At 45.5% G+C, this 54,858-nt stretch carries 69 protein-coding genes, 1 rRNA gene and 2 other annotated features; of the genes, 1 reads left to right on the forward strand and 69 read right to left on the reverse strand.

Annotation, left to right across the window (positions count from 1 at the left end; all coding sequences use genetic code 11):
- Positions 1-352: 352 nt before the first annotated feature.
- Positions 353-1,036 (forward strand): polysaccharide deacetylase family protein, encoded by a 684-nt coding sequence (locus L2D08_RS20505; RefSeq protein WP_242236722.1) that lies wholly within the window; start codon positions 353-355, stop codon positions 1,034-1,036.
- Positions 1,037-1,056: 20 nt separating this feature from the next.
- Here the strand turns inward: L2D08_RS20505 and L2D08_RS20510 are convergent, their stop codons facing one another.
- The 69 genes from L2D08_RS20510 to rrf all read right to left on the reverse strand — a co-directional run.
- Positions 1,057-1,659: a KinB-signaling pathway activation protein gene (locus L2D08_RS20510; RefSeq protein ID WP_242236725.1), complete on the reverse strand. Its 603-nt coding sequence runs from the start codon at positions 1,657-1,659 to the stop codon at positions 1,057-1,059.
- 117 nt (positions 1,660-1,776) lie between these two features.
- Positions 1,777-2,838, reverse strand: coding sequence for a P-loop NTPase (locus L2D08_RS20515; RefSeq protein ID WP_242236726.1), 1,062 nt, complete (start codon positions 2,836-2,838; stop codon positions 1,777-1,779).
- A gap of 75 nt (positions 2,839-2,913) precedes the next feature.
- Positions 2,914-3,594: an N-acetylmuramoyl-L-alanine amidase CwlD gene (gene cwlD, locus L2D08_RS20520; RefSeq protein ID WP_242236728.1), complete on the reverse strand. Its 681-nt coding sequence runs from the start codon at positions 3,592-3,594 to the stop codon at positions 2,914-2,916.
- Between the two features lie 203 nt (positions 3,595-3,797).
- Positions 3,798-4,190: a 30S ribosomal protein S9 gene (gene rpsI / locus L2D08_RS20525; RefSeq protein ID WP_045851882.1), complete on the reverse strand. Its 393-nt coding sequence runs from the start codon at positions 4,188-4,190 to the stop codon at positions 3,798-3,800.
- Positions 4,191-4,218: 28 nt separating this feature from the next.
- The gene (gene rplM / locus L2D08_RS20530; RefSeq protein ID WP_242236733.1) at positions 4,219-4,656 is read right to left on the reverse strand and encodes a 50S ribosomal protein L13; all 438 of its coding nucleotides are present in this window, start codon (positions 4,654-4,656) and stop codon (positions 4,219-4,221) included.
- A 205-nt stretch (positions 4,657-4,861) separates the two neighbouring features.
- Positions 4,862-5,611: a tRNA pseudouridine(38-40) synthase TruA gene (gene truA / locus L2D08_RS20535; RefSeq protein WP_242236736.1), complete on the reverse strand. Its 750-nt coding sequence runs from the start codon at positions 5,609-5,611 to the stop codon at positions 4,862-4,864.
- Positions 5,612-5,624: 13 nt separating this feature from the next.
- On the reverse strand, positions 5,625-6,422 hold the full coding sequence (locus L2D08_RS20540) for an energy-coupling factor transporter transmembrane component T family protein (RefSeq protein ID WP_242236738.1): 798 nt from the start codon (positions 6,420-6,422) through the stop codon (positions 5,625-5,627).
- Positions 6,419-7,282 carry an energy-coupling factor ABC transporter ATP-binding protein gene (locus L2D08_RS20545; RefSeq protein WP_242236740.1) on the reverse strand — a complete coding sequence of 288 codons (864 nt, stop codon included), beginning with the start codon at positions 7,280-7,282 and terminating at the stop codon, positions 6,419-6,421. The genes L2D08_RS20540 and L2D08_RS20545 overlap by 4 nt, the downstream gene beginning before the upstream one ends.
- Complete coding sequence (locus L2D08_RS20550; RefSeq protein ID WP_242236742.1) at positions 7,258-8,097, reverse strand: energy-coupling factor ABC transporter ATP-binding protein; 840 nt, start codon at positions 8,095-8,097, stop codon at positions 7,258-7,260. The genes L2D08_RS20545 and L2D08_RS20550 overlap by 25 nt, the downstream gene beginning before the upstream one ends.
- 376 nt (positions 8,098-8,473) lie before the next feature.
- Positions 8,474-8,866: a 50S ribosomal protein L17 gene (rplQ, locus tag L2D08_RS20555; protein ID WP_242236744.1), complete on the reverse strand. Its 393-nt coding sequence runs from the start codon at positions 8,864-8,866 to the stop codon at positions 8,474-8,476.
- A gap of 35 nt (positions 8,867-8,901) precedes the next feature.
- Complete coding sequence (locus L2D08_RS20560; RefSeq protein WP_242236747.1) at positions 8,902-9,846, reverse strand: DNA-directed RNA polymerase subunit alpha; 945 nt, start codon at positions 9,844-9,846, stop codon at positions 8,902-8,904.
- 151 nt (positions 9,847-9,997) lie between these two features.
- Positions 9,998-10,387 carry a 30S ribosomal protein S11 gene (rpsK, locus tag L2D08_RS20565; RefSeq protein ID WP_242236749.1) on the reverse strand — a complete coding sequence of 130 codons (390 nt, stop codon included), beginning with the start codon at positions 10,385-10,387 and terminating at the stop codon, positions 9,998-10,000.
- 25 nt (positions 10,388-10,412) lie between these two features.
- Entirely contained in the window at positions 10,413-10,778 is a 366-nt protein-coding gene (gene rpsM, locus L2D08_RS20570; RefSeq protein WP_050182379.1) for a 30S ribosomal protein S13, read from the reverse strand.
- Between the two features lie 23 nt (positions 10,779-10,801).
- The gene (gene rpmJ, locus L2D08_RS20575; RefSeq protein ID WP_000868344.1) at positions 10,802-10,915 is read right to left on the reverse strand and encodes a 50S ribosomal protein L36; all 114 of its coding nucleotides are present in this window, start codon (positions 10,913-10,915) and stop codon (positions 10,802-10,804) included.
- Between the two features lie 38 nt (positions 10,916-10,953).
- Complete coding sequence (gene infA, locus L2D08_RS20580; protein WP_018395177.1) at positions 10,954-11,172, reverse strand: translation initiation factor IF-1; 219 nt, start codon at positions 11,170-11,172, stop codon at positions 10,954-10,956.
- 43 nt (positions 11,173-11,215) lie between these two features.
- On the reverse strand, positions 11,216-11,962 hold the full coding sequence (gene map, locus L2D08_RS20585) for a type I methionyl aminopeptidase (protein WP_242236751.1): 747 nt from the start codon (positions 11,960-11,962) through the stop codon (positions 11,216-11,218).
- Complete coding sequence (locus tag L2D08_RS20590; RefSeq protein WP_242236753.1) at positions 11,962-12,615, reverse strand: adenylate kinase; 654 nt, start codon at positions 12,613-12,615, stop codon at positions 11,962-11,964. The genes map and L2D08_RS20590 overlap by 1 nt, the downstream gene beginning before the upstream one ends.
- Before the next feature lie 56 nt (positions 12,616-12,671).
- Positions 12,672-13,973 (reverse strand): preprotein translocase subunit SecY, encoded by a 1,302-nt coding sequence (gene secY / locus L2D08_RS20595; RefSeq protein WP_242236756.1) that lies wholly within the window; start codon positions 13,971-13,973, stop codon positions 12,672-12,674.
- Entirely contained in the window at positions 13,973-14,413 is a 441-nt protein-coding gene (gene rplO, locus L2D08_RS20600) for a 50S ribosomal protein L15 (RefSeq protein ID WP_242236758.1), read from the reverse strand. The genes secY and rplO overlap by 1 nt, the downstream gene beginning before the upstream one ends.
- 32 nt (positions 14,414-14,445) lie before the next feature.
- A complete protein-coding gene (rpmD, locus tag L2D08_RS20605; RefSeq protein WP_050182384.1) occupies positions 14,446-14,628 on the reverse strand; it encodes a 50S ribosomal protein L30 in 183 nt (60 codons plus the stop codon).
- A 13-nt stretch (positions 14,629-14,641) separates the two neighbouring features.
- The gene (gene rpsE, locus L2D08_RS20610; protein WP_242236762.1) at positions 14,642-15,142 is read right to left on the reverse strand and encodes a 30S ribosomal protein S5; all 501 of its coding nucleotides are present in this window, start codon (positions 15,140-15,142) and stop codon (positions 14,642-14,644) included.
- Positions 15,143-15,162: 20 nt separating this feature from the next.
- Complete coding sequence (rplR, locus tag L2D08_RS20615; RefSeq protein ID WP_242236765.1) at positions 15,163-15,525, reverse strand: 50S ribosomal protein L18; 363 nt, start codon at positions 15,523-15,525, stop codon at positions 15,163-15,165.
- 34 nt (positions 15,526-15,559) lie between these two features.
- Complete coding sequence (gene rplF / locus L2D08_RS20620) at positions 15,560-16,096, reverse strand: 50S ribosomal protein L6 (protein ID WP_242236768.1); 537 nt, start codon at positions 16,094-16,096, stop codon at positions 15,560-15,562.
- Positions 16,097-16,124: 28 nt separating this feature from the next.
- Positions 16,125-16,520, reverse strand: coding sequence for a 30S ribosomal protein S8 (gene rpsH / locus L2D08_RS20625; RefSeq protein WP_046180679.1), 396 nt, complete (start codon positions 16,518-16,520; stop codon positions 16,125-16,127).
- Between the two features lie 30 nt (positions 16,521-16,550).
- Positions 16,551-16,736, reverse strand: a complete 186-nt coding sequence (gene rpsN / locus L2D08_RS20630) for a 30S ribosomal protein S14 (protein ID WP_046176559.1) — start codon at positions 16,734-16,736, stop codon at positions 16,551-16,553.
- Positions 16,737-16,760: 24 nt separating this feature from the next.
- Positions 16,761-17,300 (reverse strand): 50S ribosomal protein L5, encoded by a 540-nt coding sequence (rplE, locus tag L2D08_RS20635; RefSeq protein ID WP_242236769.1) that lies wholly within the window; start codon positions 17,298-17,300, stop codon positions 16,761-16,763.
- A gap of 26 nt (positions 17,301-17,326) precedes the next feature.
- Complete coding sequence (gene rplX, locus L2D08_RS20640) at positions 17,327-17,638, reverse strand: 50S ribosomal protein L24 (protein WP_050182389.1); 312 nt, start codon at positions 17,636-17,638, stop codon at positions 17,327-17,329.
- Positions 17,639-17,679: 41 nt separating this feature from the next.
- Entirely contained in the window at positions 17,680-18,048 is a 369-nt protein-coding gene (gene rplN, locus L2D08_RS20645; protein ID WP_018395165.1) for a 50S ribosomal protein L14, read from the reverse strand.
- A gap of 46 nt (positions 18,049-18,094) precedes the next feature.
- A complete protein-coding gene (rpsQ, locus tag L2D08_RS20650; RefSeq protein ID WP_050182390.1) occupies positions 18,095-18,358 on the reverse strand; it encodes a 30S ribosomal protein S17 in 264 nt (87 codons plus the stop codon).
- A 19-nt stretch (positions 18,359-18,377) separates the two neighbouring features.
- Complete coding sequence (gene rpmC, locus L2D08_RS20655) at positions 18,378-18,575, reverse strand: 50S ribosomal protein L29 (RefSeq protein ID WP_045851860.1); 198 nt, start codon at positions 18,573-18,575, stop codon at positions 18,378-18,380.
- Entirely contained in the window at positions 18,565-18,999 is a 435-nt protein-coding gene (gene rplP, locus L2D08_RS20660) for a 50S ribosomal protein L16 (RefSeq protein WP_242236772.1), read from the reverse strand. The genes rpmC and rplP overlap by 11 nt, the downstream gene beginning before the upstream one ends.
- 1 nt (position 19,000) lies before the next feature.
- Positions 19,001-19,657 (reverse strand): 30S ribosomal protein S3, encoded by a 657-nt coding sequence (gene rpsC / locus L2D08_RS20665; protein WP_242236774.1) that lies wholly within the window; start codon positions 19,655-19,657, stop codon positions 19,001-19,003.
- 3 nt (positions 19,658-19,660) lie between these two features.
- Positions 19,661-20,002 (reverse strand): 50S ribosomal protein L22, encoded by a 342-nt coding sequence (gene rplV / locus L2D08_RS20670; protein WP_242236775.1) that lies wholly within the window; start codon positions 20,000-20,002, stop codon positions 19,661-19,663.
- Between the two features lie 19 nt (positions 20,003-20,021).
- On the reverse strand, positions 20,022-20,300 hold the full coding sequence (gene rpsS, locus L2D08_RS20675; protein ID WP_046176552.1) for a 30S ribosomal protein S19: 279 nt from the start codon (positions 20,298-20,300) through the stop codon (positions 20,022-20,024).
- A gap of 60 nt (positions 20,301-20,360) precedes the next feature.
- On the reverse strand, positions 20,361-21,191 hold the full coding sequence (rplB, locus tag L2D08_RS20680) for a 50S ribosomal protein L2 (protein WP_242236778.1): 831 nt from the start codon (positions 21,189-21,191) through the stop codon (positions 20,361-20,363).
- Positions 21,192-21,224: 33 nt separating this feature from the next.
- A complete protein-coding gene (rplW, locus tag L2D08_RS20685) occupies positions 21,225-21,509 on the reverse strand; it encodes a 50S ribosomal protein L23 (protein ID WP_046176550.1) in 285 nt (94 codons plus the stop codon).
- On the reverse strand, positions 21,509-22,132 hold the full coding sequence (gene rplD / locus L2D08_RS20690) for a 50S ribosomal protein L4 (RefSeq protein WP_242236781.1): 624 nt from the start codon (positions 22,130-22,132) through the stop codon (positions 21,509-21,511). Before rplD ends, rplW begins: the two co-directional genes overlap by 1 nt.
- Before the next feature lie 30 nt (positions 22,133-22,162).
- Entirely contained in the window at positions 22,163-22,795 is a 633-nt protein-coding gene (rplC, locus tag L2D08_RS20695; RefSeq protein WP_242236783.1) for a 50S ribosomal protein L3, read from the reverse strand.
- Between the two features lie 34 nt (positions 22,796-22,829).
- Positions 22,830-23,138 (reverse strand): 30S ribosomal protein S10, encoded by a 309-nt coding sequence (gene rpsJ / locus L2D08_RS20700; RefSeq protein ID WP_046176547.1) that lies wholly within the window; start codon positions 23,136-23,138, stop codon positions 22,830-22,832.
- Between the two features lie 237 nt (positions 23,139-23,375).
- On the reverse strand, positions 23,376-24,563 hold the full coding sequence (gene tuf / locus L2D08_RS20705; protein WP_242236848.1) for an elongation factor Tu: 1,188 nt from the start codon (positions 24,561-24,563) through the stop codon (positions 23,376-23,378).
- 130 nt (positions 24,564-24,693) lie between these two features.
- The gene (fusA, locus tag L2D08_RS20710; RefSeq protein ID WP_242236786.1) at positions 24,694-26,772 is read right to left on the reverse strand and encodes an elongation factor G; all 2,079 of its coding nucleotides are present in this window, start codon (positions 26,770-26,772) and stop codon (positions 24,694-24,696) included.
- Positions 26,773-26,825: 53 nt separating this feature from the next.
- Positions 26,826-27,296, reverse strand: coding sequence for a 30S ribosomal protein S7 (gene rpsG / locus L2D08_RS20715; RefSeq protein ID WP_242236789.1), 471 nt, complete (start codon positions 27,294-27,296; stop codon positions 26,826-26,828).
- A gap of 41 nt (positions 27,297-27,337) precedes the next feature.
- Positions 27,338-27,760, reverse strand: a complete 423-nt coding sequence (gene rpsL, locus L2D08_RS20720) for a 30S ribosomal protein S12 (protein WP_045851848.1) — start codon at positions 27,758-27,760, stop codon at positions 27,338-27,340.
- A 258-nt stretch (positions 27,761-28,018) separates the two neighbouring features.
- Complete coding sequence (gene rpoC / locus L2D08_RS20725; RefSeq protein ID WP_242236791.1) at positions 28,019-31,609, reverse strand: DNA-directed RNA polymerase subunit beta'; 3,591 nt, start codon at positions 31,607-31,609, stop codon at positions 28,019-28,021.
- A gap of 92 nt (positions 31,610-31,701) precedes the next feature.
- Positions 31,702-35,256 (reverse strand): DNA-directed RNA polymerase subunit beta, encoded by a 3,555-nt coding sequence (gene rpoB / locus L2D08_RS20730; RefSeq protein ID WP_242236794.1) that lies wholly within the window; start codon positions 35,254-35,256, stop codon positions 31,702-31,704.
- A gap of 241 nt (positions 35,257-35,497) precedes the next feature.
- Positions 35,498-36,097: a class I SAM-dependent methyltransferase gene (locus L2D08_RS20735; protein ID WP_242236798.1), complete on the reverse strand. Its 600-nt coding sequence runs from the start codon at positions 36,095-36,097 to the stop codon at positions 35,498-35,500.
- Positions 36,098-36,169: 72 nt separating this feature from the next.
- A complete protein-coding gene (gene rplL / locus L2D08_RS20740) occupies positions 36,170-36,532 on the reverse strand; it encodes a 50S ribosomal protein L7/L12 (protein WP_046176540.1) in 363 nt (120 codons plus the stop codon).
- 73 nt (positions 36,533-36,605) lie between these two features.
- The gene (rplJ, locus tag L2D08_RS20745; RefSeq protein ID WP_242236800.1) at positions 36,606-37,106 is read right to left on the reverse strand and encodes a 50S ribosomal protein L10; all 501 of its coding nucleotides are present in this window, start codon (positions 37,104-37,106) and stop codon (positions 36,606-36,608) included.
- Between the two features lie 59 nt (positions 37,107-37,165).
- Positions 37,166-37,308: a sequence feature (ribosomal protein L10 leader region), on the reverse strand.
- 70 nt (positions 37,309-37,378) lie between these two features.
- Positions 37,379-38,083, reverse strand: a complete 705-nt coding sequence (rplA, locus tag L2D08_RS20750) for a 50S ribosomal protein L1 (protein WP_242236802.1) — start codon at positions 38,081-38,083, stop codon at positions 37,379-37,381.
- Positions 38,084-38,191: 108 nt separating this feature from the next.
- Complete coding sequence (rplK, locus tag L2D08_RS20755) at positions 38,192-38,617, reverse strand: 50S ribosomal protein L11 (RefSeq protein ID WP_045851841.1); 426 nt, start codon at positions 38,615-38,617, stop codon at positions 38,192-38,194.
- Positions 38,618-38,783: 166 nt separating this feature from the next.
- A complete protein-coding gene (nusG, locus tag L2D08_RS20760; RefSeq protein ID WP_242236805.1) occupies positions 38,784-39,320 on the reverse strand; it encodes a transcription termination/antitermination protein NusG in 537 nt (178 codons plus the stop codon).
- A gap of 319 nt (positions 39,321-39,639) precedes the next feature.
- A complete protein-coding gene (gene secE, locus L2D08_RS20765; RefSeq protein WP_242236808.1) occupies positions 39,640-39,825 on the reverse strand; it encodes a preprotein translocase subunit SecE in 186 nt (61 codons plus the stop codon).
- A gap of 30 nt (positions 39,826-39,855) precedes the next feature.
- The gene (gene rpmG, locus L2D08_RS20770; RefSeq protein ID WP_050182407.1) at positions 39,856-40,002 is read right to left on the reverse strand and encodes a 50S ribosomal protein L33; all 147 of its coding nucleotides are present in this window, start codon (positions 40,000-40,002) and stop codon (positions 39,856-39,858) included.
- A 61-nt stretch (positions 40,003-40,063) separates the two neighbouring features.
- Positions 40,064-40,681 carry an RNA polymerase sporulation sigma factor SigH gene (gene sigH / locus L2D08_RS20775; protein WP_242236851.1) on the reverse strand — a complete coding sequence of 206 codons (618 nt, stop codon included), beginning with the start codon at positions 40,679-40,681 and terminating at the stop codon, positions 40,064-40,066.
- A gap of 98 nt (positions 40,682-40,779) precedes the next feature.
- On the reverse strand, positions 40,780-41,289 hold the full coding sequence (locus tag L2D08_RS20780; RefSeq protein ID WP_242236811.1) for an NYN domain-containing protein: 510 nt from the start codon (positions 41,287-41,289) through the stop codon (positions 40,780-40,782).
- Between the two features lie 2 nt (positions 41,290-41,291).
- The gene (gene rlmB, locus L2D08_RS20785; RefSeq protein ID WP_242236813.1) at positions 41,292-42,041 is read right to left on the reverse strand and encodes a 23S rRNA (guanosine(2251)-2'-O)-methyltransferase RlmB; all 750 of its coding nucleotides are present in this window, start codon (positions 42,039-42,041) and stop codon (positions 41,292-41,294) included.
- A complete protein-coding gene (locus tag L2D08_RS20790) occupies positions 42,038-42,451 on the reverse strand; it encodes a Mini-ribonuclease 3 (RefSeq protein WP_304653943.1) in 414 nt (137 codons plus the stop codon). Before L2D08_RS20790 ends, rlmB begins: the two co-directional genes overlap by 4 nt.
- On the reverse strand, positions 42,451-43,848 hold the full coding sequence (cysS, locus tag L2D08_RS20795; protein ID WP_242236819.1) for a cysteine--tRNA ligase: 1,398 nt from the start codon (positions 43,846-43,848) through the stop codon (positions 42,451-42,453). Before cysS ends, L2D08_RS20790 begins: the two co-directional genes overlap by 1 nt.
- Positions 43,838-44,578 (reverse strand): serine O-acetyltransferase, encoded by a 741-nt coding sequence (cysE, locus tag L2D08_RS20800; RefSeq protein ID WP_309241441.1) that lies wholly within the window; start codon positions 44,576-44,578, stop codon positions 43,838-43,840. Before cysE ends, cysS begins: the two co-directional genes overlap by 11 nt.
- Positions 44,549-44,774 (reverse strand) — a binding site (T-box leader). (Overlaps the previous gene by 30 nt.)
- Before the next feature lie 33 nt (positions 44,775-44,807).
- Complete coding sequence (gltX, locus tag L2D08_RS20805; protein WP_242236822.1) at positions 44,808-46,268, reverse strand: glutamate--tRNA ligase; 1,461 nt, start codon at positions 46,266-46,268, stop codon at positions 44,808-44,810.
- Between the two features lie 22 nt (positions 46,269-46,290).
- The gene (ispF, locus tag L2D08_RS20810; RefSeq protein ID WP_242236823.1) at positions 46,291-46,773 is read right to left on the reverse strand and encodes a 2-C-methyl-D-erythritol 2,4-cyclodiphosphate synthase; all 483 of its coding nucleotides are present in this window, start codon (positions 46,771-46,773) and stop codon (positions 46,291-46,293) included.
- 5 nt (positions 46,774-46,778) lie between these two features.
- Positions 46,779-47,474 carry a 2-C-methyl-D-erythritol 4-phosphate cytidylyltransferase gene (gene ispD / locus L2D08_RS20815; RefSeq protein WP_242236828.1) on the reverse strand — a complete coding sequence of 232 codons (696 nt, stop codon included), beginning with the start codon at positions 47,472-47,474 and terminating at the stop codon, positions 46,779-46,781.
- 23 nt (positions 47,475-47,497) lie between these two features.
- Positions 47,498-48,580 (reverse strand): PIN/TRAM domain-containing protein, encoded by a 1,083-nt coding sequence (locus tag L2D08_RS20820; RefSeq protein WP_242236832.1) that lies wholly within the window; start codon positions 48,578-48,580, stop codon positions 47,498-47,500.
- Positions 48,581-48,670: 90 nt separating this feature from the next.
- Positions 48,671-50,044 (reverse strand): DNA repair protein RadA, encoded by a 1,374-nt coding sequence (gene radA / locus L2D08_RS20825; protein WP_242236835.1) that lies wholly within the window; start codon positions 50,042-50,044, stop codon positions 48,671-48,673.
- 60 nt (positions 50,045-50,104) lie between these two features.
- Positions 50,105-52,543 carry an ATP-dependent protease ATP-binding subunit ClpC gene (gene clpC, locus L2D08_RS20830; protein ID WP_242236839.1) on the reverse strand — a complete coding sequence of 813 codons (2,439 nt, stop codon included), beginning with the start codon at positions 52,541-52,543 and terminating at the stop codon, positions 50,105-50,107.
- An 18-nt stretch (positions 52,544-52,561) separates the two neighbouring features.
- Positions 52,562-53,617: a protein-arginine kinase McsB gene (mcsB, locus tag L2D08_RS20835; protein ID WP_242236841.1), complete on the reverse strand. Its 1,056-nt coding sequence runs from the start codon at positions 53,615-53,617 to the stop codon at positions 52,562-52,564.
- On the reverse strand, positions 53,617-54,150 hold the full coding sequence (mcsA, locus tag L2D08_RS20840) for a protein-arginine kinase activator protein McsA (protein ID WP_242236843.1): 534 nt from the start codon (positions 54,148-54,150) through the stop codon (positions 53,617-53,619). Before mcsA ends, mcsB begins: the two co-directional genes overlap by 1 nt.
- 5 nt (positions 54,151-54,155) lie before the next feature.
- The gene (locus L2D08_RS20845) at positions 54,156-54,629 is read right to left on the reverse strand and encodes a CtsR family transcriptional regulator (RefSeq protein ID WP_375337625.1); all 474 of its coding nucleotides are present in this window, start codon (positions 54,627-54,629) and stop codon (positions 54,156-54,158) included.
- Positions 54,630-54,749: 120 nt separating this feature from the next.
- Positions 54,750-54,858, reverse strand: a 5S ribosomal RNA gene (rrf, locus tag L2D08_RS20850); the annotation flags it as partial.

A 54,858-nucleotide genomic window follows, 5' to 3' on the forward strand; every position in this document is an offset into this window, starting at 1 on the left:
TTCGTCCTGAGCCAGGATCAAACTCTCCAAAAAAGTTTGACTTGCTCATTTGTTCCCATTAAAACACGGGGTGTTTTAATGGGAGATAAAAATTTAAAACGTTGACGTTTTTATTGATTTTGTTCAGTTTTCAATGTTCAATACGTTGCTCAATAGCAACTTTTACATAATATCATTTTACCCCGTTATGTGTCAACACTTTTTTAAAAATGTTTTTTCGACATTTGTTTCTTGTAACGGGCAAGATTTAATTTACCATGCATACAATCAAATGGTCAATAGTTTTTCTTCTTTTTTTTATTTTTTTTCATATACTTTGTCAAACCACTTTAAAACGGAGGCTGAAGCCGCGATGCCTTGGTTATTTATTCGACTCAAACAATTAAAATGGGCTGTTCTCTTTCTTTCTTCCGTCACCATGGGTTTCGTCATCATGTCTCCGCCTGCTGAGCAGCCGGCCATTTCATTCGCCGGGCAGCCAGCTGCCATTTATAAAGGCAACGAGCACATTGCTTTAACCGTAAACGTAGATTCCTCTTCAAAAAATACGTCCAAGCTTGTGAACATATTCATCGACCAGAAAGTGACGGCTTCTTTTTTTGTCACATCGGCCTGGCTGAAAAAACATCCAAAAACCGCAAAATTATTAGTCGATCGGGCTTTTGATATTGGAGTACTGCTGACAGATGTTTCAGACGATCAGGCAGTGGAAAAAGAAATTGCCGCTGTCCAAAAGATATTAAGCACCTACGGAAGGAACTCCCTTCTCTTTATACGAGCAGCTGAGGATACGGGAGAATTGCCGGACATGTCCGCTGCCCAAGGTTATTTAGCTGTTCAATGGAGCGTGAATTTAGCAGACCAGCCGCCTTCAAAATTGGTGCGTCATATTGATGAAGGAGATATTATTCTTCTCAACCCGCAGGAGGATCTCCGTGTAACGAAGAAATGGCTGCCTCTTTTACTAACAAAGAAAAAAGTCATCAGCTTATCGGAAATGGCTGGCGGCCGGACACAAGTCGAATATATCCCTTAAAAAACCCTGAAAGCAGTTTGTTATGCTGCTTTCAGGGTCTTTTGATTATATTTAGGGAGCATCAGCAGCTGAAAAGCATTGCACGGCAGCAGAGTAAAGAGCATTAAATACAACCAGCTTTCTTCGTTTGCCTGCAGAACAGGAAGCCATTCAAGCGTTGTCACAACTACCATAAAAAACAGAGCCGCCACAAATACATTCCTGTTCCTGCCTCTTGCTTTTTGGTAAGCGGTCACAATTCCAATGAGAAGAAGGATCGCAGCGAGCAAGATATAGGAACCGATCGTTTCTCCGCTGCTGAATGCTTGAAAGCGGAAATAAACAAGATCAAATAATACAACGGCAATAAGCGCTGTTTGAATAAACCCCCAATAAGACTTGAACAGTCCAAGACCAAACTGATGAATTGTTAAGTATGCAAAAAATCCCATTTGGCTGATTACACTGAAGGTAAAGCCGACTCCAATAAGCCATGTTAAAACCGACAGTACTTCTCCCCACTCTCCGTTTGCAAACAGCGGAGCAAATTCATTCCAGCGGATGATAAAACCTAAGATGCTTGTTGCGGCCCCGCCAATGAGCAGCGTATGTGTAAAAAAACGGATCCAATTTCGTATACCCACACAAAATTCCTCCCGTATGTTCGTCTTCTTCGATTGTACCAAGACATGCCATCCTGCACCATGAACATTTTTTGAGTGTCATAAAAAAAAAGCTTCTGGGCCGAAGCCCAAAAGCGTTTAGTTAGACCCAATTTTTTGATCGAGCTTTTTAGCAATATCCAGATAAATCGAGCCAAGCGGATGATCCTCCGCATAAACAGATGGAGCAAAATCTTTCTCATCCCAGTCCGGCTGCTGCAGCGGAAGGCGGCCGAGTACTTCTGTGCGCAGCTCATCAGCGAGCTTGTCTCCGCCACCGCGTCCAAAAATGTATTCTTTTTCACCTGTTGTTTTACTTTCAAAGTAAGCCATGTTCTCGATAACACCGACGACTTCATGATCTGTTTGCAGTGCCATTGCACCAGCACGCGCTGCAACAAAAGCTGCCGTTGGGTGCGGTGTAGTAACAATTACTTCTTTACAGCGCGGCAAAATCGTATGTACATCAAGCGCTACATCCCCTGTACCCGGAGGCAGATCCAATAGGAGATAATCGAGATCTCCCCATTCTACTTCCGAGAAAAAGTTATTCAGCATTTTGCCAAGCATGGGGCCGCGCCAAATAACCGGAGCGTTATCGTCTACAAAAAAGCCCATCGAAATAACTTTAACATCAAAACGGTCAACCGGATAAATCTTTTGGCCGCGGACTACTGGACGTGTCGTGATTCCCATCATATCCGGCACACTAAATCCGTAAATATCGGCGTCTATAAGACCAACTTTTTTGCCAAGGCGTGCAAGCGACACAGCAAGGTTTACCGATACAGTTGATTTACCGACCCCGCCTTTTCCGCTCGCGATCGCCAGGAAGGTTGTTTCGCTGTTTGGAGACAGAAGGCCTTCATCCTGTCCCGCTGCATCTGCTCCGCGAAATTGGGCGATTTTTTCCTCAGACAATTGTTTAAATCGGATGCCGACTGTTTCCACACCCGCTTCCTTTAACGCATTCACAATTCGCATTTGCAGCTGAAGCTGTTCCGGTGTACCCGTTTGTGCAATTGCGATTTTAACACTGACATGATTTTTTTCTTCTTTAATGGATACCTCTTCAAGCCCCCCCGTTTCAGATAGCTTTTTATGTAAAAAAGGGTCTTCAAGAGCATTCACGATATCACGTACCTGTGTTTCTGTCATCATCAGTGGCACCATCCTTTGACTGTAGTATTCTCATTATTCAGTATAGCACACTCTCTGTAGATTGTTAGGAAACGGTTACTTCCTGTCTACGTAACGTAAAATGCCCCGGGAAATAGCTGCTGCTGTTTTCTCCTGATAGCTTTCACTTTCGAGAAGCCGGCGTTCGGCAGGGTTAGATAGAAAGCCGATCTCGACAAGCGCACCGGGAACATCCGCTTCCTTTAAAACAAAAACATGTCCGATCTCTGCCGGCTTCCGGTCCGTATTGCCCAGGTTGCCAACCAGTTCGTTTTGGATGGCTGTCGCAATCTGTTTGTTTTGAGGCATATGAGGCGAGTAAAAAGTCTGCGCGCCCCGCCATTGTTCTGCTGGAATGGCATTTAAGTGTACGCTGATAAACAGGTCTGCCCCCGACTCATTAATCAGCTGCTTTCTTTTGCGCAGATCTTCGGTTTTTCGCGTACGGACGCTTTCTGTTTCTCCCCCGGCTAAATCTTTATCTTTTTCCCTCGTCATGAGAACAACCGCGCCCTGTCCATTTAAATACTCTCTCAGCTTCTCCGAAACAGACAGGGCAATGTCCTTCTCAAGTGCCGGCTCACTTCCCGCGCCGCCGTCCATTCCTCCATGCCCCGGATCAATCATAATCGTCATTCCGGTAAGCGGAGGACGCCAATCATTAAACACCGGCTTGACTCCTTGATATAAAAAAGCAGCAGCCGCTGCGAGCATCAGAACGAAAATAAGCTTTTTCATCGCTTCCCCTCCTGTCACGACCACTATATGTAGAAAAACCGGCCCACATGAAAAAATCCTTTCCCGTTATCAGGAAAGGATGACTGATTGATCTGTTTAAGCCGTTCCGGGAGCCTTATAAACATAGCTTTATCCGGCTAGAGAGCTGTATAAATAAAAAAGACCCCCAGCCAAAAAGCTGAGAGTCTTCCAAACGTTGATAATTAACGTTTTGAGAACTGAGGTGCGCGACGAGCGCCTTTAAGACCGTATTTTTTACGTTCTTTCGCACGTGCATCACGTGTAAGGTAGCCAGCACGTTTTAGTGTTGGACGGAATTCTGGATCAGCTTGCAGAAGAGCACGCGCGATACCGTGACGGATCGCTCCCGCTTGTCCTGTGTAGCCTCCTCCGTTTACATTTACGTGTACATCATAGCTGTTTACTGTTTCAGTCGCAACAAGCGGCTGGTTGATCACAGTGCGCAGCGCTTCGAATGGAATATAATCTTCAGCAGTACGGCCGTTGATGATGATTTTACCTTCGCCTGGTACTAGACGTACGCGGGCTACTGAACTTTTACGGCGTCCTGTGCCTAAGTATTGAACTTGTGACAATGTCATTTCCTCCTTTTAGTTAAATAAATTATCCGCGAAGTTCGTAAACTTCTGGTTGTTGTGCTTCGTGTTTGTGTTCTGCTCCAGCGTAAACGTGGAGTTTCTTGAACATTTGACGACCTAAAGAACCTTTTGGAAGCATGCCTTTGATTGCAAGCTCAAGCATTCTTTCAGGGTTTTTCTCACGCATTTGACCAGCAGTTGTTGATTTCAAACCACCTGGATACATGCTGTGACGGTAGTAGATTTTCCCTTGAAGTTTGTTACCTGTTAATTCGATTTTAGATGCATTAATGATGATCACGTGATCGCCTGTGTCAACATGTGGTGTGAAAGTTGGTTTATGTTTGCCGCGCAAAATAGATGCTACTTCGCTTGAAAGACGGCCCAATGTTTTGCCTTCAGCATCGATTACGAACCATTTACGCTCGATTTCGCCTGCTTTAGCCATATAAGTCGTACGCATTGTTTACCCTCCTGATTTGTTTGTATTTTACGGTTCCATGTATTTATATCACGAATAAGTTTCCGGGGCTTATCGTGGGGTCAAATAACATACCATATGCTATAATATACCGCTTGTTATTCATTGTCAAGATAAAATGCAACACTTGGTGAAGTTGTCACGAAAAGAATTTAAAATACGGCTTTCTTCGCCCATTTAAAAGCCGTCAGATATTTTCGCCATAATGAACGGACCACAGGTATAATCCTTCCGCAGGAGCCGTCTGAGCGGCACGATTGCGGTCTCTTGCTGCTAGAATACGAGCCACCTCATCGGGCTCCAGACGCCCATTTCCGACTTTTATAAGGGTTCCTGTCATGATCCGGACCATGTTATATAAAAAACCGGTACCGGCAAAGCGGATTTCCAGATCGTCACCCTGCTCCAAAAATGAAATATCTGTGACCGTCCGCACTTTATTTTCTTTATCCGTTTTCGTCGAGCAAAAAGAAGTAAAATCATGCTCCCCCAGCAGATGGGCAGCCGCTCGCTCCATTCGTTCAACATCCAGCGGATACGGATAATGATAGGCATGCACCGTCCGGAACGGATCACGGTATAATGTCCGGTAAATACGGTAACGGTATTCCTTCCCTGTAACCGAGTAACGGGCATGAAAGGTCTCCGGGACTTCCTCGGTCCGCTTAACGGATATATCATCCGGCAGCACCCCGTTTAAAGCACGGGCCCAGCGCTCTGCCGGCATCTTAATCGGGGTATCAAAATGAATAACCTGCCCCATTGCATGTACACCTGCATCCGTACGGCCCGATGCATGCGTTTTAATCGGGGTCTTTTTATGAATTTTCCAAAGTGCGCGCTCCACTTCCTGCTGTACAGTCCGGTCCTTCGGCTGTGACTGGTAGCCGGAAAAGCGAGAGCCATCATACATTAACTCACATTTAATTCGTTTCACGCTCATTCCTCCATCAGCTTCTCAGTCCGACTAAGGCAGATGCCAGCGCTGCTAGAACAAACAGCGCAGCTGTATCCCGCAGATGCCACGCGAGTACACGGTATTTGGTGCGTCCCTCGCCTCCGCGGTAGCCCCGCGCTTCCATCGCTACTGCCAGCTCCTCCGCCCGTTTAAAGGCACTGACAAACAGGGGAATCAAAAGCGGGATTACGGCCTTAACCCGGCTTGAAACGGAACCGCTTGTAAAATCGGCGCCCCGAGCCATCTGGGCTTTCATAATTTTGTCCGTTTCATCCAGCAACGTCGGGATAAAGCGCAGAGAAATCGAGATCATCAGTGCCAGCTCGTGAACTGGCACTTTCACTCGTTTTAACGGACCAAAAAGTGATTCAATTCCGTCTGTTACGGAAATAGGCGGTGTAGTCAGTGTTAAGAGTGACGTAACAAAGATCAACAGGAGAAAGCGCAGAGAAATAAAAGCGCCTTTAATGATCCCGCCTTTATAAATGCTCAAGAACCCCAGCTGAGCCAAAACCTCTCCCTCTTTTGTAAAAAACACATGTATCAAAAAGGTAAAGAGGATAAGAAAAATAACCGGTTTTAATCCAGCCATTAAAAAAGCAATCCGTACCTTTGACAGCAGGATAACGACAAGCGTAAACAAGCTCAGCAAAGCGTACGTAAGCACATTATTGGCCAGAAACACGATCAGGACAAAGCCAAAAATAAATAAAAGCTTGGCCCGGGGGTCCATCCGGTGTACAACTGAATCGCCCGGCAGGTAACGTCCTAAAATCATTTTCTCCATCATGGGCGCTCACCCCGAAAAAGGGCTATTTCCTGTGCGAGTTCTTCAGGTGTTAAGCAAAGATGAGGAAGCGGCTGTCCAAGCTTTTCCTCAAACATATACTGCAGCCGAACCGTCTCCGGCACATCAAGCCCAAGAGCCGTTAAGCTGTCCCGATTCCTGAAAAGCTCACGCGGCGTGCCCGTTTTCACAACACGGCCTTTATGCATGACAATCAGCCGGTCTGCATAGCGAGCCGCATCTTCCATGCTGTGTGTCACGAGCACGCAGGTCAGGCTGTTTTCTTTTTTTAACGAATAAAACAGCTCCATAATCTCACGACGCCCGCGCGGATCCAGCCCTGCTGTCGGCTCATCTAATACGAGCACATCCGGCTTCATCGCCAGCACGCCGGCAATGGCTACCCGGCGCATTTGCCCGCCTGACAGATCAAAAGGAGAGCGCTCCAGCACGGATGAAGGAAGCCCCACAAGATGAATTGCTTCACGAGCCCGTTTTTTGGCCTCCTCCTCAGATACACCGAAATTCATCGGCCCAAAGCAAATATCCTTTTCTACCGTTTCTTCAAACAGCTGATGCTCTGGAAACTGAAATACAATACCGATGCGGCGGCGGACTTCCTTTAAATTCTTTTCTTTCCGGCCGGCGGCAATCGTCCGGCTGCCGACCTCAATTTTGCCTCGCAGCGGCTGCAGCAGCACATTTAAATGCTGCAGAACCGTCGATTTCCCAGAGCCGGTATGGCCGATTACTGCTACGTATTCACCGGAAGGAATATGAAAGGTGACATCTGTAATCGCGAGCCGCTCAAACGGCGTTCCGGCTGCATAACGGTATTCTACTCCGTGAAATTTAATGTCCATACGTCTCTCACCAGCTCTTCTTCCGTAAAATGACGCTCCGACAGGATGATTCCTTTATCCGCCAGCAGCTGGCTCATCCGGACTGAAAATGGAACATCAAGACCTAATGTAAGCAACTCCTGATCCAGTTGGAAAATAGCCTGCGGAGACCCTTCTGCATATACACTGCCTTCATTCAACACAATGACCCGGTCCGCTTTTGCGGCTTCTTCCAAATCATGTGTAATAGAGATAACCGTTAATCCTTCTTTCTCTTTAAGATCACGAATCGTATTCATCACTTCATCACGTCCGGCCGGGTCAAGCATCGAGGTGGCTTCATCAAGCAGGATAATGTCCGGCCGCAGCGCAATCACGCTGGCAATGGCTACCCGCTGTTTTTGACCGCCTGAAAGATGGTGTGGCTCTTGATTCAGAAAAGCGGTCATGCCGACTTTTTGGAGCGCTTCCTGTACACGTTCTTTCATTTCCTTTTGTTCGACACCGTTATTTTCTAACCCAAAAGCCACATCATCCTGCACAGTGGTACCGACAAACTGGTTGTCTGGATTTTGAAAAACCATTCCGAGCTTTTTCCGAATCGTCCACACATTTTCTTCTGAAAGAGCCAGTCCGCTGATGGTAATTGTTCCTTTCTGCGGATAGTGAAGACCGTTCAGCATTTTAGCAAGCGTAGATTTCCCTGAACCATTATGACCAACAATCGCCAGCCATTCACCGCGCTGCACATGAAAAGACACATGCTGAAGAGCAAAAGCAGTTTGATCCGGATATTGAAATGACACATCGTCAATCGAGATAATGGATTCCTTCATGCTGGCACCTCCTTATTTCGGCAAAAATAAAAAAAGCCCGCACCCCGAGCCGAAGAATCAATCTCTTCTTGCTGCTGCAGCAGCGTGGCAGGGGATGCATGAGCTAGACGGGACGCACGTGAAGCGTAAGAAGGTACGCCCATCGTAACGCTCTAAGCTTGTTCATTCGAAAGTGCAAGAGGTGACTGCGGAGAGCAGAACAGAAGCAAAGAATGCGGTTTCGTGGTCCGCCACGCTTTTGTCCTCTGCATACTGCAGTCCTCTATTGGCAATTGGGACTGGACTTTCCAAAAACCGGCACTTTCTTAAGGTATAAAAAAAGGGCAAAACAAAGCAACGTTCGTTTTGTTCTGCCCATTTCGCGGTCTTAAGGAGCTTATACTAGCTCGATAATCACCATTGGTGCGCCATCGCCGCGGCGTGGACCAACTTTCATGATGCGAGTGTAGCCACCTTGACGCTCATTGTAGCGTGGTGCTACATCATCAAACAATTTTTGAAGTGCGTAAACTGGCTGTTCTTTCGTTTTGCCGTTTTTCTCTACTTCTTTCGTAGAAGCGACTTCGTGACGAAGGAATGCTGCAGCCTGACGGCGGGCATGCAAGTCACCACGTTTACCGAGTGTAATCATTTTTTCTACAACTGAGCGCAATTCTTTTGCACGTGCTTCAGTCGTTTCAATGCGTTCGCTGATGATAAGATCTGTTGTCAAATCACGAAGCATCGCTTTGCGCTGAGCGCTTGTACGTCCTAGCTTTCTGTAAGCCATGAAGATACCCTCCTTTATTGATGTCGTTTATTTAATCAATCTTCTTTTCGTAAGCCGAGTCCAAGCTCGTCCAGCTTCGCTTTTACTTCTTCAAGAGATTTACGGCCAAGGTTGCGGACTTTCATCATATCGTCTTCGCTCTTGTTCGCAAGCTCTTGAACAGTATTAATACCAGCGCGTTTCAAGCAGTTGTAAGAACGAACAGACAGATCAAGTTCTTCGATCGTCATCTCAAGTACTTTTTCTTTCTGATCTTCTTCTTTTTCTACCATGATTTCCGCATGCTGTGCTTCGTCTGTTAATCCTACGAAAATGTTAAGATGTTCATTTAAGATTTTCGCCCCTAAGGAAATAGCTTCCTTCGGTCCGATGCTGCCATCTGTCCAAACGTCCAGTGACAACTTATCAAAGTTTGAAAGCTGCCCAACCCGTGTGTTTTCCACTTGGAAGTTTACACGTGATACAGGTGTGTAGATGGAGTCGATCGCAATGACGCCGATTGGATGATCTTCTTTTTTGTTGTGATCAGCCCGGTTGTACCCTCTGCCGCGTTGTGCCGTCAAGCGCATACGGAAATTAGCATTTTCACCTAATGTCGCAATATGCAGATCCGGATTTAAAATTTCCACATCGCTGTCGTGAGTAATGTCGGCAGCCGTTACGGTTCCTGGACCTTGAACATCGATTTCAAGCGTTTTTTCCTCATCTGAGTAAATTTTAAGCGCAAGTTTTTTAATGTTCAAAATGATCGACGTAACATCTTCTACGACGCCTTCAATTGTTGAGAATTCGTGCAGTACGCCATCAATCTGAATGGACGTCACTGCGGCACCCGGAAGTGAAGATAATAAAATACGACGCAAGGAGTTCCCTAGAGTAGTACCATATCCGCGTTCAAGTGGTTCCACGACGAACTTTCCAAACGTAGCATCATCGCTGATCTCAACCGTTTCAATTTTTGGCTTTTCAATTTCGATCATTCCATTTTCCCTCCTCAAATACGTCGAAATCCCGGTAACCCGAAATTCCCATGTTTACCATTCCCGATTTTACAAAGTAATTGGTCAATTCCTGAATCAAAACAGTCAATTTTCCATTATAACCGGAATAGTTCTCCTTTATGCAGGAAGATTAAACACGACGACGTTTTGGAGGACGGCAGCCATTGTGAGGTACTGGAGTTACGTCTTTGATTGCTGTAACTTCTAGACCTGCTGCTTGAAGCGCACGAATAGCTGCTTCACGGCCTGAACCTGGACCTTTTACTGTTACTTCAAGAGTTTTCATACCATGCTCCATTGACGCTTTGGCAGCTGTTTCAGCAGCCATTTGAGCAGCAAACGGAGTAGATTTACGTGATCCTTTGAAACCAAGAGCACCTGCACTTGACCAAGATAGAGCGTTACCGTGAACGTCTGTAATAGTGACGATTGTGTTGTTGAACGTTGAGCGGATGTGAGCAATACCAGATTCGATATTCTTTTTCACACGACGCTTACGAGTTTGTTGTTTACGAGCCATGTTCTAATTCTGCCTCCTTTACCGATTATTTTTTCTTGTTAGCTACAGTTTTACGCGGGCCTTTGCGAGTACGCGCGTTGTTTTTTGTGTTCTGTCCACGAACTGGAAGACCACGACGATGACGGATACCACGGAATGAACCGATTTCCATCAAACGTTTAATGTTAAGAGATACTTCACGACGAAGGTCACCCTCTACTTTTAAGCGGTCAACGATGTCACGGATTTTGTTTAGTTCATCTTCCGTTAAGTCGCGTACGCGAGTTTCTTGAGAAACACCTGCTTCTTCAAGAATTTGTTCAGCAGTTGGTCTGCCAATACCGAAAATATAAGTTAATGAGATAACTACACGCTTGTCGCGTGGAATATCAACACCTGCTACACGTGCCATAAAATGTGCACCTCCCTTTAATATTAGCCTTGTTTTTGTTTATGCTTAGGGTTTTCACAAATAACCATAACTTTGCCGCGTCTGCGAATAACTTTACATTTCTCACAGATTGGCTTAACTGATGGTCTTACTTTCATTTCTCCAACCTCCTTCATAGTCCGGAGCGCCATATATGTTATTTGTAACGGTACGTGATCCGTCCGCGTGTTAAGTCATACGGTGAAAGTTCTACTGTTACTTTATCACCAGGCAAGATACGGATAAAATGCATACGAATTTTGCCTGAAACGTGCGCTAAAATAGTATGCCCATTTTCCAATTCTACCTTAAACATGGCATTTGGCAAAGTTTCAGTGACTGTACCTTCAATTTCAATTACGTCGTCTTTCGCCACTTGCTTCCTCTCCCTTCACTTTTCATCCGATTGGCAGCCTGCCTCAAGCTTTCGTTAAAATCTCAAAGCCTGTTTCGGTAATCGCAATTGTATGTTCAAAATGAGCACACATTTTTCCATCCTGTGTAACGACAGTCCAATTATCCTCAAGTGTTTTTACGTAACGATGACCGGCATTGACCATCGGTTCGATCGCAAGCACCATACCAGGTTTTAGTACCGGTCCCCTCCCTGGCGGACCATAATGGGGAATTTGCGGAGCCTCATGAAGGTTCTGCCCGACACCGTGCCCAACATACTCACGAACGATTGAAAAGCCATTCGATTCCACATACGTTTGAATCGCATGGGAGATGTTTGAAAGACGTTCACCCGGTTTCGCTTCATTGAGTCCGATGTAAAGCGATTCCTCTGTTACGTCGAGAAGCTTCTCCGTCTCAGGTGCAATCCGGCCAACAGCATATGTCCAGGCCGAGTCGCCATGATACCCCTTATAATAAGCACCAATATCAATGCTGATAATGTCGCCTTCTTGTAATATACGGCTGCCTGGAATTCCGTGCACAAGCTCTTCATTCACTGAAGCGCAAATGCTGCCCGAAAAACCATTATACCCTTTAAAAGAAGGTGCTGCATCCATGCTTCGAATGAATTTTTCTGCAACAGCATCCAGCTCCATCGTGCTTATCCCGGGAGAGATATGGTTTTGCAGTTCCTGATGTGTAAGCGCGACAATACGCCCCGCTTCTTTCATAATCTCCAGTTCACGAGGGGTTTTACAAATGATCATTAGTTACGAAGACCTTTTAGGAGTTCGTCAATGTTTTCGAAAACTACATTGATATCCTGCTGGCCGTTAATGTTCTTTAAATAGCCTTTTTCGCCGTAGAAAGCAAGCAATGGTGCTGTTTGCTTTACGTTTACGTCAAGGCGGTTCTGAACCGTTTCTGCATTGTCATCAGCACGCTGATACAATTCCCCACCGCAGCGGTCGCATGTATCTTCCTTTGCTGGCGGGTTGAATTCCAAATGATACGTCGCACCGCAAGCTTTGCAAATGCGTCGGCCCGTTAAGCGTGCCATCAAAATATCTTGATCTACTTCAACGTTGATGACGTAATCAATTTTACGGTTTAAGCCGAATAAAATGTCTTCAAGTGCTTCTGCCTGCGCTACTGTACGAGGAAAGCCATCTAATAGAAAGCCTTTTTCGCAGTCCGCTTTTGCCAAGCGCTCGTTAACAATACCGATCGTTACCTCATCCGGAACGAGTTCGCCTTTATCCATAAATGATTTTGCTTTCAAGCCTAGTTCCGTTTCATCCTTCATTGCAGCACGGAACATGTCCCCTGTTGAAATGTGCGGTACACCGTACTTTTCAACAATTTTCTCTGCCTGAGTTCCTTTACCGGCACCAGGCAATCCCATCAACACGAGATTCATCGATATACCCCCTCAGTCTGATCGAGGTGAAGTGAATCACACACTCTTCACCGTGCTTACTTCATAAAGCCCTTGTAATGGCGCTTTACAAGTTGTGCTTCAAGCTGCTTCATTGTTTCAAGTGCCACACCGACGACGATCAAAAGACTAGTACCGCCGATTTGCGCCGCTGGTGGAAGACCCGCGAATTTAATGAAGAAAACAGGCAGCACAGCAACGGCTGAAAGGAAAATTGCACCGACAAAAGTCAGACGGTAAAGCACATTTGTCAAATAATCCTGTGTGTTCTTCCCAGGGCGAATGCCCGGAATATATCCACCCTGTTTTTTCAAATTGTCAGCAACTTGTTCAGGGTTTACTTGAATGAAAGCATAGAAATACGTAAACGCCACAATCAATGCTACATAAATCGTCATACCGATCGGTTTCGTATAGTCAAAGATGTTTTGGATCGTGGTCGTCACATCATTTGAACCAAAAAACGAACCAATTGTTTGCGGTGTGATTAAGAATGAAATCGCAAAGATAACCGGGATAACACCCGCCGCGTTTACTTTAAGTGGAAGATGCGTCGACTGGCCGCCAACCGGCGTCATGCCGCCACCTGCTCCAACACGTTTCGCATATTGAATCGGGATTTTTCGCAGCGCCTGCTGGAAATAAATAACCCCTACAATAATCGCCAATACTGCAAGCAGGATCAAAAGAAGTACAACAATACGCAGGAAGAGCTGATCGCCCGCTCCTTCAATTTGCTGTGCGTAAATTTGGTTGACTGCTCCAGGAATGGCCGCCACAATTCCGGCGAAAATGATAACCGAAATTCCGTTGCCGACTCCTTTTGCTGTGATTTGTTCACCAAGCCACATAAGGAAAGCAGTACCCGCTGTCAGCACCAATGCAATGAGCAAATAGCCGCCAACGCTGCTGTTTTCGACAAGTAATCCTCCATACAGACGGTTAAATCCGTACGACATCCCAAAACCTTGAATGAGGCCGAGCACAATTGTGAAGTAGCGGGTAAACTGAGTCAGTTTGCGCCGTCCAACGTCACCCTGCTTCGACCATTCAGTGAATTTAGGCACAACATCCATTTGTAACAGCTGCACAATGATAGATGCTGTAATGTATGGCATAATCCCCATTGCGAGAATCGAGAAGTTTTGAAGCGCTCCTCCGCCAAACGTATTAAGGAATCCAATCAGTCCCGCCTGCTCCTGCATGCGGAGAACATCCGCATTAACATAAGGAACAGGAATAAATGTACCGATCCGGAACACGATTAACATAAGGAGGGTGAATATAATTTTGTTTCTTATATCACCCACACGCATAAAATTGGAGATTGTGCGAAACATTAGATCACCTCAATCTTACCGCCAGCCGCTTCAATTGCTTCTTTAGCAGCAGCAGAGAATTTGTGAGCTTTAACTGTAAGCTTTTTCTCTACGTTGCCGTTTGCAAGAATTTTAATTCCTGCTTTTTCGCTTTTTACGACGCCGCTTTCGATAAGAAGTTCAGGTGTAACCTCTGTTCCTTCTTCGAAACGATTCAATGTATCGATGTTCACAACTGCATAGTCTTTACGGTTTACGTTAGTAAAGCCGCGTTTTGGAAGACGACGGAATAAAGGAGTTTGTCCACCTTCAAATCCAAGACGGACACCACCGCCTGAACGTGCGTTTTGACCTTTATGACCTTTACCTGCCGTTTTACCGTTACCAGAACCTGTACCGCGACCTACACGGTTACGTTCTTTACGAGAACCTGCAGCTGGTTTCAATTCATGAAGTTTCATGCTCTTGCACCTCCTTGTTCTATAAAATCAAATTATTTTTCTGTAACAGTCACAAGATGAGACACTTTGTTGATCATACCGCGAATTGCTGGGTTGTCGTTTTGCTCAACCGTTTGGTGCATTTTGCGAAGACCAAGTGCCTTAACAGTATCGCGCTGATCTTGTGTACGTCCGATCAGACTGCGAGTGAGGGTAATTTGTAGTTTTTCAGCCATTATGATTCCCTCCTTATCCTAACAGTTCTTCTACAGATTTGCCGCGAAGTTTTGCAACTTCTTCAGCTGTTTTCAGGTCTTTAAGGCCTGCAATTGTAGCGCGAACCATGTTGATTGGCGTGTTTGAACCAAGTGATTTGGAGAGGATGTCACCAACACCAGCAAGTTCAAGTACCGCACGGACAGGTCCACCAGCGATAACTCCAGTACCTTCAGAAGCAGGTTTCAAAAGAACTTCACCCGCACCGAATTGACCGATAACTTGGTGTGGCAGAGTTGTGCCAACCATCGGTACGTATACAAGGTTTTTCTTCGCATCTTCAATTGCTTTACGGATCGCGTCTGGAACTTCTTGAGCTTTACCAGTTCCAAAACCAACGTTTCCATTTTTATCGCCAACGACAACCAGTGCAGTAAAGCGGAAGCGACGTCCACCTTTTACTACTTTCGCAACACGGTTGACCGTTACTACGCGTTCTTCAAGTTCAAGTTTGTTTGGATCAATGCGACGCATTAAATGTGTCCCTCCTTTTATTAGAATTGTAGGCCATTTTCACGAGCAGCGTCAGCCAAAGCTTTCACGCGGCCATGATAAAGGTAGCCCCCACGGTCGAATACAACAGCAGCAACACCTTTTTCAGTTGCGCGTTTAGCGAGCACTTCGCCAACTTTCGCAGCAGCTTCAAGGTTGCCAGTTGATTCAAGACCGAAATCTTTTTCAATAGTTGAAGCACTTGCAAGTGTAACACCATTTGCATCATCAATCAATTGAGCGTAAAGGTGCTTGTTTGAACGGAATACGTTCAAGCGCGGACGCGCAGCTGTACCAGCGATTTTCGCACGTACACGGGCATGGCGTCTTTTACGCGTTTTATTCTTATCAGCTTTTGTGATCATCCCGAGGTCACTCCTTTCTGATGCCTATGCGGCATTATTTACCTGTTTTACCTTCTTTGCGGCGAACTTGCTCGCCTTCATAACGGATACCTTTGCCTTTGTACGGCTCAGGAGGACGAACTTGGCGGATGTTAGCAGCGATAGCTCCAACGCGCTCTTTGTCGATCCCTTTGATGCTGATTTTCGTGTTTGCAGGAACATCGATCTCAATGCCGCTTTCAGCTTCGAATTCTACTGGGTGAGAGTAACCAACGCTTAGTACAAGTTTCGTTCCTTGTTTTTGAGCACGGTAACCGACACCAACCAACTCAAGGTTACGTTCGAATCCTTTTGATACACCTTCTACCATGTTAGCAAGAAGAGCACGAGTTGTTCCGTGGATTGTACGGTGTTCTTTTGATTCTGAAGGACGAACAACTGTTACGTTGCTGCCGTCTACTTCGATTGTCAAATCTTTGTTGAACTGACGAGTCAATTCTCCTTTAGGACCTTTGACAGTCACTTCATTGTTGTTGTTTGTAATCGTTACGCCTTCTGGAAGCTCGATTACTTTTTTACCTACGCGTGACATAGTCGCACCTCCATTCTTTAAAAGATTATTACCAAACGTACGCTAGTACTTCGCCGCCTACTTGTTTAGCGCGGGCTTCTTTATCTGTCACTACACCAGTAGATGTAGAAAGGATTGCAATACCAAGGCCGTTAAGTACGCGTGGTACCTCATCAGCTTTCGCGTAAACGCGAAGACCTGGTTTAGAAATACGCTTCAAGCCTGTGATTACACGCTCGTTGCCGCTGTATTTCAAGAAAATGCGGATAACACCTTGTTTGTCGTCTTCGATGAACTCAACGTCACGGACGAATCCTTCACGTTTCAAGATTTCAGCGATTTCGCGTTTAATTTTGGAAGCAGGTACTTCCAGTTTTTCGTGACGAACCATGTTCGCATTACGGATGCGAGTCAGCAAGTCAGCAATAGGATCAGTCATAACCATTTATATTTACCTCCTTCCGGAATCAGTGTATTACCAGCTGGCTTTTTTAACGCCAGGAATTTGACCTTTATAAGCTAGTTCACGGAAACAAATACGGCAAAGTTTAAATTTGCGGTATACAGAGTGTGGACGTCCGCAGCGTTCGCAGCGTGTGTACTCTTGTACTTTAAACTTTTGTGTGCGCTTTTGTTTCGCAATCATTGATTTTTTAGCCACGTTTTCGCCTCCCTTATATAGCGATTACTTTTGGAACGGCATTCCAATTTGTGTTAACAATTCACGAGCTTCTTCGTCCGTGTTGGCAGTAGTGACGATAACAATGTCCATGCCGCGTACTTTTGATACTTTATCGTAATCAATCTCAGGGAAGATCAACTGTTCTTTAACACCAAGTGTGTAGTTGCCACGACCGTCGAACGCTTTTTTAGAAACGCCGCGGAAGTCACGTACACGCGGAAGTGATACAGAAACAAGTTTATCAAGGAATTCGTACATGCGCTCGCCGCGAAGTGTAACTTTCGCACCGATTGGCATACCTTCACGAAGACGGAATCCCGCGATTGAGTTTTTCGCACGAGTGACCATTGGCTTTTGGCCAGTGATTTGATTCAATTCTTCAACAGCTGTATCAAGTACTTTAGCGTTTTGAACTGCTTCACCAACACCCATGTTTACAACGATTTTTTCAATTTTAGGCACCTGCATTACAGAGCTGTACTCGAACTTGCTCATAAGAGCAGGAGTAATTTCTTTAAGATATTTTTCTTTAAGGCGGTTCACTTAGAATACCTCCCTTCTTAAACTTTTTATTTATCTAGAGTTTCACCGGATTTTTTTGCTACGCGGACTTTCTTGCCGTCCACTTCTTTGTAACCTACACGAGTAGGTTCGTTTGTTTTCGGATCCAACAGCATAACGTTGGATACGTGAATAGCTGCTTCCTGGCTTAGGATGCCGCCCTGCGGATTTAATTGTGAAGGTTTCGCGTGTTTTTTCACGATGTTGATTCCTTCAACAAGTACACGGTCTTTTTTAGGGAAAGCTGCAAGAACAACGCCTGTTTTGCCTTTGTCTTTACCTGTGATGACCATGACTTTATCGCCTTTTTTCACGTGCATGTTGCGCACCTCCTTGATGGGCCTTTTATTTATTCGTTCAATTAGATTACTTCCGGAGCTAGGGAAACAATCTTCATGAAATTGCTGTCGCGAAGTTCGCGGGCAACCGGGCCGAAAATACGTGTGCCACGTGGGCTCTTGTCGTCACGAATGATAACGCACGCGTTTTCGTCGAAGCGGATGTATGAACCGTCATTACGGCGAACGCCGCGTTTCGTACGAACGATAACCGCTTTTACCACTTCACCTTTTTTGACAACGCCACCTGGTGTTGCTTGTTTTACTGTACATACGATTACATCACCGACGTTAGCTGTTTTGCGGCCTGAACCACCGAGGACTTTAATCGTTAATACTTCACGTGCACCAGAGTTGTCAGCTACTTTTAAACGTGATTCTTGCTGGATCATTTAGGTTACCTCCTTTCGGACTTTAACATCTATCCGAACAATTAAATTAGATGATGACTGCTTTTTCCACTACTTCTAGAAGGCGGAAACGTTTTGTTGCAGAAAGCGGGCGAGTTTCCATGATGCGTACTACGTCACCGATTTTTGCTTCGTTGTTCTCATCATGAGCTTTAAACTTTTTAGAGTACTTTACACGCTTTCCGTAAAGTTTGTGTGTTTTATATGTTTCAACAAGAACCGTTACTGTTTTATCCATTTTGTCAGAAACAACACGGCCTGTGTAAACTTTGCGCTGATTGCGTTCGCTCATCGTGCAAACCTCCTTTCAATTATCGATTATCAATTTCCCGTTGACGAATCACGGTTTTCATGCGGGCGATTGCTTTGCGTACTTCACGAATACGGGCAGTATTCTCAAGCTGTCCCGTCGCCAATTGAAAGCGAAGGTTGAAAAGTTCTTCTTTGAGCGACTTTACTTGTTGTTCAATTTCAGCAGTGGTAAGTTCACGGATTTCATTAGCTTTCATTTGATTCACCACCAATTTCTTCGCGTTTTACGATTTTGCATTTCACTGGCAGCTTGTGTGATGCCAAGCGAAGTGCTTCACGTGCTACTTCTTCAGAAACGCCGGCAATTTCAAACATGATCTTGCCTGGTTTTACAACCGCTACCCAGCCTTCAGGAGCACCTTTACCGGAACCCATCCGTACTTCAAGAGGTTTTTTCGTATATGGTTTGTGAGGGAAAATTTTAATCCAAACTTTACCGCCACGTTTCATGTAACGAGTCATCGCAATACGAGCAGATTCGATTTGGCGGTTTGTGATCCAAGAAGCTTCTGTTGCTTGAAGACCGTATTCACCAAATGCTACTTCAGTTCCGCCTTTTGCTTGACCACGCATTTTGCCGCGGTGTACACGACGATATTTAACGCGTTTTGGCAATAACATATTATTTGCCTCCTTCCTGAGTTTTCTTCTTCGCAGGAAGAACCTCTCCACGGTAAATCCATACTTTTACGCCAAGCTTGCCGTAAGTTGTGTCTGCTTCAACATGTGCGTAGTCGATGTCAGCACGAAGAGTATGAAGTGGAACAGTTCCTTCGCTGTAATGTTCAGCACGGGCAATATCTGCTCCGCCAAGACGTCCTGAAACTTGTGTTTTGATTCCTTTTGCACCAGCACGGATTGTGCGTTGGATAGCCTGCTTTTGAGCACGGCGGAACGATACACGGTTTTCAAGTTGACGAGCGATGTTTTCCGCTACAAGTTTTGCATCAAGGTCAGCGCGTTTCACTTCAACGATGTTAATGTGAACACGTTTGCCTGTTAGTTCGTTCAAAGCTTTACGAAGTGCTTCTACTTCAGAACCACCTTTACCGATAACCATACCAGGTTTCGCAGTATGAACTGTAATGTTCACGCGGTTTGCAGCACGTTCGATTTCAACACGGGAAAGAGAAGCATCTTTAAGACGTTCTTCGATGTATGCACGGACTTTCAAATCTTCATGAAGAAGATTAGCGTAGTCTTTTTCAGCGTACCATTTAGAATCCCAGTCGCGAATGATCCCGACCCGCAGTCCATGAGGATGTACTTTTTGACCCACGAATTATCCCTCCTTCTTTTCTGCCACAACGATTGTGATGTGGCTTGTGCGTTTGTTAATTGCGCTTGCACGTCCCATAGCACGTGGACGGAAACGTTTCAATGTTGGTCCTTCATTTACGTATGCTTGAGTAACAACAAGTTTGTTTACATCAAGATCGTAGTTGTGCTCTGCATTAGCGATCGCAGAGTTTAAAAGTTTTTCAATTACAGGTGATGACGTTTTTGGCGTGTGCTTCAAAATCGCCACCGCTTCTCCAACTTGCTTGCCTCGAATCAGGTCAATAACTAGACGCGCTTTACGAGGAGCAATGCGGACTGTTCTTAAGACAGCTTTAGCTTCCATTGGAATATCCTCCTCTCAATTAACGTCTTGTTTTCTTATCGTCAGCAACGTGTCCTTTGTACGTACGCGTTGGCGCGAATTCACCAAGTTTGTGTCCAACCATATCTTCAGTTACATATACAGGTACGTGTTTGCGACCATCGTACACTGCGATTGTGTGCCCGATGAATTGCGGGAAAATTGTAGAACGACGAGACCAAGTTTTAATTACTTGCTTTTTCTCCGTTTCGTTCAGTGCTTCAACTTTCTTGAATAAATGATCATCAACAAAAGGTCCTTTTTTCAAGCTGCGGCCCATTTGTGTACCTCCCTTCGTGATTGATCTACGGTTCGCGTTTGGAACCGTAGGACAATTACGTTATTTTTTACGACGACGAACGATAAATTTATCGGATTTGTTAACTTTTTTACGTGTTTTGTAACCAAGAGCCGGTTTGCCCCATGGTGTAACAGGACCTTTACGTCCAATTGGAGCGCGTCCTTCACCACCACCGTGTGGATGGTCGTTAGGGTTCATTACAGAACCGCGAACTGTAGGTTTTTTACCTAACCAGCGAGAACGGCCTGCTTTACCGATGTTTACAAGTTCATGCTGCTCGTTACCAACTTGACCGATTGTAGCACGGCATGTTGCAAGAATCATGCGTACTTCACCAGAGTTCAAGCGTACAAGAACATATTTGCCTTCTTTACCAAGTACTTGAGCTGAAGTTCCAGCTGAACGAACCAATTGTCCGCCTTTACCTGGTTTCAATTCAATGTTGTGGATAACTGTACCAACAGGGATATTAACAAGTGGAAGTGCGTTTCCTACTTTAATATCTGCCTCTGGTCCAGACATAATTTCTGTTCCAACTTGGATGTTTTTTGGAGCTAGGATGTAGCGTTTTTCTCCGTCAACGTAGTTCACGAGTGCGATGTTAGCCGAACGGTTTGGATCGTATTCGATTGTAGCAACGCGGCCTGGAATGCCATCTTTATCGCGTTTGAAATCGATAATACGGTATTGGCGCTTGTGACCGCCGCCTTTATGACGAACAGTGATTTTACCCTGGTTGTTACGGCCGCCTTTCTTTTTCAAAGGCTCGAGCAATGATTTCTCTGGCGTGCTTGTTGTAATCTCAGCAAAGTCAAGAGTTGTCATATTACGACGACCGTTTGTGGTCGGTTTGTACTTTTTAATCGCCATTTCGTGTCCCTCCTCTTCTATTTTATACGTTTATTAAGCTTCGAAAAGTTCGATTTCTTTGCTATCTTGCGTTAATGTTACGATTGCTTTGCGGCGTTTGTTTGTGTAGCCAGCATGACGTCCCATACGCTTGAATTTACCTTTGTAGTTCATGACGTTTACGTTTTTCACTTTTACGCCGAAGATCTCTTCAACAGCAGTCTTCACTTGCGTTTTGTTCGCGCGTACGTCCACTTCAAATGTATACTTTTTATCAGCCATTACAGCCATTGATTGTTCAGTAATAACGGGGCGCTTAATCACATCGCGTGCATCCATTATGCAAGCACCTCCTCTACTTTTTCAACCGCTGCTTTTGTCATGATAAGCTTCTCATGTCCAAGCAGGTCAAGGATGTTGATGCCAGAAGCTTCAACCACTGTTACACCAGGGATGTTGCGTGCTGACAATGCAACGAATTCGTTTACTGTATCTGTTACGATCAATGCTTTTGAGTCAACAGATAAGTTTTTAAGTACTGCAGTGAATTCTTTTGTTTTTGGCGCTTCGAATGTCAAAGCATCCAATACTAGAACGTTTTGCTCTTTTACTTTTGAAGAAAGAGCTGATTTCAATGCAAGACGGCGTACTTTCTTCGGCAGCTTGTAGCTGTAGCTACGTGGAGCTGGTCCGAATACTGTACCACCACCGCGCCATTGAGGTGAACGGATAGAACCTTGACGCGCACGTCCAGTTCCTTTTTGGCGCCATGGTTTACGGCCGCCACCGCTTACTTCAGAACGAGTTTTTACTTTGTGGTTACCTTGGCGTAATGACGCACGCTGCATCACAACTGCTTCAAATACCACATGTTCGTTTGGTTCGATTCCGAATACTGCATCGTTTAGTTCGATATCGCCGACTTCAGAACCAGTTTGGTTTAATACTTTAAGTTTAGCCATTTCTGTTTCCTCCTTTCCTATAAAAGTTGATTACTTTGCTTTAACCGCCGTTTTAACCTGAATCAAGGCTTTTTTGGATCCTGGAACGTTTCCTTTAATAAGAAGAACGTTGCGCTCAGCGTCCACTTTGACGATTTGAAGGTTTTGTACTGTTACTTGCTCTCCACCCATACGGCCAGGGAGAAGTTTGTTTTTAAATACGCGGTTTGGCGCTACAGGTCCCATTGAACCTGGACGACGGTGGTAGCGGGAACCGTGAGACATAGGGCCGCGGCTTTGTCCGTGACGCTTAATTGCACCCTGGAAGCCTTTCCCTTTAGAGATTCCTGTTACGTCTACGACGTCACCTTCTGCAAAAATATCAACTTTGACTTCTTGACCAATTTCAAGATCGCTGTCGATGTTACGGAACTCACGAATGAAGCGCTTAGGAGCGATGCCTTCGCCTGCTTTTTTCACGTGTCCAAGAGCTGGTTTGTTAGCAAGCTTTTCACGCTTGTCTTCAAAACCTAGCTGAACGCTTGAGTAACCATCGTTTTCGACTGTTTTCTTTTGAAGTACAACGTTTGGTGCTGCTTCGATTACTGTTACAGGGATAAGTTCACCATTTTCAGCAAACACTTGCGTCATACCGATTTTTCTTCCTAAGATTCCTTTGGTCATGAGTCACACCTCCTGATTAATTGTTATTTATTTATTAAAGTTTAATTTCAATGTCAACGCCTGACGGCAAGTCTAAACGCATCAATGAATCAACTGTTTTTGGAGTTGGGTTCACGATATCGATTAAACGTTTATGTGTACGCATTTCAAACTGCTCACGAGAATCTTTGTACTTGTGAACCGCACGAAGGATCGTGTAAACAGATTTCTCAGTTGGAAGCGGGATCGGACCGGATACATTTGCACCAGAACGTTTAGCTGTCTCAACGATTTTTTCTGCTGATTGATCTAGAATACGATGATCATATGCTTTCAAACGAATACGAATTTTTTGTTTTGCCATTATTTTCCCTCCTTTATCGCCTATTTAGCTAATAGACATACTCCGCGAAAATTTTTCCCTGACATCACCGCCATGGCAAAGCGGCCGGGTGTGTCAGCAACCTTCCGCATCAACGCTGTCAAAAACCAACATTGATTATTATACCTGCATTCTCTACTTATTGCAACAGTATATCGAAAAAAATTACAAAGAAAAACAGCCCGGCCGAAACCGGGACTGTTTTCGGTAAAAAAGTTATTATTTTTGGATTGTTGCTACAACGCCAGCGCCTACTGTACGGCCGCCTTCACGGATTGAGAATTTAGTACCTTCTTCAATCGCGATTGGAGCAATCAATTCTACTGACATTTCTACGTTGTCACCAGGCATAACCATTTCTACGCCTTCAGGAAGGTTGCAGATACCAGTTACGTCAGTTGTACGGAAGTAGAACTGTGGACGGTAGTTTGTGAAGAACGGAGTGTGACGTCCACCCTCTTCTTTAGAAAGAACGTAAACTTCCGCTTTGAAAGTTGTGTGTGGTGTGATTGTACCTGGCTTTGCAAGTACTTGACCACGTTGGATTTCTTCACGAGCTACACCACGAAGAAGTGCGCCGATGTTGTCGCCAGCTTCAGCATAGTCAAGAAGCTTACGGAACATTTCAACACCTGTTACAGTTGTTGATTTTGGCTCTTCAGTCAAACCGATGATTTCGATTACGTCACCGACTTTGATTTGTCCACGCTCAACGCGGCCAGTTGCTACTGTACCACGGCCAGTGATTGAGAAAACATCCTCAACAGGCATCATGAATGGTTTGTCAGTGTCACGTGTTGGAGTTGGGATGTACTCATCCACTGCAGCCATAAGCTCATGGATTTTTTCTTCCCATGCAGCATCGCCTTCAAGTGCTTTAAGAGCAGAACCTTTGATAACAGGAATGTCATCGCCAGGGAAATCGTACTCAGAAAGAAGATCGCGAACTTCCATTTCAACTAGTTCAAGAAGCTCTTCGTCGTCTACCATATCACATTTGTTCATGAATACAACTAGGTAAGGTACACCTACTTGACGAGAAAGAAGGATGTGCTCACGAGTTTGTGGCATTGGACCGTCAGCAGCAGATACTACTAGGATACCGCCGTCCATTTGTGCTGCACCAGTGATCATGTTTTTAACATAGTCAGCGTGTCCAGGGCAGTCAACGTGTGCATAGTGACGAGTTTCAGTTTCATATTCAACGTGTGCAGTTGAGATTGTGATACCGCGCTCGCGCTCTTCTGGAGCACCATCGATTTGGTCATACGCACGTGCTTCTGCGCCACCTGATTTTGCAAGAACAGTTGTGATTGCAGCTGTTAGAGTTGTTTTACCATGGTCAACGTGGCCAATTGTACCAATGTTAACGTGTGGTTTTGAACGGTCGAATTTTGCTTTTGCCATTAGGAAGTTCCTCCTCAAATTATAGGGATAAGTAGTATTTTATATTGGTCTTCCCGCGGAAAATTGACATTTTCCGCAGGAAGAGAAAGCTTACAATAGTATTTATACTTGATTGGGAAGTATAAATCAATTATTCGCCTTTATTTTTTTTGATGATTGTTTCCATAACACTCTTTGGTACTTCTTCGTAATGATCGAAGTGCATAGAGTAGTTACCGCGACCTTGCGTATTAGAACGAAGAGTCGTTGCGTAACCAAACATCTCAGAAAGTGGAACGAACGCTTTAACAACTTGTGCGTTACCGCGTGCTTCCATACCTTCTACACGTCCACGGCGTGATGTAACATCACCCATGATGTCGCCAAGATATTCGTCTGGAATAACAACTTCAACTTTCATAAGCGGCTCAAGAAGAACTGGGTTACATTTTGAAACTGCATTTTTAAGCGCCATTGAAGCAGCGATTTTAAATGCCATCTCAGATGAATCGACATCATGGTAAGAACCGTCAAATAGGCGGGCTTTCACGTCGATCAACGGGTAACCAGCAAGAACACCATTTTGCATAGCGTCTTCTAGACCAGCTTGTACAGCAGGAATATATTCACGTGGTACGGAACCACCAACGATACCGTTTTCGAATTCGAAGCCTTTTCCTTCTTCGTTAGGAGAGAACTCGATCCAAACGTGACCGAACTGACCGCGTCCACCAGATTGACGGGCAAATTTACCTTCAACCTGTGCACTAGCACGGAAAGTTTCACGGTATGCTACCTGTGGTGCACCAACGTTTGCTTCTACTTTGAACTCGCGACGCATACGGTCAACAAGGATGTCAAGGTGAAGCTCACCCATACCCGAGATAACAACCTCACCAGTTTCCTGGTCAGTACGTGCGTGGAAAGTAGGATCTTCTTCTTGAAGTTTTTGAAGTGCTGTTGTCATCTTGTCTTGGTCAGCTTTTGTTTTCGGCTCAACTGACAAGTGAATAACTGGCTCAGGGAACTCCATAGACTCAAGAATAACAAGGTTTTTCTCGTCACAAAGCGTGTCGCCTGTTGTTGTATCTTTCAACCCAACAGCGGCAGCGATGTCACCTGCGTACACTTCTGAAATCTCTTCACGAGAGTTCGCGTGCATTTGCAGAATACGGCCTACGCGCTCGCGCTTGCCTTTTGTTGAGTTCTGAACGTATGAACCAGACGAAAGAACACCTGAGTATACGCGGAAGAACGTCAATTTACCGACATATGGATCCGTCATAACTTTAAATGCAAGAGCCGAGAACGGCGCTTCATCGCTAGACTCACGTTCCACTTCTTCTTCGCTGTCTGGAAGTGTACCTTTGATTGCTGGTACATCAACCGGTGCTGGAAGGTAGTCGATAACAGCGTCAAGCATAAGCTGAACACCTTTGTTTTTAAATGCAGATCCAACCATTACTGGGAAGAATTCTACGTTGATAACACCTTTACGGATCGCAGCTTTGATTTCCTCATTCGTCAACTCTTCGCCGCCAAGGTATTTCTCCATTAGTTCTTCATCAAGCTCAGCAACCGCTTCAATTAGCTTTTCACGGTATTCTTCTGCTTGATCCTGGTATTCTGCAGGGATGTCAACAATCTCAATTTCAGTACCAAGGTCGTTGCCATACATTGTTGCTTTCATTTCAATTAAGTCAATGATGCCTGAGAACTCGTCTTCCGCACCGATTGGCAATTGAATTGGGTGAGCATTCGCCATTAGACGGTCATGGATTGTGCTGACAGAGTAAAGGAAGTCCGCACCCAATTTGTCCATTTTGTTGACGAATACAACACGTGGAACGCCGTATGTTGTCGCTTGACGCCATACTGTTTCCGTTTGTGGTTCTACACCTGATTGTGCATCAAGTACAGTTACCGCACCATCAAGTACACGAAGAGAACGTTCAACTTCTACTGTGAAGTCTACGTGCCCTGGTGTGTCGATGATGTTAACACGGTGGCCTTTCCATTGAGCAGTTGTTGCAGCAGACGTGATTGTAATCCCGCGCTCCTGCTCTTGCTCCATCCAGTCCATTTGCGAAGCACCTTCGTGCGTTTCACCAATTTTATGGATACGGCCAGTGTAATAAAGGATACGCTCAGTCGTTGTTGTTTTACCAGCATCGATGTGAGCCATGATTCCGATGTTACGAGTGTTTTTTAAGGAGAACTCTCTTGCCATCTATTATCTTTCTCCTTCCTGAATTAGGGTAGGTTTAAGTTTTGTTTTAAAAATTACCAGCGGTAGTGAGCGAATGCTTTGTTCGCTTCCGCCATTTTGTGTGTATCTTCGCGTTTCTTAACAGAAGCACCGCTGTTGTTTGCCGCATCAAGAATTTCAGCTGCAAGGCGTTCTTCCATTGTTTTTTCACCGCGTAGGCGCGCATAGTTTACTAACCAGCGAAGACCTAGTGTTGTGCGGCGCTCAGGACGAACTTCAACTGGTACCTGGTAGTTCGCTCCGCCGACACGGCGTGCTTTTACCTCTAGTACCGGCATGATGTTTTTCATCGCCTGATCAAATACTTCCATTGGATCATTTCCCGTGCGTTCACGGATTGTATCAAAAGCTGCGTAAAGGATGGCTTGGGATTTTCCACGCTTCCCGTCAACCATCATTTTGTTAATAAGACGAGTAACTAGTTTTGAGTTGTAAAGCGGATCAGGCAATACGTCTCTTTTCGCTACAGGACCTTTACGTGGCATGTGTTTTCCTCCTTTCGGAAATTCAAGTTATATTTTTTAAATTATGCTTTTGGTGCTTTAGGACGTTTTGTACCGTATTTAGAACGGCCTTGACGACGAGTTTCAACGCCGGCAGTATCAAGCGCACCACGAACGATGTGGTAACGTACCCCCGGTAAGTCTTTTACACGTCCGCCGCGAATCAAAACGACACTGTGCTCTTGAAGGTTATGGCCAATACCAGGGATATAAGCTGTTACTTCAATACCGTTGCTCAAACGCACACGCGCATATTTACGAAGCGCTGAGTTCGGTTTTTTCGGCGTCATTGTTCCCACACGTGTGCAAACACCGCGTTTTTGCGGAGAAAGTACATCTGTTTGGGATTTCTTAAAGCTGTTGAATCCTTTATTAAGCGCCGGAGACTTCGATTTAGTGATCTTTGATTTACGAGGCTTACGTACTAACTGATTAATAGTAGGCATGTAAAGATCCTCCCTTCCTTTTTTTCTAAGCCCACACTTCCAGGTGGCTCATTTTTGAGCAAAAACAAAGTTCTTGCAGAAAACCTGCAAAAACGTTCTTTGCGAATAGTGAAAATGATTGTTTTGGTCCTATCTCCATACATAAAGTAAGGTCGTACAGGAACACCTTGATCATAGTATCATTTTCATTTTTCAATGTCAACTATTCTTCAAAAAAATTTTATCGGCGCCGGTATAACCCGGGCGCCGATAAAAAAATTATTCGACTGTAACCGATTCTTCTTCTTTTAAATTCGCTTCGGATTGGCGGTAACGCTGCATACCAGTACCCGCCGGAACGAGTTTTCCGATAATAACATTCTCTTTCAAGCCAAGCAATTCGTCGCGTTTCCCTTTGATTGCAGCATCGGTCAGGACACGAGTTGTTTCCTGGAAGGATGCAGCAGACAAGAAGGAATCCGTTTCAAGGGATGCTTTTGTAATCCCCAGAAGGATCGGACGTCCTGTTGCCGGAATTCCGCCTTCAAGAAGAACTTTTTCATTTGCATCACGGAACTGATGAATTTCAAGCAGACTGCCTGGAAGAACATCTGTATCTCCCGCTTCAAGCACACGTACTTTACGAAGCATTTGGCGAACCATTACTTCAACGTGTTTATCGCCGATTTCAACCCCCTGCATACGGTATACCTTCTGCACTTCACGCAGTAAGTATTCCTGAACAGATGTGACATCTTTGATTTTCAAGTATTCTTTCGGATCGATAGATCCTTCTGTTAATACTTGGCCGCGTTCGATCGTATCGTTTACGGCTACTTTTAAACGTGCTGTATATGGAGCGTTGTATGTGCGAGTTTCCACGTCACCTGCAATGGTGATCTCCTGCTGACGGTCACGGCCTTCTGTAATAGACGTAATGGTTCCGTTGATTTCCGAAATGATTGCCTGACCTTTCGGGTTACGCGCTTCGAAAATCTCCTGGATACGCGGAAGACCCTGCGTGATATCGTCTCCGGCTACGCCGCCTGTATGGAACGTACGCATTGTAAGCTGTGTTCCCGGCTCTCCGATTGACTGGGCAGCGATAATACCGACCGCTTCGCCAACTTCTACTTCCTGGCCAGTTGCCAAGTTGCGTCCGTAACATTTTTTACATACGCCATGGCGTGTGTTACAAGTGAAGGCTGAGCGGATCCATACGGTTTCCACGCCTGCTTCCACAACCACTTTCGCCAGGTCTTCATCAATTTGTTCGTTTTCACGAACAAGCACTTCACCCGTTTCCGGATGCTTGATTGCTTTACGTGAATAACGTCCAACAAGACGCTCTTCGAGTGCCTCAATAATTTCTGTGCCGTCTTTGATCGAGCTGATTTCAAGACCGCGGTCTGTTCCACAGTCATCTTCACGAACGATAACGTCCTGTGCTACGTCAACGAGACGACGTGTTAAGTAACCGGAGTCTGCTGTTTTCAGAGCGGTATCGGCAAGACCTTTACGTGCACCGTGCGTCGAGATAAAGTACTCGAGTACCGTCAGACCTTCACGGAACGAAGATTTGATCGGAAGTTCGATAATCCGGCCGGCCGGGTTGGCCATGAGTCCGCGCATACCAGCAAGCTGTGTAAAGTTGGACGCGTTACCACGGGCTCCGGAATCACTCATCATGAAGATTGGGTTGCGCTTATCAAGGGATTCCATCAATTTGCCCTGGATAACATCTTTCGCTGCACTCCAGACAGAAATAACTCGGTCATAGCGCTCCTCTTCGGTAATTAAACCGCGGCGGAACTGCTTCATAACGTTATCCACTTTTGCCTGTGCTTCTTTTAAGATTTCTTCTTTTTCACCCAATACTACGATATCCGCTACCCCTACTGTGATACCCGCTTTTGTCGAGTGTCTAAAGCCGAGGTCTTTCATGCGGTCAAGCATTTTGGATGTTTCTGTAATCTTGAAGCGTTTGAATACTTCAGCAATGATGTTACCAAGAATTTTCTTTTTAAACGGAGCAACAATTTCCTGCTTGGCAATGTGCTCAGGCACATTTGCACCCGCATCTAAGAAATATTTCTCCGGTGTTTTTTCTTCAAGGTTGCTGCTTGTTGGTTCGTTAATGTACGGGAATGTATCCGGCAAAATTTCATTAAAGATCAATTTACCAACCGTTGTAACAAGAAGCTTTTTGTTTTGTTCTTCTGTGAAGGTCTGGTTTTCAAGAGATGAAGCTGCCACCGCAACACGTGTGTGCAGGTGAACATATCCATTTTGATAAGCCAAAATTGCTTCGTTTGTATCTTTAAAGACGGCCCCTTCCCCTACTGCTCCTTCACGCTCAAGCGTTAAGTAGTAGTTACCGAGTACCATATCCTGTGACGGCGTAACAACTGGTTTTCCGTCTTTCGGATTCAAAATGTTTTGTGCAGCCAGCATGAGCATACGGGCTTCCGCTTGTGCTTCTGCTGAAAGCGGTACGTGAACAGCCATTTGGTCACCATCAAAGTCCGCGTTGTATGCTGTACATACGAGCGGGTGAAGACGAATTGCACGGCCTTCTACCAATGTTGGTTCAAATGCCTGGATACCAAGACGGTGAAGCGTCGGTGCGCGGTTTAGAAGAACCGGATGCTCACGGATTACTTCCTCAAGCACATCCCACACATCAGACTGAACGCGTTCAATTTTACGTTTTGCACTTTTAATGTTGTGCGCAAGTCCACGCTCAACAAGTTCTTTCATAACGAACGGTTTGAAAAGTTCAAGCGCCATTTCTTTTGGAAGGCCGCATTGATACATTTTCAAGTTCGGACCAACGACGATTACAGAACGGCCAGAGTAATCAACCCGCTTACCAAGCAAGTTTTGACGGAAACGGCCCTGTTTCCCTTTCAGCATATGTGAAAGAGATTTTAATGGACGGTTACCCGGTCCTGTAACAGGACGTCCACGGCGTCCATTGTCGATCAACGCATCTACCGCTTCTTGAAGCATACGCTTTTCATTTTGAACAATGATGCTTGGCGCACCAAGGTCTAGCAAGCGTTTAAGACGGTTGTTCCGGTTAATTACACGGCGGTACAAGTCATTCAAATCAGACGTCGCAAAGCGGCCGCCATCCAGCTGTACCATTGGACGAAGTTCTGGCGGGATAACCGGCAGCACATCTAGAATCATCCAGTCTGGACGGTTGCCAGAATGACGGAATGCTTCAATCACTTCAAGGCGCTTGATCGCACGTGTACGGCGCTGGCCTTGCGCTGATTTCAATTCTTCTTTTAGCTGTTCTGTTTCTTTATCAAGGTCAATGTCTTGAAGAAGCTTTTTGATCGCTTCTGCACCCATAGACGCCTGGAACTTACTGCCGTATTTGTCGCGGTAAGTACGGAACTCTTTTTCGGAAAGAAGCTGCTTTTTCTCAAGCGCTGTATCCCCTGATTCTGTTACTACGTAAGACGCGAAGTAAATGACTTCTTCCAATGCACGTGGAGACATGTCCAGAACAAGGCCCATACGGCTTGGAATTCCTTTGAAATACCAAATATGCGAAACAGGCGCAGCCAGCTCAATGTGCCCCATACGCTCACGGCGCACTTTCGCTTTTGTTACTTCAACGCCACAACGGTCACACACAACGCCTTTATAACGAACACGCTTGTATTTTCCGCAATGACATTCCCAGTCTTTCGTAGGACCAAAAATCCGTTCACAGAATAAGCCGTCTTTTTCTGGCTTTAGCGTACGGTAGTTGATAGTTTCAGGTTTTTTAACTTCTCCATAAGACCATGAACGGATCTTATCCGGTGAAGCGAGACCGATTTTCATGTACTCAAAATTATTGACATCCAGCAAGGGGCCTACCTCCCTTTTCTTTTTACCGATTTCCTTGAAAGCGCCCAAAAAGCGCTCGGAGCGCTTTTTGGACGAACTGCTATTTATATGGGTCAGTCTGTTGATCCGATGGGCTCGATTCCAGCGGCTTCAGGAGCGATATTTAACGTATCGGCCTGCTGCACATCATCCTCATCCTCAAGATCGCGCATTTCAATTTCTTGATCGTCTCCTGACATAATTTTCACGTCAAGACCAAGACTTTGAAGTTCTTTGATCAATACTTTGAATGATTCAGGAACACCTGGTTCTGGAACATTCTCGCCTTTCACAATCGCTTCGTATGTTTTTACACGGCCAACGATGTCATCGGACTTAACTGTTAAGATCTCTTGAAGTGTATAAGCGGCACCATATGCTTCAAGCGCCCAAACCTCCATCTCACCGAAACGCTGTCCGCCAAACTGGGCTTTACCGCCAAGCGGCTGCTGTGTAACAAGTGAGTATGGTCCAGTAGAACGCGCATGGAGTTTATCGTCAACCATGTGCGCAAGCTTGATCATATACATGATCCCAACAGATACACGGTTGTCAAATGGCTCACCACTGCGGCCATCGTACAAGACCGTTTTCGCGTCACGGCTCATGCCGGCTTCTTCGATTGTTTCCCACACATCGTCCTCGGTTGCACCATCAAATACTGGTGACGCAACATGAATGCCGAGGTAGCGGGCAGCCATACCCAGGTGAAGCTCAAGCACCTGGCCGATGTTCATACGGGAAGGTACGCCGAGCGGGTTAAGCATGATATCAACCGGTGTGCCATCCGGCAGGAACGGCATGTCTTCTTCCGGTAAGATACGGGAGATTACCCCTTTGTTACCATGACGGCCGGCCATTTTATCCCCTTCAGAAATCTTCCGTTTTTGAACGATGTACACACGTACCAGCTGGTTTACACCTGGTGGCAGCTCATCGCCATCTTCACGGTTAAAGACTTTTACATCGAGGACAATTCCGCTTCCGCCGTGAGGAACACGAAGCGACGTATCACGAACTTCACGTGCTTTTTCACCGAAGATTGCATGTAGAAGGCGTTCTTCTGCAGTCAGTTCTGTTACACCTTTAGGCGTGACTTTCCCAACAAGCAAATCACCGTCTTTTACTTCTGCACCGACACGGATAATTCCACGGTCATCAAGGTTGCGAAGCGCATCTTCACCGACATTTGGAATATCGCGCGTAATTTCTTCAGGCCCAAGCTTCGTGTCACGTGATTCTGACTCGTATTCTTCGATATGGATCGATGTATAGACGTCATCTTTCACAAGACGCTCGCTCATAATAATCGCATCTTCATAGTTATAGCCGTCCCATGTCATAAACGCGACAAGAACGTTGCGGCCAAGGGCAAGTTCGCCGAGTTCCATTGATGGACCATCCGCTAAAATCTCACCTTTTTTCACACGGTTGCCGACTGCAACAATTGGACGCTGGTTGTAGCATGTTCCCTGGTTGGAACGAATGAATTTTTGCAGTTTGTATTTATCAAGATCGCCTTTGATTTCCTGTCCATCTACTTCCTGAATGCGGCGGACAAGAATTTGACGTGCTTCCACACGCTCAACGATTCCTTCATGCTTACAAATAACAGCAGCGCCGGAGTCTTTTGCAGATACGTATTCCATACCTGTTCCGACGATCGGTGCTTCTGGCTGCATCAATGGTACAGCCTGACGCTGCATGTTCGCTCCCATAAGGGCACGGTTGGAGTCATCGTTTTCTAAGAACGGGATACATGCTGTCGCAGCAGAAACAACCTGTTTCGGCGATACGTCCATGTAGTCCACGCGCTCACGTTTAACGACGGTATTTTCACCGCGGAAACGAGCAACGACTTCTTCTTCCGCAAATGATCCATCTTCATTTAATGGAACATTCGCCTGGGCTACTACATAGTTGTCTTCTTCGTCCGCAGTCAAGTAATCAATACGCTGTGTTACACGACCTGTGTCTGGATCAACACGACGGTACGGTGTTTCAATGAAGCCAAAGCGGTTTACTTTTGCAAAAGAAGACAATGAGTTGATCAGCCCGATGTTTGGACCCTCAGGGGTTTCAATCGGACACATACGGCCATAGTGAGAGTAATGAACGTCACGGACTTCAAAGCCGGCACGCTCACGCGTCAAACCACCTGGTCCGAGTGCAGATAAACGGCGTTTATGCGTTAATTCGCCAAGCGGGTTTGTTTGGTCCATGAACTGTGAAAGCTGGGAGCTTCCAAAGAACTCTTTGATAGACGCAATCACTGGGCGAATGTTAATCAACTGCTGCGGTGTGATCGTTTGTGTGTCTTGAATCGACATACGCTCGCGAACCACACGCTCCATACGGGATAAACCGATACGGAATTGGTTTTGCAGAAGCTCGCCTACTGAACGCAGACGGCGGTTACCAAGGTGGTCAATATCATCTGTGTCGCCTACTCCGTAAAGAAGGTTGAAGAAATAACCGATTGACGCAATGATATCTGCCGGCGTGATATTCTTCACATTCATTTCCGGGAAGCCGTTTCCGATAATGTTGATAACCTGCTCTTCTTCGCTGTTTGGTGCATATACTTTAATAGTCTGAACAGTCATATCCTCTTCAACTACGCCGCCGCTTTGACGGTATGTTTTGAAGGCTACGCCGTTTTCAAGATACGGAATGATTTTATCGAGCGTGCGGCGGTCTAATACAGTGCCTGCTTCTGCGATAATTTCACCTGTTTCCGGATCGGCAAGTGTCTCTGCCAGACGCTGTCCAAACAAACGGTTTTTCGTGTGAAGCTTTTTATTCATTTTATAGCGGCCAACGCTTGCAAGATCGTACCGTTTCGGGTCAAAGAAGCGGGAAACCAAAAGGCTTTTCGCATTTTCAACTGTTGGCGGCTCACCCGGGCGAAGGCGCTCATAAATTTCAATCAACGCTTTTTCCGTTGTTTCAGTGTTGTCTTTTTCGAGTGTGTTGCGCAAGTATTCGTTATCACCAAGCAAGTCGATGATTTCTTGATCAGTGCCAAACCCTAATGCACGTAGTAATACCGTAATCGGCAATTTACGTGTCCGGTCGATCCGAACATACACAATGTCTTTAGCATCTGTTTCATACTCAAGCCATGCGCCACGGTTTGGAATAACGGTCGCAGTAAATCCACGCTTACCGTTTTTATCCAGTTTACCGTTGTAGTATACGCTTGGAGAACGAACAAGCTGAGAAACGATAACGCGCTCTGCACCATTAATAATAAATGTTCCTGTTTCGGTCATAAGCGGGAAATCGCCCATGAAAACTTCTTGATCTTTCACTTCGCCCGTTTCTTTATTTAAAAGACGGACTTTCACGCGGAGCGGCGCAGAATACGTAACATCACGCTCTTTCGACTCATCCACGGGATACTTTGGCTCTGCCAGGCTGTAATCAATAAATTCCAGTGCCAGATTACCTGTGAAATCTTCAATCGGAGAAATGTCCTGGAACATTTCACGCAGACCCTCATCAAGAAACCATTGATAGGAGGCTGTTTGAATTTCAATCAAATTCGGTAAATCTAATACTTCACTAATGCGCGCATAGCTTCTGCGCTGGCGGTGTCGTCCATACTGAACTAGTTGACCTGTCAACTGATTCACCCCTCAAATCAAGCGTTATTATTGCCTATACTTTATCTTCAAGCAGAGTATTTTCATACTCAACAAGACAAAAAGAAAAAGGTTTTGTCAAAGAAAACCTCATTTTTATCACAATTGGCCCTATTTTGTTGTCATTGTTCCCATTTTAACAAAAAAATATTCTCATTGACAAACGGGCACAAATATTATATTGGCATTTTACAATAATAGCATACGGTTTTTTTAGGGTCAATTATTTTTTCGCTCGTAAAATAAAATAGCCCTTAGACTTCGCTGCTATATCACATGAGCCAGCCAGACGCTCTATTTCTTTCATTGCAGACGGTGCTCCCTGCTTCTTTTGAATGACTACCCACAGTTCGCCGCCCTCTCTGAGCTTCGCAAATCCTGTTTGAATAATATCAAATACCACTTCTTTTCCTGCACGAATAGGAGGATTCGTCAGCAAAGCGGCAAATCCTTCTTCCGACACATTTTGAAGACGGTCACTTTTATAAATTTGAACGTTCTCTACTCCGTTTCGCTTTGCATTTTTGCGTGCGAGATCAAGAGCCCGTTCGTTTACATCAATCATATGAATCGTCCGGTTTGGCTGCTCGGGTGCGATTGAAAGGCCGATCGGCCCATAACCACAGCCTGCATCTAAGATGGGACCCTCTGCTTCAGGCCATTCGAATGTTTCAATTAACAGTCTTGAGCCAAAATCTACTTCCGATTTTGAAAAAACACCTGCATCGGTTTCGAATTTATAAGTCCGGTCCCGCAGTACAAAATCAAACTGCTGCAGACGGTGCTCACTGTTTGGTTTATTGGAAAAATAATGATCTGCCACGATCATTTCCCCTTTCAACAAACAAAAGCCCGCTGTAAAACCAGCGGACTTTTGTGTCATTGTATCAAAGAATTACTTCACTTCTACAGAAGCGCCAACTTCTTCAAGTTTCGCTTTAAGCTCTTCAGCTTCTTCTTTCGCAATACCTTCTTTAAGTGCTTTAGGAGTGTTATCAACTAGCTCTTTCGCTTCTTTCAAGCCAAGACCTGTGATTTCGCGAACTACTTTGATAACTTTGATTTTTTGGTCGCCTGCTCCAGCAAGGATAAGGTCGAATTCTGTTTTTTCTGCTGCTGCGTCGCCGCCTGCAGCACCTGCTACTGCAACTGGTGCAGCTGCTGTTACGCCGAATTCTTCTTCGATTGCTTTTACAAGGTCGTTCAATTCAAGAACGGACATTTCTTTGATTGCTTCAATGATTTGCTCTTTAGACATTTTGTATTTCCTCCTTAGTGTGTTTTAAAAATGTTTTTTTATTCGTTAAACCGCTAAGCGGCTTTTCTTGCAATTATGCGCCTTGCTCTTCTTTTTGGTCGGCCACTGCTTTCGCTGCAAGAGCGAAGTTGCGGATTGGCGCTTGAAGAACGCTGAGTACCATAGAAAGAAGTCCTTCGCGTGATGGAAGTTCTGCAAGTGCTTTAACTTCCTCAACAGATACGAAGTTCCCTTCAAGAACACCCGCTTTGATTTCAAGGGCGTCGTTTTTCTTCGCGAATTCGTTCAAGATCTTCGCTGGAGCCACAACATCCTCAGCACCGAACGCAATTGCGTTTGGACCTGTAAGAAACTCTCCAAGTCCTTCGATGCCTGCTTGTTCAGCTGCGCGGCGAGTCATTGTATTTTTGTATACTTTGAACTCAACGCCTGCTTCACGAAGCTGCTTACGAAGTTCCGTTACTTGTGCCACGGAAAGACCGCGGTAGTCAACGATGACTGTCGATGGGCTGTTTTTTAGTTTGTCAGCGATTTGGCCAACAAGTTCTTGTTTTTTCTCGATAACGCTGCTCATCTGCTACACCTCCTGTAAAATTTGTCTGAACGAAAAACGTTCACTCATTTTATACCGTTTAGGAAACGTAAAAAGCCTCCACGTCCCGGAAGACATGGAGGCACGAAAAGCGGACAAAGCCGCGCAATCTATTTCGCAAGTCCTCGGCAGGATGATTAAGCTCGAAAGCCCCTGCTGTCTACGGTACAAATGTGCATATGTGATTAAGTTGCTGCTTACTAACTGCAAGCCCAACGAATACTACTTTAACATAAAGTATTTACGTTGTCAACTTAGTTTTTTACTGCTGTGAAAGATGCTGGATCCACTTTGATACCAGGGCCCATTGTAGATGTAACAGCGATGTTTTTCATGTAAACGCCTTTAGCTGCAGAAGGCTTTACTTTCAACATTGTATCGAAGATAGCTGTAAAGTTTTCAACAAGCTTTTCGCTTTCGAAAGATACTTTACCAACTGGTACGTGGATGTTACCTGCTTTATCAACACGGTATTCTACTTTACCAGCTTTGATTTCTTGGATCGCTTTTGTTACATCAAATGTTACTGTGCCAGTTTTCGGGTTCGGCATCAAGCCTTTTGGTCCAAGAACGCGGCCTAGTTTACCAACTTCACCCATCATGTCAGGTGTAGCTACGATTACGTCAAACTCGAACCAGCCTTGTTGGATTTTGTTGATGAAGTCGCTGTCACCTACGTAGTCTGCACCAGCTGCTTCAGCTTCTTTTGCTTTTTCGCCTTTTGCAAATACAAGAACGCGTTGTGTTTTACCTGTTCCGTTTGGAAGAACAAGCGCACCGCGGATTTGTTGGTCTGCTTTTTTCGGGTCAACGCCAAGACGGAATGCCGCCTCAACTGTTGCATCGAATTTAACTGTAGTTGTTTTCTTTACAAGCTCAATTGCTTCTTCTACTGAATATTGTTTCGTGCGGTCAACAAGCTTAGCCGCATCTTGAAACTTTTTACCTTGTTTAGCCATGTTTTGTTTCCTCCTTATGTGGTTTTAGCGGAATTTACCTCCCACGAATAAAGGCTGCGGATGAAGTATCGCTACTTCACTCGCAACCTCCCAAAAACGAACAACCGATTAGTCTTCAATCACAATACCCATGCTGCGGGCAGTACCTTCAACCATACGCATAGCTGCTTCAACATCAGCTGCGTTTAGATCAGGCATTTTTGTTTCAGCAATTTCACGCACTTTATCACGTTTAACCGTTGCAACTTTGTTGCGGTTCGGTTCTCCAGATCCTGACTCGATGCCAGCTGCTTTTTTCAAAAGAACGGCTGCAGGCGGAGTTTTTGTGATGAATGTAAATGAACGGTCTTCAAAAACCGAAATTTCAACCGGGATAATCAATCCTGCTTGATCTGCTGTACGCGCATTGAATTCTTTACAGAATCCCATGATGTTAACACCAGCTTGACCTAGTGCCGGACCAACCGGCGGCGCAGGGTTTGCTTTACCTGCAGGAATTTGCAGTTTTACGACTTTAATTACTTTTTTAGCCACGAGACACACCTCCTTAAGTCCGTGATGTGGTACATGGGGCTTTGCCCCTCCCACTCTGTCTATCTTTATTTGAATAAAGATGATTAATAAAAATGAGTCTTACTCAGTACGACACGTACTGACCTAAAAAATAGTAACATTTTTCAAACAAGATTTCAACCCGTTTTCAGGATAATTTATTCACTTGGTCAAAATCAAGCTCAACAGGTGTTTCACGACCGAACATATTTACAAGCACTTTCAGCTTTCCTTTGTCCTGGTCAATTTCTTCAACGCTGCCTTCAAACTCCGCAAACGGCCCTTCTTTCACAATCACCGTTTCACCAAGCTCATAGTCGGCATCGTGACGGCGCTCATCCATTCCCATTTGCTTCAGAATAGATGTTACTTCATCCGGAAGCAGCGGCGTTGGCTTAGAGCCATGGCCGGCAGATCCAACGAATCCGGTTACACCCGGTGTATTGCGGACCACATACCATGAATCGTCAGTCATCACGATTTCAACAAGTACGTATCCGGGGAATACTTTCCGCTTTGTTATCTTTTCTTTGCCGTTTTTTACATCGCGCTCTTCTTCTTCCGGTACAATGACACGGAAAATTTTGTCCTGCATTCCCATTGACTCAACGCGTTTTTCTAAGTTCGCTTTTACTTTGTTCTCGTACCCTGAATACGTGTGAACAACATACCAATTTTTTTCCATAGAAAGGGACTTGTGTCCTTCCCTCCTTTTCATTTAAACGAAAAGCGCAAGACGCCTATTCACCAGCAGCAAGTACGGCATCATTTCGCAGCACTTTTTCACCCCGCAGCATGCGGGTCTCCGAGCTGGCAACGCCTGGAGCTAGACATTTTTTGAGCCAAATGAAAAAACCCGTTAAACGGGCTTTTCAGGTCCGCATGATGCGGGTCATCAAGGCTTTCGGGCACAATGCTGTACTTTTGGCCTTTGGTCTTATTATCATTATCCATTATAACACGGAAAAAACACTGTGTATTCAAGTAATTTTCCAGACAGCTTTTTACATTGCCAAAACCCAGCGCACGAGCGCTGAAATGCCGTAATCAACGACCGAGAAAAAAAGAGCAAGAAAGATTACGGTTGAAATAACGGTAATCGTATACGTTGTAAGCTCTTTTCGTTTCGGCCAGCTGACTTTGCCCATTTCAGAACGCACGTTACGGAAAAACTGCGTAATGCGTGACATTTGCTGAAACCTCCAAAAGAAGCGCCGGTGTCATTTCGTTTGTTTATGCATAGTATGCTGATTACAGACACCGCAAAATTTTTTTATTTCAAGGCGCTCGCCGCTGGCTGTATTCACCGTCGTCGAGTAATTACGTGATCCGCATACTGAACACGCAAGAGGCACTTTTTTTGCCATGTTATCACCTTACCATTTCGATTCTTAAAACGTATCATTGAAAGCGGGCTTTCGTCAAGTTTCATTGAATCGTAATTTCCTTGAATTCCAGATACCGCTCCAGCTTTCGTTTTACCCTTTGCAGGGCGTTATCAATTGACTTTACGTGCCGGTTAAGCTGCTCAGAGATTTCCTGGTACGAACGGCCGTCAAGGTAAAGAGCCAGTACCCGACGCTCTAAATCACTTAAAAGCTCGTTTACTTTTCCTTCAATGCTTGAAAATTGTTCGCGGTTAATGATTAATTCCTGTGGGTCGCTCGCTTTCGTTCCTGTCAGCACATCCATAAGCGTCCGATCTGATTCTTCATCGTAAATCGGCTTATCGAGCGATACGTAGGAATTAAGCGGGATGTGTTTCTGGCGGGTTGCCGTTTTAATGGCCGTAATAATTTGGCGGGTAATGCACAGCTCCGCAAAAGCCCGAAACGTGCTAAGCTTGTCCCCTTTGTAGTCGCGGACCGCCTTGTATAATCCAATCATGCCTTCCTGCACAATATCTTCCTTGTCAGCTCCGATTAAAAAATAAGAGCGGGCTTTGGCCCGGACAAAATTTCGGTATTTATGAATGACAAAATCGAGGGCTTCGCTGTTTCCTTTGTGCACAAGTTCCACAAGCTGTTCATCACTAAGCATATCCATTCCTGGACTAATCAAACGGTTCACGCTTACACATCTCCCTCCGCCTGTCAATCTTCGCTAGGATTAGTATACAGTACCATTTTTTTCTGCGTCAATCTTCATTTTTTTCCTCTGCGCCACTTCTCAAACGTTTCAGCGGTTTCTTTACTGAGCGGAATTCTCGCGTACGGCTTGATTTCACTGATCTCCCCGAGGTTTTTTCGAATTCCTTTTTGTGTAATTGACAATTCTGTCAAAAGTTCCCGCGCAGAAATGCGGAGAGCTCCCTGGCCGAATACCGCCCACTGCTCTGTATAGTCCGATGTAGCAACCGTTACTTGATCACGCACATTCGTCAATTCAATGGCCATTCGTTCAATTCGCTCATCCGCCGTTTCATTTTCACGCGTAAAAATCACTTCTACCTTGGCATCGCGGTACTTTTTCTCCGTTCCTTTGACAAAATGCGCATCGAATACAATAATCACGCGGCAGCCGTGGGCTCCCTGATACTCCGCCATTAGTTCGACAAGGCGGTCACGGGCACCGCCAAAATCTACGTTTTTCAACCGGCGAAGCTCCGGCCACGCGCCGATCATGTTATAGCCATCGACGAGGAGAATGTCCATCGTTAGTTCCCCAGCGGATGACGCTTCCGGTATACTTCGTACATGAGCAGGGCAGCCGCTACCGACGCATTAAGAGAAGTGACGTGACCGACCATCGGCAGCTGAATGAGAAAATCGCATTTTTCTTTTACAAGACGGCTGACACCGCGGCCTTCACTGCCAATCACAAGGCAAAGAGGCATCGTGCCATCAAATCGGCGGTAATCTTCGGCACCCGATGCATCTGTTCCAGCGATCCAAATTCCCCGCTCTTTTAATTCATCCATTGTGCGGGCAAGATTCGTGACGCGGGCTACCGGAATGTATTCGATGGCGCCTGTGGAGGCTTTCGCAGCCGTTGCGGTTAAACTCACGGACCGGCGCTTTGGAATAATAATTCCATGCGCGCCGACTGCATCGGCCGTCCGCATAATCGAGCCAAGATTATGCGGATCTTCGAGCTCATCAAGCAGGAGGAAAAACGGCGGCTCGCCGCTTTCTTCTGCTTTGGCAAATAAGTCGTCAATTTCTGCATACTGGTACGCCGCGACAGACGCTGCGACTCCCTGGTGATTCTCCGGCACCACTTGTTCAATTTTTCGCTTCGGCACCATTTGAACCGGAATGCTCAGTTCTTTTGCTTTGGCGATAATTTGCTGAATCGAGCCTTTTTGTGCCCCTTCCTGCACCCAAAGCTTATTGATATCACGTCCGGCACGCAGCACTTCCATAACGGGGTTTCGTCCCCCGATCCATTCTTGTTCCTGTGTCATCCGTTCGTCCCTCCGTTCTCTAAGATATTGTAGATAATCTCTTCCATTCGCTCAAGCTGGCCGGTTAAAAACAAAAAACCGATTACAGCTTCAAGAGCGGTACTGTGGTTATAGGTCAGAACATCTGTGTTTTTCGGAATATGCCCCGATTTTGCATTGCGGCCGCGCTTAGCGACCGTTTGTTCTTCTTCGGTTAAAAACTGTTCTTCAAACAGCCGGTGCAGCTGGGCAGCCTGTGCCTTGGCAGAGACGAATTTTGTCGAAGCGCGGTGCAGATCGTTCGGCTTCACCCGTCCGGATTCCAGCAAAAACTTCCGCACATACACTTCGTATACAGCATCTCCCATATAAGCCAGCGCCAATCCGTTCAGCTGTCTTGCATCTTTAAGAGGTTCTGCGAGCCCTTTCATCATCCGCGTCTCCAACGGATTCCTTGAGCCGTATCTTCCAGGATAATATTCATGTCTTTGAGCTGATCGCGAATGCTGTCTGCACGGGCGAAATCCCGATTTTTGCGCGCTTCATTCCGCTCTTGGATCAATGCTTCAATTTCCTCATCCAATAGGTCCTCCTGCTGCAGCTGCAGGCCGAGCACGAAAAACATATCTTCAAATTTCGACAAAAATGCATCAATGACTTCTGTAGATGTATGGTCCTCAAGTAAGTACACATTCGCATCTTTTGATAAATCAAACAGGACAGAAATGGCATTGGCTGTGTTAAAGTCATCATCCATTTCCTGCAGGAAACGCTCGTGGTGACGATTCACTTTTTCGATCCATTGATCGTTATGGTCCGTTAAATTGGTGCTGGATTCTTTGCGGTGCTTTACATTTTGATAAGCCGTTTTCAACCGGTCAAGCGAAGCGGCAGAGCTGTCGAGCAATTCTTTGTTGTAGTTAACCGGATTGCGGTAATGAACCGACAGCATGAAGAAGCGAAGCACCTGCGGGTCCACCTCTTTAATAATGTCATGGACGAGTACAAAGTTGCCAAGTGATTTGGACATTTTTTCGTTATCGATGTTAATGTAGCCGTTATGCAGCCAATACCGGGCAAACGGCTTGCCTGTTAATGCTTCCGACTGGGCAATTTCATTTTCATGGTGCGGGAATGTTAAATCCTGTCCGCCTGCGTGAATATCAATGGAATCACCAAGATACTTACGGGCCATTGCCGAGCATTCAATATGCCAGCCGGGACGTCCTTCTCCCCATGGGCTGCTCCAGGAGATTTCTCCTTCTTTCGCTGCTTTCCATAAAACAAAATCAAGTGCGTCGTCTTTTTTCTCGCCAGCGCCGATACGGGCACCGACTTTTAGTTCATCAATGGATTGATGAGACAATTTGCCGTATCCGTTAAATTTACGGGTCCGGTAGTACACGTCTCCGCCGGATTCATAAGCAAATCCTTTGTTTACAAGCTCGGCAATAAATTCAATAATCAGTTCAATGCTTTCCGTTACGCGCGGATGAACGTCGGCTGTCTGGCAGCCCAGTGCGTGGGTATCTTCAAAGTATGCCTGAATAAAACGTTCGGCAATGACCGGCACCTCTTCTCCGAGCTCGTTCGCTGCCCGGATCAGCTTGTCATCCACGTCGGTAAAGTTTGATACGTACTTTACTTCGTATCCGCGGTATTGCAGATGGCGGCGCACTGTATCAAATACAATAGCTGGACGGGCATTTCCGATATGAATGTAGTTATAAACGGTTGGACCGCATACATACATCTTTACTTTCCCCTCTTCAAGCGGGACAAATTCTTCTTTTTTGCGCGTCAGCGTATTATATAATTTAATGGACATTCGTGTGATCCCCTCTCTTCATTTCTTCCTTCAAGTAAGCAATTTCTGCTTCCAGGCTTTTTAAGCGGTCGGCAACAGGGTCAGGCATATTGCTGTGGTTTAAATCCTTTACAGAAGGCTGAACTTTTTTGCCATTCTGTATAACAACCCGGCCCGGAATCCCAACAACCGTTGAATTGGCCGGTACATCTTTTAATACAACCGAGCCAGCGCCAACCCGGGCGCATTCCCCAATAGTAATCGAGCCGAGCACCTTCGCTCCTGTGGCAATCAATGCTCCGTCAAGAACAGTGGGGTGGCGCTTTCCTTTTTCTTTACCAGTTCCCCCGAGTGTTACCCCTTGATAAAGCGTAACATTGTCACCGATTTCACATGTTTCCCCAATGACAACGCCCATACCGTGGTCGATAAAAAGACCGCGGCCAATCCGGGCACCTGGATGAATTTCAATGCCCGTGAAAAAGCGGCTGATTTGAGAAATAACCCGGGCAATAAAATAAAACTTCCGTTTGTAAAACCCATGAGCCAGGCGATGCGCCCAAATGGCATGCAGCCCCGAATACGTTAAAATCACTTCTAGATAACTTCTTGCTGCCGGGTCCTGCTCAAAAATCGTGTCGATGTCCTGCTTTAATACACGCAGCATTGTTTCCACTCCTCCCAAATCCTTTTTCAGACATACAAAAAAACGCCTCTGATAGACAGAGACGTTTTGTATACGCGGTTCCACTCTGTTTGAAAAACGGCCCTTCGCCGTTTTCCCAACTCCAGATCGATAACGGGGATTTCCCGCTGCCGCTTACTTTTTGTTCAGCCGCAGGCTCCGAGGGGCACTTCTGCGGACAGAGGGGCCTAAACCGCTCGCAGCCATGGCGGTTCTCTCTGAAAGGCATCTGCCGCTTACTTTTCCTCTTCAACGCTTTACTTTATATATACTCTATTATATACAGGTCCGCCTTTTAATCAAGAACCGTATTCAAACGTGTGATGACTTTTTCGCGGCCAAGCAGCTCGATCGCTTTCGGAAGGTCTGGTCCATGTGTCTGGCCAGTTACAGCTGCACGAATTGGCATAAACAGCTTTTTGCCTTTATGGCCTGTTTCTTTTTGCACTTCCTTCATTGCTTTTTTCACACCTTCTGCCTGGAACGGCTCAAGAGCTCCTGCTTTTTCAGCAAACGCGCGAAGTACTTCAGGAACTTGTTCTTCGGAAAGAATTTCTTTCGCTTCTTCCTCGTAAGAAACCTCTTCTTTGAAGAATAGACCCGATAATTCGACAATTTCTGCACCGTAACTCATTTTTTCCTGATAAAGCGCGATCAAGCTTGTTACCCATTCTTCTTTTTCAGGAGAAAGCGTTTCTTCAATCAAGCCTGCTTTCACAAGATGCGGCCGTGCAAGTTCAATGACCCGGTCCACCGGCTGCTCCTTCATGTACTGGTTGTTCATCCAAAGAAGCTTTTGTTTGTCGAAAAATGCTGGTGATTTAGACAGGCGGGCTGCATCAAACTGCTCAATAAACTGCTCTTTCGTGTAGATTTCCTCTTCTTCTTTCGGTGACCAGCCAAGAAGCGTAATAAAATTGAGCAATGCTTCCGGCAGATAGCCAAGCTCTTTGTACTGCTCAATAAACTGAATGATGGATTCATCACGCTTGCTCAGCTTTTTACGGCTTTCGTTTACGATCAACGTCATATGACCGAATACAGGCGGTTCAAAGCCAAGAGCCTTGTAAATAAGCAGCTGCTTCGGTGTATTGGAAATATGGTCGTCTCCACGAAGAACATGCGTCATTTTCATTAAATGATCGTCTACCGCTACAGCAAAGTTGTATGTTGGCGTTCCGTCCTGCTTGACGATAACGAAGTCACCACCGATGCCATCCGACTCAAAAGATACCTCTTCTTTTACGATATCATTGAATGTAATCGTCTCGCCTGATGGAACAAGAAAACGAATGCTTGGACGACGGCCTTCTGCTTCTAAAGCAGCTCTTTCTTCGTCTGTCAGATGGCGGCATTTCCCCGAGTAGCCGGCGATTTCGTTGCGCTCCTGCTGCGCCGTGCGCTCCGCTTCCAACTCTTCGGCGGTACAGTAGCATTTATACGCTTTTCCTTCTGCTAAAAGCTGCTCATAGTACTGTTTGTATAAATCGTTTCGCTCTGATTGACGGTACGGTCCGTATTCACCGCCGACATCCGGCCCTTCATCCCAGTCGACGCCAAGCCATTTTAAGTATTCCAGCTGGCTTTGTTCGCCGCCTTCAATATTCCGCTTTTGGTCTGTGTCCTCAATCCGGATAATAAATGATCCGCCAAGATTGCGGGCATATAAATAGTTAAAAAGCGCTGTCCGCGCGTTCCCGATATGTAAATGACCAGTTGGGCTCGGCGCGTAGCGAACACGTACATGATTTGTCATTGCTTTTTCCTCCGATGCTGTTTTACCTTTGTTTTTTTACCAATAGAACGGCTGCCTGCGATGCAATGCCCTCGCCTCTTCCCGGAAACCCGAGTTTTTCGGTCGTTGTGGCTTTCACATTTACTTGATCTGTGTCCGCCTGGAGCAGTTCGGCAATGCGCTCCTGCATCGCACCGATGTAAGGGGCCATTTTCGGCTTTTGGGCGATAATCGTGCAGTCGATATTCCCCAGCTCATAGCCTTTGTTTTGTACAAGCTGCCAAACGTGCTCCAGCAGCTTTGCAGAATCTGCATCTTTAAATGCTGCATCTGTATCCGGAAAATGACGGCCAATATCCCCCTCACCAATCGCTCCAAGACATGCGTCTGCCACTGTGTGCAAAAGCACATCCGCATCCGAGTGGCCGAGCAGCCCTTTTTCATGCGGAATAGTAATGCCGCCGATAATAAGCGGGCGTCCTTCTACAAGCTGATGCACATCAAACCCTTGTCCAATTCGAAACATGTTATTTACACCTTGCTTTCATTTCTTTTTGCAATAATCGCCCGGGCAAAATATAAATCTTCCGGTGTCGTTAATTTAATATTGTCATAATCACTTTCGACAATACAAACAGGGTAGCCGGTCCGTTCCACAAGCGATGATTCATCGGTTCCCAAAAAGTCTTCTTCTTCCGCTTTTTTCTGGGCGGAAAGAAGAACCTCTTTTTGAAAAGCCTGCGGTGTTTGCACGGACCAGAGGCTTGCCCGTTCGACTGTTTCGGACACAATGCCGCTTGCCGCTTTTTTTATTGTGTCTTTGACCGGAACAGCCGCAATGGCTGCACCTGTTGCCCGGGCGCTTTCGACGAGTGTCGCAACCGTTTCTTTTGTAATAAACGGCCGCGCACCATCGTGAACAAGGACAATGTCTGATTCCGGCGGAAGCGCCTTTAAACCACTGTAGACACTGTGCTGCCGTTCTTTGCCGCCATCTGCGAATGCGCACACTTTTGTAATTCGGTGTATGGCTAAAAGCTGCTGAAATTCCTTCCGTTCATCCGGATGAACCGACAGCACAATGCCCCTGCATGACGCATCCGTCTCAAATACAGTGAGCGTATGAATAATAAGCGGCAGCCCTTCAAGCTCAAGCAGCACTTTGTTCATGCCTGCTTTCATACGCTTTCCTTTTCCGGCAGCTGGAATCACGACATAATAGTCCATTCGTTTAAACCTTTCCTTTCTTCTCATGCATGTTTCGGTTTTGCAAAAATCATTCGTCCGGCAGATGTCTGCAGTACGCTTGTGACAATTACGTCAATTTGCTTGCCGATAAAATCGCGGCCATCCTCTACGACGATCATCGTTCCGTCATCGAGGTAGGCAACGCCCTGGCGCTGTTCTTTCCCATCTTTAATCACCAGCACATGCATTTCTTCTCCCGGAATGACTACCGGTTTTACCGCGTTGGCAAGGTCATTAATATTAAGTACTTGCACTTTTTGAAATTCACATACTTTATTTAAATTAAAATCGTTGGTGACGACAATACCGCTTATTTCCTTCGCCAGCTTCACAAGCTTTGAATCTACTTCCTGAACATCTTCATAGTCCTTTTCTGTCATCTCGACTTCAATTGGGACATCTTTTTGCAGACGATTTAAAATATCAAGGCCGCGGCGTCCTTTTGTTCTCTTTAGTGTATCAGAAGAATCGGCAATATGCTGTAATTCTTCAAGAACAAATTGTGGAATCACAATTGTGCCGTCCAAAAAGCCTGTTTCACAAATATCAGCAATCCGCCCATCGATAATCACGCTCGTGTCCAGTATTTTAAATGATTTTGCCGGAAGCGCAGGTGCCGTTTCTTCCGCTTGAACTTCCTTTCGCTTCGAAGATTTACTTGAAGAAAACAAAGAGGTTAGTTCATCCCGGCGCTTAAACCCAAACTGAAAGCCAAGATATCCAAGGCCAATGGTCAGCAAAATGGGCACGACCGTATTGACGATCGGCAATTCCAGCTGTGCAAGCGGAATCCCAACCAGCATTGCCACAAGAAGGCCGGCCAACAAACCGAGTCCGCCTGTGACAATATCAGTCAGCGGTGCATTCACAATTCGATCCTCGATCCACTTAATAAACTCCACAATATAGTCTACTGCCCAAAAGGTAAGCAAATAGAAAAGGAGTGCTCCTACAAGCGCTGCGACATAGGGGTTATTAATAAATGGATGATCAAAATGAAGATAAAGGAATAAGTCCGGAAGAAGAAATACGCCAAGCGTACCGCCTAAAATAATAAACCCGCCCTGTACAAGACGCTTCAACATGTTTGTTTCACCTCCCTATTCTTTTTATTATAAACACGTTTCGAGCCTCGCGCTAATAATACGAGACTCAAATCGGTTTTGTTTCGTTTTTTATTTACCGAACACCATTTTTAATGCTTCATTTACAGTGGATACACCAATAATTTGAACCCCTGCCGGCGCTGTCCAGCCGCCAATGTTGTTCGCCGGAACAATAATGCGTGTGAACCCAAGCTTTGCTGCCTCGTTTACACGCTGCTCAATTCGAGATACGCGCCGAACCTCTCCGGTCAGGCCAACCTCACCAATCAAGCAGTCTGAAGCACCTGTTGGTTCATCCCGGAAGCTTGAGGCAATACTGACTGCCACCGCCAAGTCAATGGCCGGCTCATCAAGCTTTACACCGCCGGCTACTTTCAAGTAAGCATCCTGGTTTTGTAAAAGCAGGCCGACTCGTTTTTCAAGCACCGCCATAATAAGCGTTACCCGGTTATGGTCAATGCCGGTTGCCATCCGACGAGGGTTTCCAAAGACCGTTGGCGACACAAGTGCTTGTATTTCTACCAGCACGGGCCGGGTGCCCTCCATAGACGCAACTACTGTGGAACCGGATGTTCCTTTTGTACGCTCCTCTAAAAAAATCTCGGATGGATTGGCCACTTCCTCAAGACCCGCTTCTTTCATCTCAAAAATGCCCATTTCATTAGTTGAGCCGAATCGGTTTTTAACCGCCCGTAAAATCCGGTACGTATGGTGCCGCTCGCCCTCGAAATAAAGCACGGTATCCACCATATGTTCAAGAAGACGAGGTCCTGCGATAGCTCCTTCTTTTGTAACGTGTCCGACAATAAAAATAGCAATGTTATTCACTTTAGCAATACGCATCAACTCTGCTGTACACTCACGCACCTGTGACACACTGCCCGGCGCTGACGTTACTTCCGGATGATGAACCGTTTGAATGGAGTCGATGATGACAAACTGCGGCTTCATGTTTTCAATCGCCGAATGAATCAGCTGAAGGTTCGTTTCAGCGTAAATATACAGGCTTTGTTCGTTAATGCCCATTCGGGATGCACGCATTTTTGTTTGTTTCACCGACTCCTCACCAGAGATATAAAGCACATTGCTTCCTTTGGATGAAAGCTGGGAAGAAACCTGCAAAAGAAGCGTGGATTTCCCAATGCCCGGGTCACCGCCAATCAGAACGAGTGAACCAGGCACGACTCCGCCGCCTAATACTCGGTTTAACTCTTTTAAATCAGTTTCCACTCTTGGCTCTTGAGAGGTTTCTACGTCAACGAGCCGGGATGGCTTTGCCATAACTGTATCCGAATGAGCGAAGGTTGTACGCTTTGGTTTTCCGGTGATTTCTGTTTCTTCCACCATTTGATTCCACTGACCACAGCCTGGACATTTCCCCATCCACTTCGGTGATTCATATCCACAAGAGCCACAGACAAATTTTGTTTTTACTTTAGCCATGTTCCCTCTCCTTTTTCATAAAAAACAGCGGGTCTTTAACAGACCCGCTGCACGCTTTCATTACGAGGTTGAGCCGGCCGCCGTGCGGACTACAAACTCGCCTTTCTCATCTACATCTACTACGACGTGCTGTCCAGTTAATACATTGCCTTTAAGCAGCTCCTCTGACAAGCGGTCTTCTACTTGCTTTTGAAGTGCCCGGCGAAGCGGACGTGCACCATATTCCGGATCGTATCCTTCTTCCGCGATTTTTTCTTTCGCTTTATCAGACAGCTCGACATTGATGTCCTGCTCTTTGAGGCGTGTTGTCAGCTGGTCCGTCATAAGAGTAACGATTTCTTTTAAGTGTTTTTTCTCAAGAGCATGGAAGACGATAATTTCATCGATACGATTTAGGAATTCTGGACGGAATGCGCGTTTTAACTCATCCATCACTTTTCCTTTCATATCTTTGTGGTCTTGTGATGCATCTTGAATATTAAAACCGACATATTTGTTTTTCTGCAAAGACTGCGCTCCAACATTGGATGTCATAATGAGAACAGTATTGCGGAAATCAACGGTACGGCCTTTTGAATCTGTTAAGCGTCCATCTTCAAGAACTTGAAGCAGAATGTTAAAAACATCCGGGTGCGCTTTTTCAATTTCATCCAATAGAACAACAGAGTACGGCTTGCGGCGAACTTTTTCTGTCAGCTGACCGCCTTCTTCATAGCCTACATATCCTGGAGGCGAACCGACAAGGCGAGATGTTGAATGTTTCTCCATATACTCGGACATATCGATCCGAATCATTGCATCTTCATCACCGAACATAGATTCAGCCAATGCTTTAGCCAGTTCTGTTTTCCCGACACCTGTTGGTCCAAGGAAAATAAAAGAGCCGATTGGGCGTTTTGGATCTTTTAACCCTGCACGTGCCCGGCGCACAGCTTTAGAAATAGACGTCACGGCTTCTTCCTGGCCAATTAAGCGAGAGTGCAAAATCTCTTCCAGATTCAGCAGGCGGTCTGTTTCTGTTTGAGCCAGTTTTGAAACTGGAATCCCTGTCCAGCTTGATACAACCATCGCAATGTCTTCCATTGTTACTTCGCTGTTTTCTGTGCCCTGCTTTTCTTTCCAGCTGTTTTTCGTTTGCTCCAGCTCTTCACGAAGCTTTTGCTCGGAATCACGAAGAGACGCTGCTTTTTCAAATTCCTGGCTTTGTACGGCAGAATCTTTCTCGTGTTTCAACGCTTCAAGCTTTGCTTCAAGCTCTTTTAAATTTGGCGGTGTTGTAAAAGAACGAAGACGAACTTTTGAACCAGCTTCATCAATTAAATCAATGGCTTTGTCCGGCAGGAACCGATCAGAAATGTAACGGTCAGACATTTTCACTGCTGCTTCAATTGCTTCATCTAAAATCGCTACGCGGTGATGGGCTTCATACCGGTCACGCAATCCTTTTAAAATTTGAATCGATTCCTCTAATGTTGGTTCATCGACTTGAATCGGCTGGAAACGGCGTTCTAAAGCCGCGTCTTTCTCGATGTATTTACGGTACTCATCAAGTGTTGTTGCACCGATACATTGAAGCTCGCCGCGCGCAAGAGACGGTTTTAAAATATTAGACGCATCAATGGCACCTTCTGCTCCGCCTGCTCCAATAAGTGTGTGCAGCTCATCGATAAATAAAATAATATTGCCAGCCTGGCGAATTTCGTCCATTACTTTTTTCAAGCGGTCTTCAAATTCACCACGGTATTTCGTTCCCGCTACTACTGTTCCCATATCCAGCGTCATCACGCGCTTATTGCGAAGTGTTTCCGGCACCTCGTTGTTAATGATCTGCTGAGCAAGACCTTCAGCAATAGCCGTTTTCCCGACACCTGGCTCCCCGATTAAAACAGGGTTATTTTTCGTGCGGCGGCTCAGCACCTCAATAACACGCTGAATTTCTTTGCTGCGGCCAATAACCGGGTCTAAGCTTCCTTCACGGGCAATCACTGTTAAATCACGTGCAAGTCCGTCCAGAGTCGGCGTGCTGACATTTGAAGCCTGGCCTCCCTGGCCGCTTCCTGATTCACTGCTGCCAAGAAGCTGCAATACTTGCTGGCGTGCTTTGTTTAAGCTGACGCCAAGGTTGCCAAGTACACGCGCTGCCACTCCTTCGCCTTCACGAATTAAGCCAAGCAGGATGTGTTCTGTTCCTACATAAGAGTGGCCTAATTTACGAGCCTCATCCATTGAAAGCTCAATGACTTTTTTGGCTCTCGGTGTATAATGAACGGTTTTAGAAGCACCGTCGCCTTTTCCAATTAACTCTTCTACTTCTTCTTGAATCTTTTCCGCGCTAAGACCTAAACCGTACAGCGCTTTAGCCGCGATTCCTTCGCCTTCACGAACAAGTCCGAGTAAAATGTGTTCTGTTCCAATGTTATTGTGACCCAGGCGAATCGCTTCTTCCTGTGCTAACGCTAGTACCTTTTGTGCTCTTTCTGTAAAACGTCCAAACATCATATCCATTTCCCCCTTATCTTAATTCGTTTCTTCTAGTTCAAGCCGTTCACGAATCAATGCGGCTCTACGAATGTCCCGTTCTTCCGCTCGAAGCGGTCCTCCGGCATACTGCTGCAAAAAGCCGGGCTGCATTAAGATCATCAGCTCATTTAAGATGCTTTTTGGTATATGAGTGATATACCCTAAATCAATCCCTAATCTAACATCTGATAAACACTGAAATGCTTCATTTGTTTCAATCACGCGGCTGTTTGATAAAATGCCGTACGACCGAAAAATCCGATCTTCCAGCTGGATAGGAGATGTTTGCATTAATGCATCGCGCGCTGACTGCTCACGGGACATTAATTCATGCACCACGCTGTCCAGGTCATTAATGATATCTTCTTCGGACTTTCCAAGAGTCAACTGATTGGAAATTTGAAAGATGTTACCTAAAGCTTCGCTACCTTCCCCATAAATTCCTCTAACAACAAGCCCTAATTGGCTGATAGCTGGAATAATACGGCTCATTTGACGTGTCAGCACCAAGCCGGGCAGGTGTATCATCACCGATGCCCGAAGCCCGGTTCCCACATTGGTTGGACAAGCGGTTAAGTAACCCATCTTTTCATCAAAAGCATATGGTACCCGGCCTTCAATTGCGTCATCAATCTGATTTGCTTTTTCCAGCGTTTCATGCAGCTGTAAACCTGAGGCCAGACACTGAATACGTAAGTGGTCTTCCTCGTTTACCATAATACTTACGTCTTCTTGTTCAGAAATAAGCACAGCACCGTATAAAGATGTTTCCGCTAAATAAGGGCTGATCAAGTGCTTTTCTACCAATACTCTTTTTTGAAGCTGTGAGATATCCTCCATTTTTAAAAGCTCGAGAGACAATGATTCAGAAGCAGCTTTATTTATTTGGTCAACGACTTCTTCCGCTTTTTCCATTGATAAGATTGTCGGAAATGGAACATTCTCCAAGTTGCGTGCCAGTCTTATACGCGTACTCAGGACTACATCAGAGTCTGGTCCTGTACCGCTCATCCAGGCTGTCGTTTGCTGGTTGATAAATCGTTCCAGAGACATTACAAACCGCCTCCTTCACCCGACAACTTTTTTTCCAAAGCACGAATTTGATCGCGAACGCCTGCCGCTTCTTCAAATTGTTCACTATTTATCATCTCTTGAAGCTTTTCACGCAATTGATGTACTTCTTTTTGCAAATGAAGTTTACCTCCCATACGTGCCGGAATCTTCCCTTGGTGAACAGTATTACCACCATGAAGCCGTTTTAAAATAGAGAATAGTTTTGACTCAAATGATTTATAGCAGTGAGCACAGCCAAATTTACCACTTTGCAAAAACTGCTGGAATGTCATATGGCACTTTTCGCAATGTGTTTCCCGATCGCGGAAAGAAGGGTTTGTGGAAAAATGGGGCTCAGGATTAAACAACCCCCCAAGCAGATTATTTAATGAAAAAGCCGGATGGCCGCTAAATAAGTGTTCACCTTTTTCATGTGCACAATGATCGCATAAATAAACTTCTGTTACTTCTCCATTTACTGTTTTCGTAAAATGAAGAGCTGCCGGCCGCTCATGACACTCCTGACATATCATCCTGCTCACCTGCCTTCTACATATTTAAGAGATGCTAAAAATGATTGCATCATTCTCGCCCTCAACTCATCCCGTTCAGGCAAATCAGTATTGAGCACGGAACGTTCCATTACACCTATCATTAATTTCGCCTCGCGAGTGGAAATTACCTTTTCCTCAAGCAGACGATAAACGAAATTTTCCGCACTCGCCTGTGAAAGCCTTGAGCCTGTAAGAGCCATCATTTGATCAAGAAGATCACTTTTTTCATGCGTGGTCACTTTAATGATGCGAATGTAGCCGCCGCCACCCCGTTTGCTTTCAACTACATAACCTCGTTCCACGGTAAAACGGGTATTAATCACATAGTTGATTTGAGAGGGGACACATTGAAATTTATCAGCAATTTCGCTGCGTTTTATTTCAACAATTTCGCTGCCATTGTGTTCGAGTACTTGTTTCAAATACTGTTCAATAATATCAGAAACGTTTCTCATGATTCTCCCCACCTTGACCTTGACTATATTTGACGATAATTATAAAGGAAAGAATGCCTTGGTTCAATTATTTTGCTCTTAAATACAAAAAAGACAACCTGATTTTTCAAGTTGTCTTATCTTGCCAGGCGGCGTCCTGCTCTCGCAGGGGGAAACCCCCAACTACCATCGGCGCTGAAGAGCTTAACGGCCGTGTTCGGGATGGGAACGGGTGTGACCTCTTCGCTATTGC

Origin of the sequence: Domibacillus sp. PGB-M46 (assembly GCF_022668875.1) — a bacterium.
Lineage (GTDB): Bacteria > Bacillota > Bacilli > Bacillales > Domibacillaceae > Domibacillus.

Excerpts from the sequence above, each read along its gene's own strand:
- rplC (WP_242236783.1), bottom strand. The coding sequence starts at position 22,795 with ATGACCAAAGGAATCTTAGGAAGAAAAATCGGTATGACGCAAGTGTTT.
- secY (WP_242236756.1), bottom strand. The coding sequence starts at position 13,973 with ATGTTTCGCACAATCTCCAATTTTATGCGTGTGGGTGATATAAGAAAC.
- L2D08_RS20780 (WP_242236811.1), bottom strand. The coding sequence starts at position 41,289 with ATGGACATTCTCCTCGTCGATGGCTATAACATGATCGGCGCGTGGCCG.
- radA (WP_242236835.1), bottom strand. The coding sequence starts at position 50,044 with ATGGCTAAAGTAAAAACAAAATTTGTCTGTGGCTCTTGTGGATATGAA.
- L2D08_RS20540 (WP_242236738.1), bottom strand. The coding sequence starts at position 6,422 with ATGATGGAGAAAATGATTTTAGGACGTTACCTGCCGGGCGATTCAGTT.
- ispF (WP_242236823.1), bottom strand. The coding sequence starts at position 46,773 with ATGTTTCGAATTGGACAAGGGTTTGATGTGCATCAGCTTGTAGAAGGA.
- map (WP_242236751.1), bottom strand. The coding sequence starts at position 11,962 with ATGATCATTTGTAAAACCCCTCGTGAACTGGAGATTATGAAAGAAGCG.
- L2D08_RS20590 (WP_242236753.1), bottom strand. The coding sequence starts at position 12,615 with ATGAATCTCGTGTTGATGGGATTGCCTGGTGCCGGTAAAGGAACTCAG.
- fusA (WP_242236786.1), bottom strand. The coding sequence starts at position 26,772 with ATGGCAAGAGAGTTCTCCTTAAAAAACACTCGTAACATCGGAATCATG.
- rpmG (WP_050182407.1), bottom strand. The coding sequence starts at position 40,002 with ATGGCAAAAAAAGTGCCTCTTGCGTGTTCAGTATGCGGATCACGTAAT.
- rpsH (WP_046180679.1), bottom strand. The coding sequence starts at position 16,520 with ATGGTTATGACTGATCCTATTGCTGACTTGCTGACTCGCATCCGTAAT.
- gltX (WP_242236822.1), bottom strand. The coding sequence starts at position 46,268 with ATGACAAATCATGTACGTGTTCGCTACGCGCCGAGCCCAACTGGTCAT.
- nusG (WP_242236805.1), bottom strand. The coding sequence starts at position 39,320 with ATGGAAAAAAATTGGTATGTTGTTCACACGTATTCAGGGTACGAGAAC.
- rpmC (WP_045851860.1), bottom strand. The coding sequence starts at position 18,575 with ATGAAAGCTAATGAAATCCGTGAACTTACCACTGCTGAAATTGAACAA.
- rplR (WP_242236765.1), bottom strand. The coding sequence starts at position 15,525 with ATGATCACAAAAGCTGATAAGAATAAAACGCGTAAAAGACGCCATGCC.
- rplD (WP_242236781.1), bottom strand. The coding sequence starts at position 22,132 with ATGGCTAAACTTAAAGTATTAAACCAAACTGGTTCTGAAGTCGGCGAT.
- rpsK (WP_242236749.1), bottom strand. The coding sequence starts at position 10,387 with ATGGCTCGTAAACAACAAACTCGTAAGCGTCGTGTGAAAAAGAATATC.
- rpmJ (WP_000868344.1), bottom strand. The coding sequence starts at position 10,915 with ATGAAAGTAAGACCATCAGTTAAGCCAATCTGTGAGAAATGTAAAGTT.
- rplA (WP_242236802.1), bottom strand. The coding sequence starts at position 38,083 with ATGGCTAAACAAGGTAAAAAGTTTCAAGATGCGGCTAAGCTTGTTGAC.
- secE (WP_242236808.1), bottom strand. The coding sequence starts at position 39,825 with ATGTCACGCATTACGCAGTTTTTCCGTAACGTGCGTTCTGAAATGGGC.
- rplN (WP_018395165.1), bottom strand. The coding sequence starts at position 18,048 with ATGATCCAGCAAGAATCACGTTTAAAAGTAGCTGACAACTCTGGTGCA.
- rpsM (WP_050182379.1), bottom strand. The coding sequence starts at position 10,778 with ATGGCACGTGTAGCAGGTGTTGATATTCCACGCGACAAGCGTGTAGTT.
- rplJ (WP_242236800.1), bottom strand. The coding sequence starts at position 37,106 with ATGAGCAGCGTTATCGAGAAAAAACAAGAACTTGTTGGCCAAATCGCT.
- rplP (WP_242236772.1), bottom strand. The coding sequence starts at position 18,999 with ATGTTATTGCCAAAACGCGTTAAATATCGTCGTGTACACCGCGGCAAA.
- cwlD (WP_242236728.1), bottom strand. The coding sequence starts at position 3,594 with ATGAAAAAGCTTATTTTCGTTCTGATGCTCGCAGCGGCTGCTGCTTTT.
- clpC (WP_242236839.1), bottom strand. The coding sequence starts at position 52,543 with ATGATGTTTGGACGTTTTACAGAAAGAGCACAAAAGGTACTAGCGTTA.
- mcsA (WP_242236843.1), bottom strand. The coding sequence starts at position 54,150 with ATGATATGTCAGGAGTGTCATGAGCGGCCGGCAGCTCTTCATTTTACG.
- mcsB (WP_242236841.1), bottom strand. The coding sequence starts at position 53,617 with ATGTCTCTGGAACGATTTATCAACCAGCAAACGACAGCCTGGATGAGC.
- L2D08_RS20505 (WP_242236722.1), top strand. The coding sequence starts at position 353 with ATGCCTTGGTTATTTATTCGACTCAAACAATTAAAATGGGCTGTTCTC.
- rplV (WP_242236775.1), bottom strand. The coding sequence starts at position 20,002 with ATGGAAGCTAAAGCTGTCTTAAGAACAGTCCGCATTGCTCCTCGTAAA.
- rplQ (WP_242236744.1), bottom strand. The coding sequence starts at position 8,866 with ATGGCTTACAGAAAGCTAGGACGTACAAGCGCTCAGCGCAAAGCGATG.
- rpsS (WP_046176552.1), bottom strand. The coding sequence starts at position 20,300 with ATGGGCCGCAGCTTGAAAAAAGGACCTTTTGTTGATGATCATTTATTC.
- rpmD (WP_050182384.1), bottom strand. The coding sequence starts at position 14,628 with ATGGCTGAAAAACTACAAATTACCCTCACTCGCAGTCTGATCGGACGT.
- rpsQ (WP_050182390.1), bottom strand. The coding sequence starts at position 18,358 with ATGAGCGAACGCAATCAGCGCAAAGTTTACACAGGCCGTGTTGTTTCT.
- rpsL (WP_045851848.1), bottom strand. The coding sequence starts at position 27,760 with ATGCCTACTATTAATCAGTTAGTACGTAAGCCTCGTAAATCAAAGATC.
- rlmB (WP_242236813.1), bottom strand. The coding sequence starts at position 42,041 with ATGACACAGGAACAAGAATGGATCGGGGGACGAAACCCCGTTATGGAA.
- L2D08_RS20790 (WP_304653943.1), bottom strand. The coding sequence starts at position 42,451 with ATGAAAGGGCTCGCAGAACCTCTTAAAGATGCAAGACAGCTGAACGGA.
- L2D08_RS20820 (WP_242236832.1), bottom strand. The coding sequence starts at position 48,580 with ATGTTGAAGCGTCTTGTACAGGGCGGGTTTATTATTTTAGGCGGTACG.
- sigH (WP_242236851.1), bottom strand. The coding sequence starts at position 40,681 with ATGGATATGCTTAGTGATGAACAGCTTGTGGAACTTGTGCACAAAGGA.
- rpsE (WP_242236762.1), bottom strand. The coding sequence starts at position 15,142 with ATGCGTCGCATTGATCCAAACAAACTTGAACTTGAAGAACGCGTAGTA.
- rpsJ (WP_046176547.1), bottom strand. The coding sequence starts at position 23,138 with ATGGCAAAACAAAAAATTCGTATTCGTTTGAAAGCATATGATCATCGT.
- rplB (WP_242236778.1), bottom strand. The coding sequence starts at position 21,191 with ATGGCGATTAAAAAGTACAAACCGACCACAAACGGTCGTCGTAATATG.
- rplX (WP_050182389.1), bottom strand. The coding sequence starts at position 17,638 with ATGCACGTGAAAAAAGGCGATAAAGTCATGGTCATCACAGGTAAAGAC.
- rplM (WP_242236733.1), bottom strand. The coding sequence starts at position 4,656 with ATGCGTACGACTTATATGGCTAAAGCAGGCGAAATCGAGCGTAAATGG.
- L2D08_RS20545 (WP_242236740.1), bottom strand. The coding sequence starts at position 7,282 with ATGGACATTAAATTTCACGGAGTAGAATACCGTTATGCAGCCGGAACG.
- cysS (WP_242236819.1), bottom strand. The coding sequence starts at position 43,848 with ATGTCCATTAAATTATATAATACGCTGACGCGCAAAAAAGAAGAATTT.
- rplL (WP_046176540.1), bottom strand. The coding sequence starts at position 36,532 with ATGTCTAAAGAGCAAATCATTGAAGCAATCAAAGAAATGTCCGTTCTT.
- ispD (WP_242236828.1), bottom strand. The coding sequence starts at position 47,474 with ATGGACTATTATGTCGTGATTCCAGCTGCCGGAAAAGGAAAGCGTATG.
- rplO (WP_242236758.1), bottom strand. The coding sequence starts at position 14,413 with ATGAAACTTCATGAATTGAAACCAGCTGCAGGTTCTCGTAAAGAACGT.
- tuf (WP_242236848.1), bottom strand. The coding sequence starts at position 24,563 with ATGGCAAAAGCAAAATTCGACCGTTCAAAACCACACGTTAACATTGGT.
- rpsG (WP_242236789.1), bottom strand. The coding sequence starts at position 27,296 with ATGCCACGTAAAGGTCCTGTAGCGAAAAGAGACGTATTGCCTGATCCG.
- rplW (WP_046176550.1), bottom strand. The coding sequence starts at position 21,509 with ATGGATGCACGCGATGTGATTAAGCGCCCCGTTATTACTGAACAATCA.
- L2D08_RS20515 (WP_242236726.1), bottom strand. The coding sequence starts at position 2,838 with ATGATGACAGAAACACAGGTACGTGATATCGTGAATGCTCTTGAAGAC.
- rplF (WP_242236768.1), bottom strand. The coding sequence starts at position 16,096 with ATGTCACGCGTAGGTAAAAAAGTAATCGAGCTTCCAGAAGGCGTAACG.
- L2D08_RS20550 (WP_242236742.1), bottom strand. The coding sequence starts at position 8,097 with ATGAAGGAATCCATTATCTCGATTGACGATGTGTCATTTCAATATCCG.
- L2D08_RS20560 (WP_242236747.1), bottom strand. The coding sequence starts at position 9,846 with ATGATCGAAATTGAAAAGCCAAAAATTGAAACGGTTGAGATCAGCGAT.